The 55,678-nt window shown below is 64.1% G+C and carries 58 protein-coding genes and 1 pseudogene (1 of these 59 cut by a window edge); 32 read left to right on the top strand and 27 right to left on the bottom strand.

Annotation, left to right across the window (positions count from 1 at the left end; all coding sequences use genetic code 11):
- Positions 1-326 carry the 5' portion of a DUF4148 domain-containing protein gene (locus tag D3H34_RS15755; protein WP_119554544.1) on the bottom strand. It extends 1 nt beyond the left edge of the window, so the window shows 326 of its 327 coding nt (coding positions 1-326); it begins with the start codon at positions 324-326; its stop codon straddles the left edge of the window (only 2 of its three bases are visible, at positions 1-2).
- A gap of 329 nt (positions 327-655) precedes the next feature.
- On the opposite strand from D3H34_RS15755, the gene D3H34_RS15750 reads away from it, so the two are divergent.
- The gene (locus D3H34_RS15750; protein WP_119554542.1) at positions 656-2,332 is read left to right on the top strand and encodes a phospholipase D family protein; all 1,677 of its coding nucleotides are present in this window, start codon (positions 656-658) and stop codon (positions 2,330-2,332) included.
- A 137-nt stretch (positions 2,333-2,469) separates the two neighbouring features.
- Here D3H34_RS15750 and D3H34_RS15745 read toward each other — a convergent pair whose 3' ends face one another.
- The 11 genes from D3H34_RS15745 to D3H34_RS15695 form a co-directional block, all read right to left on the bottom strand.
- Positions 2,470-2,763, bottom strand: a complete 294-nt coding sequence (locus tag D3H34_RS15745) for a hypothetical protein (protein ID WP_119554657.1) — start codon at positions 2,761-2,763, stop codon at positions 2,470-2,472.
- A 62-nt stretch (positions 2,764-2,825) separates the two neighbouring features.
- Positions 2,826-3,230, bottom strand: coding sequence for a hypothetical protein (locus D3H34_RS15740; RefSeq protein WP_119554540.1), 405 nt, complete (start codon positions 3,228-3,230; stop codon positions 2,826-2,828).
- Entirely contained in the window at positions 3,217-6,396 is a 3,180-nt protein-coding gene (locus D3H34_RS15735; RefSeq protein ID WP_119554538.1) for an efflux RND transporter permease subunit, read from the bottom strand. The genes D3H34_RS15740 and D3H34_RS15735 overlap by 14 nt, the downstream gene beginning before the upstream one ends.
- A complete protein-coding gene (locus tag D3H34_RS15730; RefSeq protein WP_119554536.1) occupies positions 6,393-8,096 on the bottom strand; it encodes an efflux RND transporter periplasmic adaptor subunit in 1,704 nt (567 codons plus the stop codon). The genes D3H34_RS15735 and D3H34_RS15730 overlap by 4 nt, the downstream gene beginning before the upstream one ends.
- Entirely contained in the window at positions 8,093-9,448 is a 1,356-nt protein-coding gene (locus tag D3H34_RS15725) for a TolC family protein (protein WP_119554534.1), read from the bottom strand. The genes D3H34_RS15730 and D3H34_RS15725 overlap by 4 nt, the downstream gene beginning before the upstream one ends.
- Positions 9,449-9,585: 137 nt before the next feature.
- On the bottom strand, positions 9,586-10,032 hold the full coding sequence (locus tag D3H34_RS15720; protein WP_119554532.1) for a hypothetical protein: 447 nt from the start codon (positions 10,030-10,032) through the stop codon (positions 9,586-9,588).
- A gap of 264 nt (positions 10,033-10,296) precedes the next feature.
- Positions 10,297-10,746: a hypothetical protein gene (locus tag D3H34_RS15715; RefSeq protein WP_119554530.1), complete on the bottom strand. Its 450-nt coding sequence runs from the start codon at positions 10,744-10,746 to the stop codon at positions 10,297-10,299.
- A gap of 158 nt (positions 10,747-10,904) precedes the next feature.
- Entirely contained in the window at positions 10,905-13,574 is a 2,670-nt protein-coding gene (locus D3H34_RS15710) for an AAA family ATPase (protein ID WP_119554528.1), read from the bottom strand.
- 51 nt (positions 13,575-13,625) lie between these two features.
- The gene (locus D3H34_RS15705) at positions 13,626-14,888 is read right to left on the bottom strand and encodes a type II restriction enzyme NmeDI-related protein (RefSeq protein ID WP_119554526.1); all 1,263 of its coding nucleotides are present in this window, start codon (positions 14,886-14,888) and stop codon (positions 13,626-13,628) included.
- A gap of 183 nt (positions 14,889-15,071) precedes the next feature.
- Complete coding sequence (locus D3H34_RS15700) at positions 15,072-16,487, bottom strand: heavy metal sensor histidine kinase (RefSeq protein WP_286185781.1); 1,416 nt, start codon at positions 16,485-16,487, stop codon at positions 15,072-15,074.
- Positions 16,484-17,167 (bottom strand): heavy metal response regulator transcription factor, encoded by a 684-nt coding sequence (locus tag D3H34_RS15695; protein WP_119554524.1) that lies wholly within the window; start codon positions 17,165-17,167, stop codon positions 16,484-16,486. The genes D3H34_RS15700 and D3H34_RS15695 overlap by 4 nt, the downstream gene beginning before the upstream one ends.
- 191 nt (positions 17,168-17,358) lie before the next feature.
- On the opposite strand from D3H34_RS15695, the gene D3H34_RS33980 reads away from it, so the two are divergent.
- The 14 genes from D3H34_RS33980 (at position 17,359) to D3H34_RS15625 (ending at position 30,217) form a co-directional block, all read left to right on the top strand.
- Positions 17,359-17,754 (top strand): hypothetical protein, encoded by a 396-nt coding sequence (locus D3H34_RS33980; protein ID WP_147400452.1) that lies wholly within the window; start codon positions 17,359-17,361, stop codon positions 17,752-17,754.
- A 66-nt stretch (positions 17,755-17,820) separates the two neighbouring features.
- Positions 17,821-18,246 carry a hypothetical protein gene (locus D3H34_RS15685; RefSeq protein WP_286185780.1) on the top strand — a complete coding sequence of 142 codons (426 nt, stop codon included), beginning with the start codon at positions 17,821-17,823 and terminating at the stop codon, positions 18,244-18,246.
- A gap of 160 nt (positions 18,247-18,406) precedes the next feature.
- Positions 18,407-18,733 (top strand): hypothetical protein, encoded by a 327-nt coding sequence (locus D3H34_RS15680; RefSeq protein ID WP_286185779.1) that lies wholly within the window; start codon positions 18,407-18,409, stop codon positions 18,731-18,733.
- A complete protein-coding gene (locus D3H34_RS15675) occupies positions 18,730-20,154 on the top strand; it encodes a TolC family protein (RefSeq protein ID WP_119554516.1) in 1,425 nt (474 codons plus the stop codon). The genes D3H34_RS15680 and D3H34_RS15675 overlap by 4 nt, the downstream gene beginning before the upstream one ends.
- 36 nt (positions 20,155-20,190) lie before the next feature.
- Positions 20,191-21,606: a multicopper oxidase family protein gene (locus tag D3H34_RS15670; protein ID WP_119554514.1), complete on the top strand. Its 1,416-nt coding sequence runs from the start codon at positions 20,191-20,193 to the stop codon at positions 21,604-21,606.
- A 45-nt stretch (positions 21,607-21,651) separates the two neighbouring features.
- On the top strand, positions 21,652-22,143 hold the full coding sequence (locus D3H34_RS15665; RefSeq protein WP_119554512.1) for a cupredoxin domain-containing protein: 492 nt from the start codon (positions 21,652-21,654) through the stop codon (positions 22,141-22,143).
- A gap of 75 nt (positions 22,144-22,218) precedes the next feature.
- Complete coding sequence (locus D3H34_RS15660) at positions 22,219-22,593, top strand: copper-binding protein (RefSeq protein ID WP_205736731.1); 375 nt, start codon at positions 22,219-22,221, stop codon at positions 22,591-22,593.
- A gap of 48 nt (positions 22,594-22,641) precedes the next feature.
- On the top strand, positions 22,642-23,454 hold the full coding sequence (locus tag D3H34_RS15655; RefSeq protein WP_167481218.1) for a methyltransferase, TIGR04325 family: 813 nt from the start codon (positions 22,642-22,644) through the stop codon (positions 23,452-23,454).
- Between the two features lie 58 nt (positions 23,455-23,512).
- Positions 23,513-23,929: a hypothetical protein gene (locus D3H34_RS15650; RefSeq protein WP_119554508.1), complete on the top strand. Its 417-nt coding sequence runs from the start codon at positions 23,513-23,515 to the stop codon at positions 23,927-23,929.
- 62 nt (positions 23,930-23,991) lie between these two features.
- Entirely contained in the window at positions 23,992-24,648 is a 657-nt protein-coding gene (locus D3H34_RS15645) for a c-type cytochrome (protein WP_119554506.1), read from the top strand.
- Between the two features lie 442 nt (positions 24,649-25,090).
- A complete protein-coding gene (locus D3H34_RS15640; protein WP_119554504.1) occupies positions 25,091-27,112 on the top strand; it encodes a multicopper oxidase domain-containing protein in 2,022 nt (673 codons plus the stop codon).
- A gap of 100 nt (positions 27,113-27,212) precedes the next feature.
- Entirely contained in the window at positions 27,213-27,404 is a 192-nt protein-coding gene (locus tag D3H34_RS15635) for a heavy-metal-associated domain-containing protein (RefSeq protein WP_119554502.1), read from the top strand.
- Between the two features lie 114 nt (positions 27,405-27,518).
- Positions 27,519-29,954: a heavy metal translocating P-type ATPase gene (locus D3H34_RS15630; RefSeq protein ID WP_119554500.1), complete on the top strand. Its 2,436-nt coding sequence runs from the start codon at positions 27,519-27,521 to the stop codon at positions 29,952-29,954.
- A 44-nt stretch (positions 29,955-29,998) separates the two neighbouring features.
- The gene (locus D3H34_RS15625; protein WP_119554498.1) at positions 29,999-30,217 is read left to right on the top strand and encodes a globin family protein; all 219 of its coding nucleotides are present in this window, start codon (positions 29,999-30,001) and stop codon (positions 30,215-30,217) included.
- 10 nt (positions 30,218-30,227) lie between these two features.
- Here the strand turns inward: D3H34_RS15625 and D3H34_RS15620 are convergent, their stop codons facing one another.
- Entirely contained in the window at positions 30,228-31,166 is a 939-nt protein-coding gene (locus D3H34_RS15620) for a LysR substrate-binding domain-containing protein (protein ID WP_119554496.1), read from the bottom strand.
- Between the two features lie 96 nt (positions 31,167-31,262).
- Here D3H34_RS15620 and D3H34_RS15615 point away from each other — a divergent pair, with 96 nt between their 5' ends.
- Genes D3H34_RS15615 through D3H34_RS15585 form a run of 7 tightly spaced genes read left to right on the top strand, consistent with a single transcriptional unit; the run spans position 31,263 to position 36,653 of the window.
- Positions 31,263-31,715: a hypothetical protein gene (locus tag D3H34_RS15615; RefSeq protein ID WP_147400449.1), complete on the top strand. Its 453-nt coding sequence runs from the start codon at positions 31,263-31,265 to the stop codon at positions 31,713-31,715.
- 33 nt (positions 31,716-31,748) lie between these two features.
- Positions 31,749-32,918 (top strand): trans-sulfuration enzyme family protein, encoded by a 1,170-nt coding sequence (locus D3H34_RS15610; protein ID WP_119554492.1) that lies wholly within the window; start codon positions 31,749-31,751, stop codon positions 32,916-32,918.
- A 21-nt stretch (positions 32,919-32,939) separates the two neighbouring features.
- Entirely contained in the window at positions 32,940-33,866 is a 927-nt protein-coding gene (locus D3H34_RS15605) for a transporter substrate-binding domain-containing protein (RefSeq protein ID WP_119554490.1), read from the top strand.
- A 58-nt stretch (positions 33,867-33,924) separates the two neighbouring features.
- Complete coding sequence (locus D3H34_RS15600) at positions 33,925-34,662, top strand: amino acid ABC transporter permease (RefSeq protein WP_119554488.1); 738 nt, start codon at positions 33,925-33,927, stop codon at positions 34,660-34,662.
- A complete protein-coding gene (locus tag D3H34_RS15595) occupies positions 34,662-35,351 on the top strand; it encodes an amino acid ABC transporter permease (protein ID WP_119554486.1) in 690 nt (229 codons plus the stop codon). The genes D3H34_RS15600 and D3H34_RS15595 overlap by 1 nt, the downstream gene beginning before the upstream one ends.
- A 9-nt stretch (positions 35,352-35,360) precedes the next feature.
- Positions 35,361-36,095, top strand: coding sequence for an amino acid ABC transporter ATP-binding protein (locus D3H34_RS15590; protein ID WP_119554484.1), 735 nt, complete (start codon positions 35,361-35,363; stop codon positions 36,093-36,095).
- Positions 36,096-36,152: 57 nt separating this feature from the next.
- On the top strand, positions 36,153-36,653 hold the full coding sequence (locus tag D3H34_RS15585; protein WP_119554482.1) for a cupredoxin domain-containing protein: 501 nt from the start codon (positions 36,153-36,155) through the stop codon (positions 36,651-36,653).
- 40 nt (positions 36,654-36,693) lie between these two features.
- Here the strand turns inward: D3H34_RS15585 and D3H34_RS15580 are convergent, their stop codons facing one another.
- The 3 genes from D3H34_RS15580 to D3H34_RS15570 form a co-directional block, all read right to left on the bottom strand.
- Positions 36,694-36,996, bottom strand: a complete 303-nt coding sequence (locus D3H34_RS15580) for a hypothetical protein (protein ID WP_119554480.1) — start codon at positions 36,994-36,996, stop codon at positions 36,694-36,696.
- 113 nt (positions 36,997-37,109) lie between these two features.
- Positions 37,110-38,153 carry a beta family protein gene (locus D3H34_RS15575; protein ID WP_119554477.1) on the bottom strand — a complete coding sequence of 348 codons (1,044 nt, stop codon included), beginning with the start codon at positions 38,151-38,153 and terminating at the stop codon, positions 37,110-37,112.
- A 140-nt stretch (positions 38,154-38,293) separates the two neighbouring features.
- Entirely contained in the window at positions 38,294-38,938 is a 645-nt protein-coding gene (locus tag D3H34_RS15570; RefSeq protein WP_119554475.1) for a sce7726 family protein, read from the bottom strand.
- A gap of 23 nt (positions 38,939-38,961) precedes the next feature.
- On the opposite strand from D3H34_RS15570, the gene D3H34_RS34995 reads away from it, so the two are divergent.
- The 3 genes from D3H34_RS34995 to D3H34_RS15560 are packed head-to-tail and all read left to right on the top strand — an operon-like array spanning position 38,962 to position 40,994.
- Complete coding sequence (locus tag D3H34_RS34995; protein ID WP_434057694.1) at positions 38,962-39,345, top strand: helix-turn-helix domain-containing protein; 384 nt, start codon at positions 38,962-38,964, stop codon at positions 39,343-39,345.
- Entirely contained in the window at positions 39,342-40,364 is a 1,023-nt protein-coding gene (locus tag D3H34_RS15565; protein WP_119554473.1) for a M48 family metalloprotease, read from the top strand. The genes D3H34_RS34995 and D3H34_RS15565 overlap by 4 nt, the downstream gene beginning before the upstream one ends.
- Before the next feature lie 3 nt (positions 40,365-40,367).
- On the top strand, positions 40,368-40,994 hold the full coding sequence (locus D3H34_RS15560; RefSeq protein ID WP_119554471.1) for a hypothetical protein: 627 nt from the start codon (positions 40,368-40,370) through the stop codon (positions 40,992-40,994).
- On the opposite strand, the gene D3H34_RS15555 is transcribed toward D3H34_RS15560, so the two are convergent.
- From D3H34_RS15555 to D3H34_RS15520, 7 genes are all read right to left on the bottom strand, one after another.
- Entirely contained in the window at positions 40,995-41,435 is a 441-nt protein-coding gene (locus tag D3H34_RS15555; protein ID WP_119554469.1) for a helix-turn-helix domain-containing protein, read from the bottom strand.
- Positions 41,436-41,548: 113 nt separating this feature from the next.
- Positions 41,549-42,382, bottom strand: coding sequence for a metallophosphoesterase (locus D3H34_RS15550; RefSeq protein WP_119554468.1), 834 nt, complete (start codon positions 42,380-42,382; stop codon positions 41,549-41,551).
- Positions 42,382-42,831, bottom strand: coding sequence for an HAD domain-containing protein (locus D3H34_RS15545; RefSeq protein ID WP_119554466.1), 450 nt, complete (start codon positions 42,829-42,831; stop codon positions 42,382-42,384). The genes D3H34_RS15550 and D3H34_RS15545 overlap by 1 nt, the downstream gene beginning before the upstream one ends.
- A gap of 31 nt (positions 42,832-42,862) precedes the next feature.
- Positions 42,863-43,807 carry a metallophosphoesterase gene (locus D3H34_RS15540; protein ID WP_119554464.1) on the bottom strand — a complete coding sequence of 315 codons (945 nt, stop codon included), beginning with the start codon at positions 43,805-43,807 and terminating at the stop codon, positions 42,863-42,865.
- Positions 43,804-44,340, bottom strand: a complete 537-nt coding sequence (locus tag D3H34_RS15535; RefSeq protein ID WP_119554463.1) for an HAD domain-containing protein — start codon at positions 44,338-44,340, stop codon at positions 43,804-43,806. The genes D3H34_RS15540 and D3H34_RS15535 overlap by 4 nt, the downstream gene beginning before the upstream one ends.
- A 263-nt stretch (positions 44,341-44,603) precedes the next feature.
- Positions 44,604-45,044, bottom strand: coding sequence for a hypothetical protein (locus D3H34_RS15525; protein WP_119554459.1), 441 nt, complete (start codon positions 45,042-45,044; stop codon positions 44,604-44,606).
- A gap of 2 nt (positions 45,045-45,046) precedes the next feature.
- Positions 45,047-45,427, bottom strand: a complete 381-nt coding sequence (locus D3H34_RS15520) for a hypothetical protein (protein ID WP_147400445.1) — start codon at positions 45,425-45,427, stop codon at positions 45,047-45,049.
- A 238-nt stretch (positions 45,428-45,665) separates the two neighbouring features.
- On the opposite strand from D3H34_RS15520, the gene D3H34_RS15515 reads away from it, so the two are divergent.
- Positions 45,666-45,911 carry a helix-turn-helix domain-containing protein gene (locus D3H34_RS15515; protein WP_119554455.1) on the top strand — a complete coding sequence of 82 codons (246 nt, stop codon included), beginning with the start codon at positions 45,666-45,668 and terminating at the stop codon, positions 45,909-45,911.
- Between the two features lie 508 nt (positions 45,912-46,419).
- Here the strand turns inward: D3H34_RS15515 and D3H34_RS15510 are convergent.
- Together D3H34_RS15510 and D3H34_RS15505 are read right to left on the bottom strand one after the other, a co-directional pair.
- Positions 46,420-46,608 (bottom strand): annotated as a pseudogene (locus D3H34_RS15510) (tRNA 2-thiocytidine(32) synthetase TtcA); the annotation flags it as partial.
- Between the two features lie 75 nt (positions 46,609-46,683).
- On the bottom strand, positions 46,684-47,625 hold the full coding sequence (locus D3H34_RS15505; RefSeq protein WP_119554453.1) for a LysR family transcriptional regulator: 942 nt from the start codon (positions 47,623-47,625) through the stop codon (positions 46,684-46,686).
- Between the two features lie 108 nt (positions 47,626-47,733).
- Between D3H34_RS15505 and D3H34_RS15500 the strand changes: the two genes are divergently transcribed.
- The gene (locus D3H34_RS15500; protein ID WP_434057693.1) at positions 47,734-48,951 is read left to right on the top strand and encodes an MFS transporter; all 1,218 of its coding nucleotides are present in this window, start codon (positions 47,734-47,736) and stop codon (positions 48,949-48,951) included.
- Positions 48,952-48,963: 12 nt separating this feature from the next.
- On the opposite strand, the gene D3H34_RS15495 is transcribed toward D3H34_RS15500, so the two are convergent.
- Positions 48,964-49,338, bottom strand: a complete 375-nt coding sequence (locus D3H34_RS15495; protein ID WP_119554651.1) for a dihydroneopterin aldolase — start codon at positions 49,336-49,338, stop codon at positions 48,964-48,966.
- Positions 49,339-49,349: 11 nt separating this feature from the next.
- Positions 49,350-50,129, bottom strand: coding sequence for an SDR family oxidoreductase (locus D3H34_RS15490; RefSeq protein ID WP_119554449.1), 780 nt, complete (start codon positions 50,127-50,129; stop codon positions 49,350-49,352).
- A 60-nt stretch (positions 50,130-50,189) separates the two neighbouring features.
- On the opposite strand from D3H34_RS15490, the gene D3H34_RS15485 reads away from it, so the two are divergent.
- The 5 genes from D3H34_RS15485 to D3H34_RS15460 all read left to right on the top strand — a co-directional run.
- The gene (locus D3H34_RS15485; protein WP_205736733.1) at positions 50,190-51,290 is read left to right on the top strand and encodes a class I SAM-dependent methyltransferase; all 1,101 of its coding nucleotides are present in this window, start codon (positions 50,190-50,192) and stop codon (positions 51,288-51,290) included.
- Positions 51,291-52,044: 754 nt separating this feature from the next.
- A complete protein-coding gene (locus tag D3H34_RS15475) occupies positions 52,045-52,944 on the top strand; it encodes a TauD/TfdA dioxygenase family protein (RefSeq protein ID WP_119554445.1) in 900 nt (299 codons plus the stop codon).
- A gap of 37 nt (positions 52,945-52,981) precedes the next feature.
- On the top strand, positions 52,982-53,992 hold the full coding sequence (locus tag D3H34_RS15470; protein WP_119554443.1) for an ABC transporter substrate-binding protein: 1,011 nt from the start codon (positions 52,982-52,984) through the stop codon (positions 53,990-53,992).
- Positions 53,992-54,927, top strand: a complete 936-nt coding sequence (locus D3H34_RS15465) for an ABC transporter ATP-binding protein (protein WP_434057692.1) — start codon at positions 53,992-53,994, stop codon at positions 54,925-54,927. Before D3H34_RS15470 ends, D3H34_RS15465 begins: the two co-directional genes overlap by 1 nt.
- On the top strand, positions 54,924-55,678 hold a 755-nt coding region (locus tag D3H34_RS15460), incomplete at its 3' end, for an ABC transporter permease (RefSeq protein ID WP_119554441.1). The genes D3H34_RS15465 and D3H34_RS15460, both read left to right, overlap by 4 nt.

Raw genomic sequence — 55,678 nt, 5'->3', positions numbered from 1 at the left:
TATCTTTCGCCGGACGGAATGGTGCCGTCTCGCATCGCCTGAAGGGTCTCTTTTCGAACTTCATCGCGTGTCTTTCCCGGACCGCTCTTGGCGACTGGCCATGGGGCGCCATACCGACTCGCCCAGGTCCAGAACGGATGCTTCTGAGCGGCTTCGAGTTCTGCGGTGATCTGGGCTCGGGGTTTGGTCGGCCCTGCATGCTCGGGGTGGTAAACCACACCCGCTTCAGTTGGCGCGAAGTGGGACGGTTCCGCGTAGGTCGGGGGCGCGAGAACAACTGCGCTTACGACCATGGCGAGCGCTGAACCTATGCGTTTTGACGACATGACACTCTCCTTTGACCGTGTGAGTGCATGCCGGGCTAAAAAGCCATGACAGCCCGGATGCTCTCGGTCGGCCGTCGGTTGATCTCCCTGTCGTCAGTCTAGAAATCCAATCTGTCGATGGCCGTACAGATGGATTACAAATACTTCATCTGTCGTCGTGTGTCCGGAGCGATCGAACGGCGGTATCGATCTCTCATGCGCCCAGGCGCTTGAATGCACCCCTTCGCGCCCGATGGAACGCAGCGCATCAACATCTGGCTGGGGGCAAATTGAGAGGAATCAGCATCCGGGAGACGTAGCGCGTCTTTTCAGCGAATGCGGCCCCAAGGTTGCTGAAACTCGGCTTAAATTCCTCGGCTTTCTCGATATCCGCGCTCTCCGATTTCACCTGTGCGACAAAACCGCTCGACATGAAGCAACAGATTTTGAACAGACTGACTCCTCTTTGGCGCGTTGCGATGGCGAGCACCTTGCTCGCCTTGTCCGGCTGCCTCGGCTTGCCCCAGTCGCCGCCGTCGTCGCCCACTCACACACTTGCCGCCTCGGCAGACGCACCGCTGTCCAAGGTCGTGGAAGCATCACGCGCGGCGCAAGGAACCAGTGGCTTTCGGTTGCTGCCCTCCGGGCCGGACGCGCTGCAGGCACGCCTTGAGCTTGCGCGGTTGGCCACGCGGTCGTTGGACCTGCAGTACTTCATCTTTCAATCCGACTCCACGGGGCGCGAGATGATGCGGGCCTTGCGAGACGCTGCGGCGCGGGGGGTTCGAGTGCGGCTGCTGATCGACGATCTATACACACAGGGTCAGGACGAACTGCTGGCCTGCCTGGCCGCGCACGAGCGCGTTGAGGTGCGGCTTTTCAACCCGTTCGCGTTGAGGGCGGGCGGCGTGTTCGCTCGATTCGCGGCATCGCCATTCTTCTTCGGGCGCTTGAATCACCGGATGCACAACAAGCTGTTCGTCGCCGATGCTGCCTGGGCGATCACCGGGGGGCGCAACATTGGCGATGAATATTTCACGCGCAATGACGCGGGCAACTTCATCGACCTGGACGTGCTGGCTGCAGGAAAAGTCGTTGGTGACATGTCTCGCCAGTTCGACCTTTACTGGAACAGCGCCGCCACCGTGCCCATCGAATACGTCGCCGCACGGTCGGCACACGCACACGCGCTACGCGATCGTTTCGAGACACTGACCCGGTCAGCATCGGCTCCGGCATTGGCGGGTGCCGATGCACCAGACGCGCTGGGCCGCTCATCGGTGGCGAAAGAGTTCGCTGCCGGCCGTGTGCATCTGGCATGGGGCGACGGGGAATCCTACGCGGACCTGCCTGGCAAGGCGCTTTCCGCATCACAGACCCAGGGAAGACAGGAGCATGGCTCCAACCTCGTGAGGCTCAACGCCCTGGAGCACATCCGTGCCGCATCGGTGGAGATATTGCTCACCTCACCCTATTTCATTCCGGGGCGCGCCGGTGTGGACCTCCTGGCCGAAGCAGCTCGCCGGGGTGTGAAGGTCAGCGTGTTGACCAACTCACTCGCTTCAACCGATCAGCCGCTCGTGCACGGGGCCTATCGCCGCTATAGACCAGCGCTCCTGACGGCCGGTGTTGCGCTGTTCGAGTTGAGCCCGCAGCGCGCCGGGCGCGAAGAGCAGCGCAAGCTCTTTGGACTGTCCGTGGGGGGGCTGCATACCAAATCGCTGGTGATCGACAGAAAGGAGTTGTTCGTCGGCTCGATGAATTTCGACCCCCGCTCCGATCGCATCAACACCGAAAGCGCGCTGGCGATACATGTTCCGGAAGTTGCCGAAGACGTTGCTCGTCTGGCTGCATTGTCCAAGATGCAGGCGGCGCATCAACTACGACTGTCCGAAGGACAGGCGATCGAATGGATCACACCGGCCGGCGGCGAGGGGCCTGTGCATCCGGACGAACCCGAGTCGGAATTCTGGCTAAAAATCTGGTTGCTGCTCACCAGCGAATTCGCGCCGGAAGGCTGGCTGTAATGCGCCGATGGTCGGCAATGTGCTGTGCGAGAAAGGCGCTGTTGAGCTGAGACGCACGAGGACGCGTTTTGGCGCCGATCAACAGCGATGGCGCTTCGGCGCCCGGAAGACGCGGGTCTGCGCCGGGCGCCAAAGTACTACGAGGGCGCGTTCTTGCACGCCTTCAGCTGTGCTTCGTACCTTGCTTTGCGCCAGCGGTTTTCTCCCTGCGTGGTCAGTGCGCGTGGGCCGTGATCCAGCGGCAGCACGAGGGGTGGTGGCGGGCAGTTCGGCGAACCTTTGCTGGAGAGCATGTCAGCGCGGCGCTCGGCGGCAGCCACCTGCTTGGCCTTACGCGCTTTCTCGATGACCTGGAAATCGGGGCCCGCCAGAGCGGGCAAGACGACTCCCAAGATCAGGCCGCTGACGAGAATGAGGAATGACTTTCTCATGATGAACTCCTGGAATTGATCGGAAGGAAACAAACGCGAGCTGTGACGCTCGCTGCCACCGTTCAATCCAGCCACCGGCAGTACAGGATGCGCACTGGCAACCGTACGTGCCGACCTCCCGCGTCGAAGTATTTCCCATCCGGGACCGGCGCCAGATGCACCGGCCACGCCGTGGCCTCATGTCCGCGGCATTCACCGCCGACCTCGTGCAGCGATGGCGCTGGGGCGCTGTAGCACAGCGCGCAGGGCATGGCATCCATGGCTACTGGCATTGGGGCCACGTCCATGATTGCGAACGCAGCAGGCCCCGTCGCGACCGAAGTGACCGTGCGCGCCGTCCACCCCTCTTCGTGAAACACGGGCGCCGACGCCTGTGCCGCCGTACCGAACAAGGCCAGGAACAGGCACAGGAGCAGCGCAGCACCGAAAGAAGTGCGCCGTTGTTGCGGGTGGTCAGGCTGAGCCATGGCCTTTTCTCCAGAGCGCGCGACGAGGTGTGTGCCGCTCGCGAGGTTCGCGCGGCCGCCGCATCAGCAGGTACGCCGCGGGGATCACGAACATCGACAGCAACGGAGCCGTGATCATGCCGCCCACCATCGGCGCGGCAATGCGCTGCATCACCTCCGAGCCCGTGCCTGTTCCCCACATGATCGGGAACAGACCCGCCAAGATGACCGCCACCGTCATGGCCTTGGGCCGCACGCGCAGCACCGCGCCTTCTCGGATCGCGTCCAGCAGGTCGTCGGTGCTTGTCTTTCCGTCGTCGACGCGCTCGTCCCAGGCATGCTTCAGATACAGCAGCATGATCACGCCGAACTCCGCCGACACCCCCGCGAGCGCGATGAAGCCGACCGCACCGGCAACGGACAGGTTGTAGCTGAGCAGGTAGAGCAGCCAGATGCCCCCGACCAGCGCGAACGGCAGCGCCGCCATGATCAGCAGGGCTTCGTCGAAGCGCTTGAAGGTCAGGTACAGCAGCACGAAGATGATCAGCAGCGTGAACGGCACCACCACCTTCAACTTCGCCGTGGCGCGCTCCAGGAACTCGAACTGACCGGACCACGACACCGCGTAGCCCGGGGGCAGCTTCACTTCCTTCACAACCACGCGCTGCATGTCCTGCACCGCCGAACGCAGATCCCTGCCGCGAATGTCCACGTAGACCCAGCCGGACAGCCGCGCGTTCTCGCTGCGCAGCATCGGTGGCCCGTCGGTGACCCGGATGTCCGCCACGTCGGAGAGCACCAATCGCGCACCGCGTTCGGTGACGATTGGGAGGGAGCGCAGTTGCTCCAGCGAGTCGCGGATCTCGCGCGGGTAGCGCACGTTGATCGGGAAACGCTGCAGGCCTTCGACCGTCTCGCCGATGTTCTCGCCACCCACCGCCGAGGCGATGACCGATTGCACGTCGGCGATGTTCATTCCGAACCGCGATGCCTCGTCCCGCTTGATGTTCACGTCCACGTACCGGCCACCGGTGAGCCGCTCGGCCAGGGCGCTCGAGACACCCGGCACGTCCTTGAGCACGCGTTCGATCTCACCGGTGATGCGGTCGATGGTGGCAAGGTCGGTGCCCGCCACCTTCACGCCCACCGGGCTCTTGATGCCCGTGGCCAGCATGTCGATGCGGTTGCGGATCGGTGGCACCCAGATGTTGGTCAGGCCGGGCACCCTGACGATGCGGTCGAGCTCCTCGACCAGCTTGTCCTGCGTCATCCCGGCACGCCACTGGTCCTGCGGCTTGAACTGGATGGTGGTCTCGAACATCTCCATCGGCGCCGGATCGGTCGCCGACTCGGCGCGCCCGGCCTTGCCGTAGACGCTTGCCACTTCGGGAACCGTCTTGATCAGCCGGTCGGTCTGCTGCAGCAGTTCGCTGGCCTTGCCCGCCGACAGCCCAGGCAATGCCGATGGCATGTAGAGCAAGTCGCCCTCGTCCAGGCGTGGCATGAATTCGCCGCCGATGTGCTGCAACGGCCACAGGCTCAGCACCAGCACGACCACGGCGCCCGACAGCGTCAGTTTGGGCCAGCGCAGCACCGCATTCAACAGCGGTTGATAGATCGCGATGAGCAGCCGGTTCAACGGGTTGGTCTTCTCATCAGGAATCCTGCCGCGGATCAGATAGCCCATCAGCACCGGGATCAATGTCACCGAGAGTCCCGCTGCGGCGGCCATTGCATAGGTCTTGGTGAAAGCCAGCGGCGAGAACATCCGCCCTTCCTGGGCTTCCAGCGTGAAGACCGGGATGAACGACAGCGTGATGATGAGCAGCGAGAAGAACAGCGCAGGGCCCACCTCGGCGGCCGAGTCCGCGATCACGCGCCAATGGGTTTCTCCGCGCAGCGTCTGGTCAGGGTGATCGTGCTTCCACTTCTCGATGTGCTTGTGGGCGTTCTCGATCATCACCACCGCGGCATCCACCATCGCGCCGATGGCGATCGCGATGCCGCCGAGCGACATGATGTTGGCATTGACGCCCTGGTAGCGCATCACGATGAAGGCCGCAAGGATGCCGATCGGCAGCGAGACGATCGCGACGAACGCGGAGCGCAGGTGGAACAGGAAGATGAAACACACCACCGCGACGACGATGAACTCCTCGAACAGCTTGAAGCCCAGGTTGCGCACCGCGCGCTCGATCAGGTTGGACCTGTCGTAGGTCGGCACGATTTCCACGCCTTGGGGCAGACTGGCCTGCAGGGTCTGGAGCTTTTCCTTGACGGCGGTGATGGTCTCCAGCGCATTCTTGCCCGAGCGCATCACGATCACGCCGCCGACGGCTTCGCCTTCGCCATCGAGCTCGCCGATACCGCGGCGCATCTCCGGGCCGACCTGGATGCGCGCGACGTCGCCCAGGCGCACCGACACACCGGCGTCGGTCGTCATCAACGGGATCTTGCGGAAATCCTCCAGCCCCTGAAGGTACCCCGAGGCCCGCACCATGTATTCCGCCTCGCCGAGCTCGAGCACCGAGCCGCCGGTTTCCTGGTTGGCCTTCTGGATCGCCTCCACCGCCTTGGTGTGCGGGATCCGGTAGGCGGCGAGCTTCTCCGGATCGAGCACGACCTGGTACTGCCGCACCATGCCGCCGATCGAGGCGACTTCGGCCACGTTGGGCACCGTCTTGAGTTCGTACTTGAGGAACCAGTCCTGCAAGGCGCGCAACTGCGAGGCGTCCTGTGTGCCGCCGCGGTCGACCAACGCGTACTGATAGATCCACCCCACGCCGGTGGCGTCGGGGCCGAGCGAGGCCTTGGCGCCGGCCGGCAGGCGTGACTGCACCTGGTTCAGGTATTCCAGCACCCGCGAGCGCGCCCAGTACAGATCGGTGCCGTCCTCGAACAGCACATAGACGAACGAATCTCCGAAGAACGAATAGCCGCGAACCGTCTTGGCACCCGGCACCGACAGCATGGTGGTGGTCAGCGGGTAGGTGATCTGATTCTCGACAATGCGCGGCGCCTGCCCTGGATAGCTTGTGCGAATGATGACTTGCACGTCCGAGAGGTCGGGTAGCGCATCCAGTGGCGTGCGCAAGACCGAATACACGCCCCAGGCACTGAGCATTGCTGTGGCCAGCAGCACGAGGAAGCGATTGGCGATGGACCACCGAATGAGCTTGGCGATCATGGCTTGCTTCCCGGCGTTGCGGCCTTAGGGTCCGCGGCGGCACTTGCCGCGGGAGCCGTCGCCATGGGCGTCACCCGGGTGAGCTGCGGCAGGTCATCCGCGTCGATGAAGAACTCGAAGCTCGCGCGGTCGCCAGGCTTCAGATTGCCTGGTGTGCCGCCGGGCGGCAGCTTGAACTCCATCGTCATGGCGCCCCACTTGATCGTCGGAATCGGGCCGTGCGAGAAGGTCATCGCGTCCTTGGTGATGCTTTCCACCTTGCCTTCGCCCACGTGTCTTGGAGCCCCTGCAGCCGGCGTGGCAGAAGCGGCCGTCGCCGCCGTAGGCGCTGCTGTCCCGGGAGCGGCGTTCAGGCGCGCCTCGACACCTTTGAGACTGGCCTCCGAGTCGATGAGGAACTGCGAGGACACCACGACACGCTGGCCGGCCTGCAGCCCGCGCTTGATCTCGCTCTGGCCGCCGGTTTCCAGGCCGATCTCGACGTCGACCGGCCGGAACTGGCCGTTGTCCTCCGCCAGCATGACAACCGCGCGCTTGCCCGTCTGGATCACGGCTTCGGTCGGGATCAGCAGCGCCTTGTCGGCTCGCGTGTCCGTGAACTGCATCGACACGAACATGCCGGGTACCAGCCTGCCGGTCGGATTCGCCAGCTCCAGGCGTGCCTTGAGGGTGCGCGTCGCCGGATTCACATCGGGAAGAATGGCTTGCACCTTGCCCTCGAAGGTCTCGCCGGGCGCGGCCGGCGTTCTGGCCTGCACCCTCGCGCCCAGACGCACCAGCGCCGATTGGCTTTCGGGCACTTCGGCATTGGCCCAGACGCTGGCCAGGCCGTTGATGCGAAACAGCGTGGTACCGGCGCTGACCGTCATGCCTTCGCGCGCGGCCAACTCCGTGACGACACCGCCGATGGGCGCGACCAGGGTAGTGCGCGGCTGCGTGCGGCCACTGCGAGCGACGAGTTCGATCTGCCCATCGTTCATGCCGACCTGGCGCATGCGTTGGCGTGCACCGTCGACCAGCGAGGCCAGGTCGGTGCCGCGCATGCGCTGAACCGACAGGAATTCCTCCTGTGCCGCGATCCATTCGGGGACGTAGAGCTCGGCCAGTGCCTGGCCTTTTTTTACCTGATCGAGCGTGGCCCGCACATTCAGCCGCTCGACATACCCGGTCGCCCGGGCCTGCACGATGACCTGGTCGCGCTCGTTGAAGGCGATGCTGCCGACCGTGGTCACTTGCGGCGATACGGTGCCCTCGGACACCACGGCGGTTCGCACGCCCAGGTTCTGCTGCACGCGCGCACTCACCGTCACGCTGTTCTGGTCGCCGTCGCCACCCGCGTAGACGGGCGACATCATCATGTCCATGAAGGGCGACTTGGCTGGCCTGTCGAACCTGTTCCCCGGCACCATGGGGTCGTGGTAGTAGAGGATCTTCTTGCCGTTGGTCGGGTCGGTGTCGCCGGCCTTCAGGCCTGCTGCGATGTGGCGCCGCGTTGCGTCTTCGCCGGTTTCGTTGGCAGAGGCTGCGGGAGCAGCCGTTGCGCCCGCTGACGGTGCGGCCATTGACGGCGTCCCCCCGGAGGAGGCGGACGACGGTCCCAGGCTCCTGCCGCGCTGTACCCCGAAAGTGTAGGCACCGAAAGCTGCTGCGGCGAGGACTGCTGCCGCGATCAGTCCAAGAAAGAGAGGTCTTGTTTTCATTTCTGTGTTTCCTTGGTCTCACTCGTGGCTGCGGACGGGACGGTATTGAGCATCGGATGGTTGGCGGGGATCAGGAACTCGAGCTGAGCCCAGAGCGCAGCAGTCTCCATCTCGAGGCGAAGGCGTTCCAGGCGGGTGTCGATTTCCATGCGTCGTGTCTCGAGTGCAGCGCTCAAGGTGCCCGCACCGCCTCGGTAGGCAGCCAGCACCGCTTGCGTGCGTTCGGCGGCGAGCGGGATGAGCGAGCTGTCGTACAGGCCGAGCCGCTTGCGGTTGCTCTGCCATTGCTGCAACCATGAGACAGCCTCGGCAGCGCTCTCTCGCGTCGCTTCCTCACGCTGGGCCTGCAACTGCTCGACCGCCGCCAGCTTGGCCGCGAGTTCGCGATCCTGACGATTCTTCTGGTCCAACTGCAGCGGGATCGACAGGTTCAGCGACACCATGTTCGAGTAGGCCGCCCCCCGCTGGCTGTACATCAGCTCGACACTCCAGTCGGAGCGCTTGTTGCTTTGCGCGACGTCGGCTTCCGCGCGCGCCACCGCTTCCTGTCGCGCCATCAGGGCGATCTGCGGGTGCTCGCCGATCTGGGCCTCCAGATTGCGGGCGTCCAGGCGCACGGAGCCCAGTTCCGGCAGCACCGACGAGGGCGGGGGAGTGCCCGGTCCGACCCAGCGCGCCAGACGCGTCTGGGCCGTGGCGATCTGGCGCTCCTGCGCAAGGATGCGGTCGTCCAACTGCGCCAGCGCGGAACGCGCCGTGAACACATCGGCCTGTGTGCCGCGGCCGCCGCGGTAGGCGGCGTCGGCGCCCTCGATCTGTAGCGTCAATTCGGTACGTTGGGTTTGCAGCAGGTCGCGCATCCGCTCCTGGTAGTAGCGATCAAGCCAGGCGATCGCGGTGTCGCGCCGCAGGTTGGCCAAGGCTACGGAGCGGCCCGCTTCGGCGACCTCAGCTTCCCGATCAAAGCGCGCCGCGCGGGCCTGGCGCTTGTCGGAGCGGGTGAATTCCTGCATCACGCCAATCGAGCGCATCGTCATGAAGTCGCGCGTGAGGCTGAAGCGGTCGCTCCCATTGACGGGCAGATTGCTGATGCCGGCCTTGAGCACAGGGTCGGGCAGTTGCCCGGCAGCGACCGCCATGGCTCGTGCAGCACCGGCGGCCGCGTCCTGCGCGACGAGTTGCCTCGAGCGCTCCTCGGCGAGCCGCAGCGCAGCATCGAGGGAAAGCGTCTGCTGTGCATGGGCGCTCAGGCCGAGGGTGCTCGCGCACAGCGCCAACGCCACAGCCCAAAGACGAACGGGGCGTCGCGCGGATCGCACGATCGGCGCAGCCGGAAAAGGAATGGGGAACATGGAATCTCCTGACGAACCTGCGAGTAGGTTGTCGGGCCGCGCCGGTACGTCGAGCGTTGCTCGACGAATACGGCAAGGCACGACCGGTGCGCCGTACCGGCCCACAACGGGCCGTCGGCGCAAGGTCGATCAGGCGATCAAGTTCGGTAGACGCAGTGCAGGATGGCGTGCGGCGGAGATGCCGCAACCAGTGCACTCAAGGAAGCCGCTGCAGAGCGCGGCGGGGATGCCGTCTCAGGCACCCAGGGGGTCATGGGGTAGAGAGACGACAGCAACACTGCGGGGATCGTCAGCGTGGAGGCATGGTCGCTTTGCTGCCCGTACTTGCAGTGCTCCGCACACAGGTTGCCGGATGCCGTGTCTGTCGCGCCCACCATGTCCGCACAGGGCGATCCTTGCATGGCTGAGTCTCGGGAGTCGTCTGTTGCAGCGACAGCGTCTTGTGCCATCGACATCTCGGTGGGCGAACCACCCGCCAGACCCGCGGAGAGCGAGGGGCAGGCGTAGGCAGCAATCGCCAACTGCGAGAACAGCAGGAGGCCGATCAGTGCGCGGGCCACCATCCGCACGAGTCCGCGTGTCATCGCTGCACTTCCGGCAACACCGACACGACCACCTTCTCACCGCGTGATTCGCCGGCGAGCCGTGTGGGAAGGGTTGCGGTGATCGGCATGGAGGGATGCGTGGAACGCTGCGAATGGAGTCGGTGCTTTGAAAAGTGCTTCCGCGAATTCTAGGCCTGTTGCTCAGGAAACGGGGCAAGCCGCGGTGACATGTGCGGCTTGCGGTGGACGATCGCGTCGTGATCGGCGCTCAGTCGCCTGGCCGTCGCTCGACGGCCAGGTCGCTCAGCGGCGCATGGTCGCGGGTGCGTCCGGCAACTGGCCCTGCTGGGTGAGGCGTTGCGCCGGCGTGCCGAACTCCGGCTGCTCGCCGCGCAGGCGTGCGTACTCGGCAGCGGCTTGTCGATAGGCAGGTCGAGTCGTGTCCGCACCTGCTTCGCCGTTGGTGGCGGCGGCCAGACCCGAACGCATCCAGGCCAGCGTGTCCGCCTGGACCGTCGCACGGGTGTTGGAAGACACGCTCACGACAGCGCGCGGATTGCCTTCGGGGTAGCCCTGGTCCACCGAGCTTTGCAGCCAGCGCTGCGTGTCCGAAGCCACTGCCGCGCGGCTGGTGCTCGACGTTAGCGGCGCCGGGCGAGGATCGCCTTCGGCATAGTTGCCGGCCAGTGCGGGTCCTGCGATCGCGCTGAGCAATGCGGCGAGGGTCAGGGAGGTCTTGATGGAAGTCTTCATGATCGGTCCTTTGGCGGTCAGAGGGTTGGCATTTCCGGAAATGAACAGCGCTGTGACTTGTCTTTCCGATGTGCCAACTTTAGGCCGCGGGTCCGCGAGTTGCCGCACGCGCAGATTACAGTTATGTCATCTGCAGGGTGCGTTGGATCACATGGCTTTCAGGCGCCGGCGGCGGGTGCCGCGGGCACAGGTTGGGGTGCCACGGCTCTTCCCAGCACAAGAGCATCGAGACGTTCAAGCGTGCCGACCACCAGTTCGACAACTCCGGGCTCGAAGTCCTCGCGATCCTCTTCCTCGTGCGTTCCCTTGTTCAGGTAAGTCCAGACGTGAGCGTTGGCGGCAAGAAGCGTCCGGAGGCATTCGATCACTTCCGCTTTGTCCTGATGCGCGAATCCGGCTGCCCTGGCTTTGCTGAGAAGCTGCTCGCACAGGTTCCGCAGCTCTGGCTCCGCACCCGGTCGGCGCATGGAAATAGACAGGTTGCCATGGTCGTGGTTGATCAACCATTTCCAGACTCGGCCGCTGAGCATCTCCAACGCCTGGCGGGACGCAGCGAGGGCGCCGCGATCGTTCATGCCGTTGATGGCCGCCCGGGCTTCCACGAGATAGCTGCGAATCTGCGGATCGGCATGGATCACAGGGTGGTAGTCGCCTCCGTGGGGACGGATTCCATACACTTGCAGATCGTTGCGGTGAGCCGGCAGCAGGTGATTTTGGATGTCCTTGATGAACTCTTGGCTGTGACAGGTCACGATGAGTTGCGTGTCGGCGAAGCGCTGTGCATCGAAGATGGTTTCCCGGATCCCTTGACGATGCTCGGTGTCAATGGCGTTGATCGCATCGTCGAAGACGATCAGCGGTGCGCCAATGGCGGTCGCCTTGGCCATCAGCACGGCCAATCCAAGGCACCGAATGTGCCCTTCGCTGAGCACCTGCAGCGCGTCATGCCGCCGCTCGGGGCTGCCTCGGAAGGCAACCTGAATGCGCATGGCGTTCGATGTCGGCAGGAACAATGCGGCAAGCTTGTCCTCGTTGCGGTCCTGCCGATTAAAGTCGTTGTAGAGCGCCATCGCCGATTCGTTCAGCCCCGCCATCAGTTGCGCCGGCAAGCCGTCACGGTATTGCCTGAGCAATCGAAGAAATGCGTCGTAGGCCACGCCAATGCGCATATCGAGTTCGATCTCGATTCTTTCCGCCTCAGCCTCCTCGATGAGTGCCGCGTTCTGCCCGTCGAACGCAGCCACGCGCGCGCGTGCCGTGTCGACTAGGAGCGTAAGTTGTTGTCGCCTGGAAGCCTGGGCCACGGCGCGTTCCTTTAGACCTTGCAACTTGTCGCGCTCGCGGATTCGCTGTGCACGCTCGTCCGCGGCGGTCCTCGTCTCGGCATCGCGCAACTCGGCTCGATCCGCTGCTGTGCAGAGCTTCTCGAATTGCGTCGCGCCGCCGTCGGCTGGCTCCTGCAACGCAGTCCACCAAGGGCTGGCAATTTCGATTTGTAGGGGTGCTCGCGCGGGAGCTGCGTCGCCCAACTCTTCGTCCTCGAACCTCCGCAGTCTGTCGACCACTGCGCGCAGCGCTTCGGAAGCTGTGTCGCGTGTCGTGCGCGCCGCATTTCGCGCGGTTTGCAGTTCTGCCAGTTCGCGAAGTTGGGCGAGACCATCGACCGCCTTGACGAACGGATCGCGAGCGACTTGAGCCAGCGGAGTGTCGCACGCGGGGCACGTCGCACTGTCGACCTTGCGCAACTTCGAGACGGCGGTGTAAAGCTCCTGGAAGGAGATTTCATCGCCCTTGCCCCGCAACTGTCCCTCACGAGCATCAAGTTCGGTCTGTTTTTCCGTGGCCTCAGTCAAACGACGATCAGCGACTGCGCGCGACACGCCCACCAAGGCCGGTTGAACCCGATCGATCAGCGCCGAAAGCTCTTGCAATCGTCCAGGCGCCTGCTCTGTCCCGATGTAAGCCTGCATGGCATCGAAGCCGAGATCCGGCGGCAACTCGGCGGCCAAGGCGGCGTCTTCGAGGTTCAAAGCAGTGATCGCCTCTCTTTCTCTTTCCAGGGTCTGCTGGTCCTGGGTCAGGCCGGCGCGTGCGGTGGCCAGTTGCCTCTGTTTGACGGACATCAGTTTCAACTTCGCATCCATGGAATCGTTGAAATTCCCCACGAAGTCGTTGAACTGGTCCATCCCGAAAAGCGTGGCAATCAGCGCGGAGCGCTCGGCTGGCGCCCTGGAGGCCAATCGAGAGAATGAATCGATCCGGTTCTTCTCCACGAACAGAAATCGGTGCGCGTCCTGGTTGGGCCGCAGGTTGACGACTTCGCCGCGTGCATCCCTCGCGCTGAGCGCAGGTGCGACGAAGCGACGCTCATGGACATTCGCCAGATATGCGTCAGCGCCAAGGCGTGTCGCCTCCGCTTCATCAACACTGCCGAGCAGCGCGTACTCCAAGGCTTCGCAGAAACTGCTCTTGCCGCTTCCGTTTGGGCCGTACATCAAGGTGATACGCCTGCTGAGATCGAAATCTTCGGCTTGGCGAAAGCCTCTGAAGGGCCCAACTCGTAAACGATTCAGTCGTGTCCATGCCCAATCCTGTGCTGCCGCATTGGCAGCGATGTCTGGCATGTCGGTCAGAGAACCCGCAAGATCGCGACGACAGAGTTCTGCCAGGAGACCCGCTCTCTGCGACTGACGGTTCGAGGTGCGTGCGACGCCATCGAAATTGGCGAGCACCAAGTGCGCCAGGCGTTTCACGTCATCGGCGATGCCCCGGGGTTGCCCATGCAGCCACTGGACGAATTGCTCGAAGTCTCGCTTTGCAGAGGACATGCCCTTTACCCCTTCCTGAAAGTAGGCAACCCGCGCCAGCAGGAATCTGGATCACAGCAAGTGAGAGATCTCGCTCAACGGCTTCAAGCCCGAGCCGAATCGTCCGATCGCTTCGCGATGTGTCCCGAGTTCGCTGTAAGGCAGATAACGGATGCCGAGCTCGGCGACGCGCGAAAACGCCGGGCGGCGTAGCTGAAGCCGGACATCCTCGCGTCGCGCATCGGGCGCCACCAGGAACATCGACACGCCGACGCCCAGCGCGGTGCCCAGCGCGAGGTCCAGCATTCGCACGATGCCTGAGTAAATGGAAGTCGAGTGCTCCACCTCGAAGGCTGCAGCGATCTTCGAACCGTCGGCCTCGACCCAGATCACGTCGATCAGGCGCACCGAGTCCAAGCCGGGCTGGGCGCCGGCGGGCAGCTGCGTCAGGCAACCATCGCCGAGCCGGCCCCCCGCATAGCCGCGTCCCTGGTCGTTCGAGGCGATCCAGACGCCGAAGCCGAGCGACTTGCCCAGATCGCGCAGCCATCCCTGGATTTGCGTGTGGGTTGCCTCGCTCTCGCGGTCCGCGGCCCAGCGCTTGTGAGCGGCCGCTGAATCTTCACGGACCTTCTCGAGGTCGGCCTCCCAGCCCTGAACGGCCGCGACGTCGTCGCTGCGCGGCGGCGCCGTGTACCGGCCCGAGCCGATGTCGAAGAGCAGTCCGGCCAGTGCTCCCATGTCGTTGGACAGCAGCCGGCGGTGCTGCTCGTTCAGCCGAAGGCAGCCCTCGCGCATGGAAAGGTAGTGATCCCACTTGCCGAGCTTGACGTTGCTGCCCGTGACGGCGTTGTAGCCTTTCACGATCGCGGTGTTGAACGGCATCACGATCGTGGGATGGACGAAGTACAGCAGGTTCGCCACAGCTGGCCCGAGGCCCTTGATCCGATGCGCATCGATGCGGCGGATGGCCTCGACCACCTCCTCAGCGTTGTCGCAGCAGTCGCAGGCATGCAGCAGCCGGGCGAAGGCACGCTGATTGGCAGCGTTCTCGTAGATGTCGGGGATCCGCAGCTTGGGCTTCCAGAGAAACGCGTGGTCGGCGCCCTTGAAGATCTGGCGCTGCTCCGCCACCGACGCGACGACGGTCTCGAGCGAGGAGCCTCGAAACGCGCTGCCGAAGGTCCCCGCATCGATGTCCTTGACTACCTGGGCCAGGCCCCGTCGGATGGATCGGAAATTCTTCAGCCGTTCGTCCCACAGAAACCACGAGTTGTAGGTGCTCAATGAATCGGACTTCCAGTGACCGATGAGAACTTCAAGACCAAGGGACATGGGCACGGAGGATTGAAGTGCGCAAGGCGCGACACCGTCAATTGAAGCACGGGCCGATCCGGTCAGGTCAGCATTTCTCGCGGGAATCTCTGGCAGTCGTCTCGCAGCCTGACCCCGCAATGGGATCGCATGAGGCACAGGCGCCCCTTGTTCAGTGAAGCGCGCCGCACCGGGCAACGCACATCAACTTTCTGGCGCTATCGAAAAGCTGATCTCGGTGACACCCGAGCGGGATGTAGCACGGGTCTGGCCGCCATGCATTCGTGCGATGGCGGCCACGATCGCCAAGCCAAGCCCATGGTGTTCTGACGAGTCGGTGCGAGACCGCTCTGCCCGGAAGAACCGCTTGAAAAGATTGGGCAACACCTCGGCGGCGACCGGTTCACCGCGATTGGCAACCTTGATCCAGATTCCATCGGGCTGGGTGTCGATCACCACCGCGATCGTGGAGCCGGGCGTTGCATAGCGGCTCGCGTTGCTCAACAGATTCGACAGCGCACGGCGTACCAGCCCGGCATCGATGCCGATGCGCGCGTCGCCGCTGACGTGGACCCGAAGGCCTGTGTCTTCCAGCATGGCTTCGTGAAAATCCAGCACCGTTCGCACCTGGTCGGCCAGACTGACTGGCGCAGATCGGCGCGCCACCGTGCCGCGGTCTGCCTTCGACAGGAAGAGCATGTCGATCACGATCGCGGAGACCCGTCTCGCCTCTTCCAGCGCCGACAGCAAGGCGTCGCGCAGTTCCTCGATCGATCGCGGCCGGGCCAACTCGACTTCGACCATCCCGATCAGGTTGGCCAGCGGCGTGCGAAGTTCATGCGCCACATCCGCGTTGAAGGATTCCAGCTGCTGATAGGCCTGTTCGGCGCGATCGAGCACCGCATTGAACTGCGCCACCCACGGCGTGATCTCGGAGGCATACGGGGCGGGATCGATGCGTCGCCCCGGATGCTCTGGCCCGGTCGCGGCAGTCTGCTGAACGAGCTTCTTCAATGGCTGCATCCCCCGATGCACCAGCAAGGCGCCGGTCAGTGAGATGACCGCGGAGCCGAGGACGACCGCCCCGACGAGCGTCCAAGCCAGCCGAGCCAGAATCTTGGCGTCCTCCCGGACGTCGATGCCGAGCTGCAGTTGCATTGCAGCGTCGCCCGACGGCATCGGCTGCTCCTGCATGGGCATCCACACCCAGCGCCCCGAGGTCCGAGCCGGCGCGGACGAATAGATGATCTCGTCGCCACTGCGCAACACGAGACTGATCTCCGCGTGGGTCGAAAAGAAGTCGTCCAGCTTGTGGCGCAGTCCGTCGCGCCCCGGGTCATCGCGCGATTCCTGAATCAGGTGCTTGATCAACTCGGACTGGCGCTCGAACTCGCTGGCCTGCTTGACCTGGAAGCTCCAGGCGGTGACGGCGTAGATCGCCACGCACACCAGGCTGAGACCGATCAAGGCCTGGGCTGCAAACCAGCGCGACAGTGCGGCCTGGATGGATCCAGTGCCCTGCGCATGCGCCGTGACGGCCTGCGCACGCCCCTCTGGCGGGACTGCCACGATGTCGGTGGCCGGGCTCAGTCCTTCTGCCACGGTCTTGGCGGCGCTCACGGGATGCCGCCTTGCCGGCTCTCCAGCACGTACCCCATGCCGCGTACCGTGTGCAGCAGCTTCTCGTCAAAAGGATCGTCGATCTTGCTGCGCAGCCGCCGGATGGCCACTTCCACGATGTTGGTGTCGCTGTCGAAATTGATGTCCCATATCTGCTCGGCCAACTGGGTGCGCGACAGCACATTGCCCTGGCGGCGCATGAGCAGCGTCAGCAGCGCGAACTCCTTGGCAGTCAGCTCCAGGCGAAGCCCGTTGCGCGTCGCCTTGCGCGCCACTACATCGAGGTTCAGGTCTTTGAGCGTGTAGTTGGACACCTCGTGCAATTTGCCGCGGCGCAGCAGCGCCTGGATCCGGGCGAGCAGTTCGGAAAACGCGAAGGGCTTGGCAAGGTAGTCATCCGCACCGCTTTGAAGTCCACGCACGCGGTCCGCCACTTCATCTCGGGCTGTAAGCATCAGCACAGGCATCGACTTGGATTTGCGCAGGGCCTCCAGAACGGCGAAACCATCGATGCCCGGCAGCATCACGTCCAGCACCAGCAGGTCGTAGTCGCCGTCCAAGGCGAGGCTGCGCCCCTCAAGGCCGGAGCGCGCGAGGTCTACCACGAAGCCGCTCTCAGTCAGGCCCTTGACGAGGTAGTCGCCCAATTTGTGTTCGTCTTCGATGACCAGGATTCGCATCGTTGAATGCTACGGCGCGGGGTCGCGAGCGTGGATTACTTCTTTGTAATCCACGTGGCGGGTGATTGGCGGAGTGGCTTCCTAGAGTCATTGCATGCCAGCCAGTTGACTGGCATCGCCGGCTCGGTGGTCGATGCCGACGCGTTCAGTGCAGCTCGCGAAGTCGAGCAACTCATCGAAGGAGACCTATCATGAAGAACCGTCAAATCCTCTCGCTCGCACTTGCCGTTGGCGTAGGCGCTGCATTCGTTGCGCCGTTTGCAGCCTACGCGGAAGGCCCGTCCCACTTTGCGCCCAACGAAGCCGGCGTGGTCTACCACCCGGGTGAAGCGGGACAGGCCAAATCCCAGGCTCAGGTATCAGCTGAACTCGCGGACGCGCAGAAAACCCCTGCCGGGGCCAGCATGCTGCGCTGGGGATCGATGAGTACACCGAAGGTCGGAGCCGCCAAGTCGCGCGCCGAAGTGGTGGCCGAACTGGAAGCCGCGCAGAAGCAACCCAACTGGGATGCCGCAGCAAGGCTCGGTGCGCCTCTGCCAGCGCCCAGAGGTGATGCGAGCAAGGCTCGCGCACAAGCGCAGCCCTGAGGGTTGCGTACAAACTGGATGTCCATACAGGCTTCTTGACACACCGCTCGACTTAGAATTCGCCACATGCACCGGGTTCGCCTGTTCGTCCTTTGGATCATGATGTTCGCCGTGCCCTTCCAGGGGTACGCGGCGGCGGCCATGGTCTTTTGCGGACCGGGTCACGCCGGTGCAGCGGCCGAAGTGTCGCTCGCACAGCCCGGCGCCCACGACCATGCCCGCCACCCTCATGCGGACGGGCACGGCGATCACGAGCACAAGGCGGTACAGGCCGCCAAGCCTCCCACAAAGGACAGCACCGCCAAGACAGCGAGTGCCGAGCCTGATGCGATGCACAAGTGCGGTACCTGCGGCGCATGCCATGCCACCGCGCTGACCAGCACGATGGACGTGGCGGTCTTCCACGGCCTTCCCAAAGCCGACTTGGCGGAGCCAGCCATCACGGTGGCCACGCTCGCTCCGCGCGTTCTCGACAAACCTCCTCGCGCTTAACGCGTTCGTGCGCCTGTGACTCTCGTCACGGGCCGCCGCGAACGCTCATGCATCGCCTGCGTCATGCCTTTCGGGCAGCTCTGACGTACTCCGTTCATGAATTTGCGAGGACTCCATGTTCCATTCATCGCCGACCCGTTGGTCGGCAGCTTTTCCCGCCTTGGCTGCGTTCTGCGCGTTGGCGACCCTGAGTGCCGCTGTCGCGGTGGCTCAGCCTGCGCCCGCGAAATCCGCTGAGGCTGCGGCGCCCACCGTCCTGACCTACAAGTCCGCGCTCGAGGGCTATCAGCCCTTTGCCGACGAAAAGCCCATCCCCTGGAAAGAAGCCAACGAGACGGTCTACCGCCGCGGTGGCTGGCAGGCCTACGCCAAGGAGGCCTCAGGCTCCAGCGCAGCCGAGGCCGATTCGCCCAAGGGCGCAGCCGCTGCGCCGGCCGCGCAGCCAGGCCATTCGATGCCCATGCCTGCGAAGAAGGAGAAGCCATGAAGCGCGCCCTTCGTTTGACAGCCATTGCCGTCGCGACGGCTGTCCTCGCCGGATGCGCGTCCGTCAGCATCGACGACGCCCTGAGCGATACAAACACCAATGCCCAGCAGTTCACCGGTGGAAAACTCGAACTCAGCCGGACCCAGGAGCAGCGCGACCGCCGCGCCGCGCTGTCGCAGGAACTGCTCGCCAAGCCGCTGTCGCAGAGTGACGCGGTGCAGCTTGCGCTGGCCAACAGCCCGTCCGTCCAGGCCTTGATCGCCCAGAGCTGGGGCGACATCGCTGCGACCAACCAGAGCAGCAGGCTGCCGAACCCGATCCTCTCGTTCGCACGCACACGCCTGAACAGCGAGCTCGAGCTCGAACGCCTGCTGTCGTTCGGACTGGTGGACCTCATCCTGTTGCCGCAGCGTTTGTCGATCTCCAGGAGCCAAGCAGCCCAGGCCAAAGTCCAACTGACCGGCGCCGTGGTCGACCAGGTCACGCAGGTCAAACAGGCCTGGGTCCGTGCAGTCGCTGCACAGCAGTCGCTGAAGTATGCCGAGCAGGTCAACAAGTCGGCCCAGGCCAGTGCCGAACTTGCGCGCCGCATGCAGCTCATCGGGAATTTCTCCAAGCTGCAGCGTGCACGCCAGCAGGTTTTCTACGCCGACGCGACGACCCAACTCGCCTCGGCACAGCACGCCACCACCGCTGCGCGCGAAGAACTGGTTCGTGTGCTGGGATTGAACGATGAACAGGCGGCCAAGCTGGCTTTGCCCGAACGTTTGCCTGATCTGCCCAAGGCCCCTCGCGAGGCGAAGGAAGTCGCGGCGACCGCAACCGAACAGCGCCTGGATGTCCAACTCGCGCGTGCCCAACTGGATGTGGCGGGCAAGTCGCAAGGCATCAATCTGCTGTCGACCTTCATCGACGTCGAGGTGGGCGGTCGGCGCGACACGGTGTTCGACAACGCGGAAAACACAAAGAGCACCCGCCGCGGCTTCGAGCTCGACATGCGCCTGCCGCTGTTCGACTGGGGATCAGCGCAGCGCGACATGTTGAACGCGCAGTCGCTGGCCGCAGCCAACCGCTACGACGCGACCGTGCGCGGCGCCTCTTCGCAGCTGAGAGAAGGCTACTCGGCCTACCGCACGGCCTACGACATCGCGCGGCACTACCGCGACGAGATCGTCCCGCTGCGCCAAGCGATGGCCGACGAGAACGTCCTTCGCTACAACGGGATGCTGATCGGCGTTTTCGAGCTGTTGGCCGAGGCGCGCGACCAGATCGCCAGCGTGACCAACGCGATCAATGCCCAGCAGCAGTTCTGGCTGGCCGATGCCGCGCTGGCGGCGTCGGTGATGGGCAAGCCCACGTCCGCGGGGGCCTCGATGGCCAGCTCGGGCGGCGAAGGCGCTTCCGCGGGTGCGGCGCACTGAGCCCGCCCTCCGAGTTCTCCAACCGAATTGAACCACATGACAAACAGACGCAATTTCCTGAGCGGTGCGGGTGCCATCACGGGCGCCATCGCCGCGGCCAGCGTGAGCAAGGTGGCCATGGCAGCTTTGCCGGAGCCCGTGCTCCAGACCACACCCAACACCATGCCGCCGCTGATGCCCTCGAGCGGACGCCCCTACAACCCCGTGGTCACGCTCAACGGCTGGACGCTGCCCTGGCGCATGAACAACGGCGTGAAGGAATTCCACCTGGTGGCCGAGCCCGTGGTGCGCGAGATGGCGCCCGGCTTCAAGGCCAACCTGTGGGGCTACAACGGCCAGTCGCCCGGCCCGACCATCGAGGTGGTGGAAGGCGACCGCGTGCGCATCTTCGTGACCAACAAGCTGCCCGAGCACACCAGCATCCACTGGCACGGCCAGCGCCTGCCCAACGGCATGGACGGCGTTGTCGGGCTGAACCAGCCACCGATCAACCCAGGCAAGACCTTCGTCTACGAGTTCGTCGCGCGCCGTCCCGGCACCTTCATGTACCACCCGCATGCGGACGAGATGACGCAGATGGCCATGGGCATGATGGGCTTCTGGGTGACGCACCCCAAGGCCGAGCATCCGCTGATCGAGAAGGTCGACCGCGACTTCGTGTTCCTGCTCAACGCCTACGACGTGGAGCCCGGCAGTGCCACGCCCAAGATCATGACGATGCTGGACTTCAACCTGTGGTCCTGGAACAGCCGGATCTTTCCCGGCATCGATTCGCTCAACGTGCGGCTCAACGACAAGGTGCGCATCCGCATCGGCAACCTCACGATGACCAACCACCCGATGCACCTGCACGGGCACGAGTTCCTGGTCACGGGCACCGACGGCGGCCCGACGCCCAAGACATCGCGCCAGTACGAGGTGACCACCGACGTGGCTGTCGGCCAGATGCGCCAGATCGAGTTCCTGGCCGACGAGGAAGGCGACTGGGCCTTCCACTGCCACAAGAGCCATCACACGATGAACGCCATGGGCCACGACGTGCCGACCATGATCGGCCTGGACCACAAGGACGTGGCCAAGCAGATCACAAGCCTGGTGCCGGACTACATGGTCATGGGCGAGCGCGGCATGGCCGACATGGCCGAGATGGAAATGCCCATTCCCGACAACACCGCGCGAATGATGACGGGTGAAGGCCCGTTCGGTTCGGTCGAGATGGGCGGCATGTTCAGCATGGTCAAGGTCCGCAAAAACCAGAAGGCCGGCGATTACTCGAATCCCGGCTGGTTCAAGCATCCGAAGGGCACGGTCGCCTACGAATTCAATGGACCGCCGCCTGAGACCTCGCGCCAACGTGGTGCCGGCGCAGCCGCGATGCCTGCCCAGAACATGCCCGCCAAGAACATCGAAGTCCAGATTCGAAAGCCCGCCAGCGGCCACTCGGGCCATTAGTTTTCTCACCCTCCGTTTCAACCTCCAACTCTCAAAGGAAAACCCATGAAACACAACTTCCGCAACACGGCGCTCGCGGCACTGGTGGCCCTGGCCGCCGCCGGCGCTTCGGCATCCGGCACCCATGCCGGTGGTCACGGCCACGATGCCGACGAGGCGATCGGCAAGCCCGGCGTGGCCACCAAGGCGACACGCACGATCAACGTCGACATGACCGACAGCATGCGCTTCACGCCGGCGAACATCAGCGTCAAGCAAGGCGAGACCGTGCGCTTCGTCATCAAGAACTCCGGTCAACTCAAGCACGAGCTCGTGATCGGGACCGAGAAGGAGCTCAAGGAGCACTACGAAGTCATGAAGAAGAACCCGGAGATGGAGCACTCCGATCCGAACATGGTGACGCTGGCCGCGGGCAAGACCGGCGAGATCGTCTGGCAGTTCACCAAGGCCGGCAAGGTCGACTTCGCATGCCTGCAGCCCGGCCACTACGACGCCGGGATGAAGGGTGCCGTGAACGTGACCAAGACCGGAAAGTAAGCGAGGCGCTCCCGCCGCCGGCTTCCATCGGAACGCGGCGGGACTCCAAATTCATTCATATCTCAGGAGATCCTCATGACCAACACCCGCATCGCACTCTTGGCCTTCGTTGCCGCACTCTCGTTCACTGGCGCTGCCGGCGCGCAATCATCCAAATCCATGGCTGACATGCCGGGCATGTCCGAAAAGGCTCCAGCGGCCGGCGCCTCGGACGCGGCCGCTGCCTCGGACCTCACCGAAGGCGAGGTCCGCAAGGTGGACAAGGACAACAAGAAGCTCACGATCAAGCACGGCCCGCTCAAGAACCTCGACATGCCTGGCATGACGATGGTGTTCGGGGTCAAGGACGACGCCATGCTCGACAAGCTCGAGACGGGCGCCAAGGTCCGTTTCCAGGCGGAAAAGATCGACGGCAAGATCGTTGTCACGAAGATCGAATCGGCCCGCTGAGCGCGTAAAAAATCAACGGGCAGCGACCACCGAAGGATGGAGGAAAGAATGGCTTACTCGAGTGCTTCGCAAGTCGTTCGGAAGATCCTGGAGGGACCGGTCACCCGGCCGGCGTTGCGGCGCTGGCGACGCCAGCAGTTCTTTTCCGAGGCCGGGTTCGGCAGTTACTTCGGCGTCTTCGACAACTTTTCCGAAGCGCGGGATTGGCTGCCTGACAGTCCGGAATTCGACCACGCAGCTTTGGCGGAAGAGTACGTGAATGTCCGCACGAAGAAGGTGTTCGCATACGACTACCCCGTGATGTGGTGGCTCGAACGCGCGTTCAGAGGCGGTGCCACCAAGGTGCTCGACATCGGCGGCTCGGTGGGCGTGCACTTCTACGCGTATCGCCGCTATTTCGACATGCCTCGTGGCTTGTCCTGGCGCGTCGTCGAAGTGCCTGCTATTGCTTCCATCGGACGGGAAATGGCCAGCAGTGCCGGGGCCGGTGCACTGAGCTTCGTCGACGGCCTGGCGCAGGCGCTGAACGGAAACGACATCTGGATCGCTGCAGGCTCCCTGCACTATCTGGAGAACGCGCGTCCTGGCGACCTGCTGCAACGGTGCGAGATGCGGCCGCGGCATGTCTTGCTGAACAAGCTCCCACTCTACGACGGCGAGGACTACGTCACGACGCAGAACGCCGGCGCTGGCTGCTTTGCGCCGATGCACGTCTACAACCGCCAACGCTTCATCACGGAAATCGAAGCGCTGGGCTACACCCTTCGCGACCAATGGCAGGTTCCCGAGCGTTCACTCTACCTGCCGGGATTTCCCGCGCGATGCTTCCCGACATTCAGTGGCCTTTACTTTGCCATTTGAGCAGCGCCAAGCAGGGCGTCGACAGGCCTTGGCCAGTCCCGGAAGGTCGGGATCTACGTTGCCTGCCGTCGACACGGGGAAGTCGAGGCATCGCACCATCGTGATGGCGCATTCTGTTGCGAACAGGATTCTCGTTGTGGCGATTTCCGCCGGCCTGACGGGCTGCGCCGATTTCTACCGGCAGCATCGCGATTTTCAGGACGGCTGGCGCACGGGCGAGATTGTCGAAATTGGCCGCGCCAACGAGATCCAGCGCGGCGGGCGCACGGACTGCAGGAAGACGGCCAGCGCCGATGAACTTGCAGTACGGCGCTTCGCCATCCTGGTCGATCGTTCCACGGGGCGGCGACATGCACACATCGTGATGCTGGATCCTGCGACATCTGTCGCGCTAGGCGACGTCGTCTGGACCAACGTCGTCAGGTGCGACACACCCGTTCGCGTGCTGTCGCATGCACGAGCGTCTGGTGGCTGACGCGGCCTCCACACGACCTCCAACCGTCTTTGCAGCCAGCCCATCACAAACCTGAGCACCTCATGAAATTGTTTGCGTCCCTTCTTCTCTTCACCCTCGGTGGACTCGCTTCAGGTTTTTCGTTCGCGGCCGATCCTGCCGCACCGGCGTCGATCGACAGGGTCTCCGCCAAATCGAAACCCGACATTGCAAACGGCGAAGTCGTTTTCAATGGAAAGTCGTGCGCCGCGTGCCACAGCGCGGACGGAAATTCGGCCATCCCCGCCAATCCCAAGCTGGCTCAGCAGCATCCCGAGTACTTGGTCAAGCAGCTGCAGGAGTTCAAATCCGGCAAACGCAAGAGTCCGGTCATGAGCGGCATGGCCGCGATGCTGTCTGAGCAGGAAATGCGCGACGTCGCCTGGTTCCTGGGTTCCAAGCCTATCAAGCCAGGGTTCGCGAAAGACGGGGACCTGGTGACACTGGGCGAGAGGATTTATCGCGGTGGCATCGGGGATCGCAATGTGCCGGCCTGCGCGGGCTGTCACAGTCCCAACGGTGCTGGCATCCCGATCCAGTACCCGAGATTGGGCGGGCAGCACGCCGAATACATCGCCGCGCAGCTGACTGCGTTTCGCGATGGGGCGCGACTCAACAGCGTGCCCATGAGCGGCGTTGCAGCCAGGCTCAACGATCGCGAGATCAAGGCCGTGTCCGACTACATCGCGGGGCTGCATTGAACGACGCCATGCACCCAGAGTTGCTCTCGCCTTAGGAGGTAGGCATGTACGTGACGGGGCGTTGGGTCCCAACCAATGTTGTAGGCACGATGTTCATCGCCTGGCTCGTTGGCGTGGTCGTCTTCGTGGCCGTCATCGTGTGGCAACGCCGGAAGCATCGGAAGAGAAACCCCGCGGGCGACAAACACCAGGGCTCAGCTCGCCTGAGTGGTTCGAGGAAAGCCAAGCGCCGTCGACGGGGCGCTCGATGACCGCCGCATCCTGGTAGAGCGAGCGTCTGACAGACATCGCGTCCATCACCGGCCAGTCTGAGAGGCCCGACGGCGTCCTTGTCTGTATGCATTCAGACCCCTTGCGTCTGTCTCGAAGAGACAAGTCACGAGGACGCTGACCAACTGTTCCTGCGAGTCGCTTTGTCCGGCCTCTTGAAAAGGCAAGCTCCATGTTCGTTCAGCCGATTGACTACTTTCTCGTTGTCTGGTTTGTACTGGCTGCTTTGTCGACGGCCTACGTTGCATGGGACCAGTTGCGCCATAACCCCGAGCCGCTGGTGATGAAGTGGGGGTTCATCCTCGTCACCCTGTACCTGGGGCCTTTGGGCCTTCTGCTGTACGTGATGGCAGACAAGGAGCCAGCTCCCGGAGAGCACGAAGAATTCGTCAAACCGCTGTGGAAGCAAGGCGTAGGCTCGACGATCCACTGCGTTGCAGGCGATGCGACCGGGATCATCCTGGCCGCCGTCGTAACCGCCGTGCTGGGTCTTCCGATGTGGGTCGACCTGATCGTCGAGTACGTCGCAGGCTTCGCGTTCGGCCTCTTCGTCTTTCAGTCCCTCTTCATGAAGAACATGATGGGCGGCACGTATCTGGAGAACGTCAAGAAGTCCTTCATGCCGGAGTTCATCAGCATGAACGCGATGATGGCGGGCATGGCACCGGTGATGGCGCTGCTGATGATGGGCCGGGACATGCGCGCCATGGATCCGACCGAACTCGTCTTCTGGGGCGTGATGTCCCTGGGCGTGGCCGTCGGATTTGCAGTGACCTACCCGGTGAACGTCTGGATGGTGTCGCGCAAGATGAAGCACGGATTGATGACCGAACGTCAGCTCAAGAAGGCAACCGGCGGCCGATCGGACATGCCCGCAGAAGGCGATCATGGGATCGCCGCAGTGGCTACGGAGGGGCACGGCACGCCAACCAACACGGGGCACGGTCATGGTGCTCACGCGGGCCATGAAGAAGGCGCAGAAGGCTCGTTCCCGGAAAAGGCGCCAACTGACGCTCCAGCCGGCAACGCGCACGGCACGCGGCCCGGCCAGGATGGACATGGTGGCCGCAATGGCCACAGCATGCGCCCCAATGTGACGCGGCCCCAGCTGGCTGCGGTGACCATGACGACCACGCTCATGCTGCTCGCCGGCATGACGATGCCCGCGATGTTCGTGAACATGTGCTTGTCGAACCGGGATGTGCGCGGCGCCATCATGCCCCCGTCGATGATCATGGGGTGGGACACACCGGGCGACGCGATGCGCGACATGTCGGCCATCCACCCGCGTCTGGTCACACAGGCTGCCGCAGCGCAGGCCCGTGGCGACGTGGACCTGGTCCCGACGCTGGACAACGGGGTCAAGGTCTTCAATCTCGAGACCAGCGTCATCCGTTGGAACATTCTCCCGGATGTGACGGTCGAAGGCTATGCGTTCAATGCGACGATTCCGGGCCCGAGGATTCGGGTCACGGAAGGTGATCGCGTGCGCATCAAGGTGACCAATCGCTTGCCCGAAAGCACCACGGTGCACTGGCACGGCCTGATCTTGCCGAACGAAATGGACGGCCCCGCCAAGATCACGCAGAAGCCGATCCAGCCCGGCGGCTCGTACACCTACGAGTTCACGACCGAGCAGGCTGGGACTTTTTTCTATCACACACACGATCATGTCGATCGTCAGCAGGCCTTCGGTCTGTACGGTGCGCTAATCATCGATCCCAAGAGCCCGCAGGAGGCCCCCAAGGCCGATCATGAGTACGTGTTGCAGTTGCAGGAGTGGCTCAAGCGCGAAGGCCTGACCTATCCCGCCATGCTGATGGAAGGCGGTCTTCCCAACTACTTCACCATCAACGGCAAGGCATTTCCCGCAACCGACACGGTGAAGATGAAGGTCGGCGAGACGATCAAACTCAGGTTCGTGGGTAGCAACAACAACTTCGTGCACCCCATGCACGTTCACGGCGGCCCGTTCACTGTCGTCGCAAGGGACGGGTACGTCCTGCCAGAGGCGGCGCGCTTCCAGGCCGACACCGTCAATGTCGGCCCCGGTCAGCGCTACGACGTGATATGGAAGGCCTTGCGGCCCGGAAAATGGCTGGTCCACTGCCACATCCCGCACCACACGACCAACAACAACGTCGAGCAGGACGGAGGCGGCGGCCTGATGATGGTCCTCGAGGTGGAAGCCTGAATGCAAGGGGCCACACGGTTGGAGGATCTGGCGCAAGTCGCTTGACCTTCACACGATGTCAAGCCTGACACTGGGATCAATTTCAACCAAGGAGTCTCTCATGCAAGAGTTCGTCATCCAGTCGATGTCCTGCGGTGGCTGCGCGAGCCGGATCGCTCAGGCCGTGAAGAATCTGGACGCCACGGCGAAGATCGAAGTCGACCTGCCGACCAAAACGTTGCGCGTCGACAGCGCCGAGGACCGTGAGTCTGTGACCGCGGCCCTGACGGAAGCCGGCTACCCGCCGAAGTGATCCGCCCGCACGGGACAGCGGCCTCAATCGGCTGGTGGTCTCATGCTGGCCTGTGCGGACTGAATGCACTGCCGTGTGGGGTGCATCCAGCCAATTTTTCGTTGGAGAACTCGAATGAACCCTACGCCTTCCAACCCGCATGAACACCACCAGGGGCATCACGGGGCGCACCCGCCCGCCTCCGGAGAACCTTCGCCTGAGACCGATGCGATTCTGAAGGATCCCGTTTGCGGGATGACGGTGACCACGCGGTCCGCGCACGTCTTGCAGCACGAAGGCAGGCCGGTCTATTTCTGCAGTGCGGGGTGCAAAGCCAAGTTTGAGGCCAACCCAGACAAGTACGCAAAGCGCGGCGCGCAGTCGGCGGCGCCGCTCGTGCTTGCACCCGCGCAGCCGGCTCAACCCGATCCTCCAGGCACGATCTACACCTGCCCCATGCATCCGGAGATCCGACAGGATCACCCAGGCAACTGCCCCAAGTGCGGCATGTCGCTGGAGCCCGAGATGCCGACGCTCGACGAGGGGGAAGATCCCGAACTGAAGGACTTCAAGCGGCGCTTTTTCTGGACGTTGCCGCTCACCGTCGTCGTCACCGTGCTCGCCATGGCCGGCCACCGCCTGCAGTGGTTCGAGATGGGCACGCAGAGCTGGATCGAACTCGTGCTCGCCGTGCCGATCGTGCTGTGGGCCGGGTGGCCGTTCTTCGAGCGCGCGGTGCAATCCGTGGCGAACCGCAGCCCGAACATGTGGACCCTGATCGGTCTGGGCACAGCCGCCGCGTTCATCTACAGCGTGGTCGCCACAGTAGCGCCGCACGTATTTCCCGCCTCGTTCGTTTCGATGGGGCGCGTGGCGGTGTATTTCGAAGCGGCCGCGGTGATCATTTCTTTGACCTTGCTGGGGCAGATCCTCGAGCTCAAGGCACGTTCGCAAACCTCCGCAGCCATCAAATCTCTGCTGGGTCTCGCGCCCAAGACGGCACGCCGGATCGGCGCCGACGGCACGGAGGAAGACGTCCCCATCGGCCATGTGCACGTCGGAGACAAGCTGCGCGTCAGGCCGGGAGAAAAAGTGCCCGTGGACGGCGTGGTGATCGAAGGCAGCAGCGCCGTCGACGAGTCCATGCTGACAGGTGAGCCATTGCCCGTGACCAAGCGAGTCGGCGACAAGCTCATCGGTGCGACGTTGAACACCAACGGCGCCCTGGTGATGCAGTCGGAAAAGGTCGGCTCGCAGACCGTTCTGGCGAGCATCGTCCAAATGGTCGCGCAGGCTCAACGCTCCAGAGCGCCGATGCAACGCATGGCCGATCACGTCGCCGGCTACTTCGTCATGACCGTCATCGGCATCGCGGTGCTGACATTCTTCGCTTGGGGATTCTTCGGACCGCAGCCGAGCTGGGTCTACGGCCTCATCAATGCCGTGGCGGTGCTCATCATTGCATGTCCCTGTGCGCTCGGCCTCGCGACGCCGATGTCGATCATGGTCGCCACGGGCAAGGCGGCCACGCAGGGCGTGCTGTTCCGCGATGCCGCGGCGATCGAGAACTTCCGCAAGGTCGATGCGCTCATCGTCGACAAGACCGGCACCCTCACGGAAGGCCGGCCGCAGTTCGAGCGGGCCGTGCCCGCGCCAGGCTTCACCGAAGATGAGGTGCTGCGCCTTGCGGCCAGCCTGGACCAGGGAAGCGAACACCCGCTGGCCGATGCCATCGTGCGGGCGGCGCGCGAGCGCAACCTGGCGCTGGACACGCCCGACGGTTTCGAATCCAGCAGCGGCATCGGCGTGAGCGGCGGCGTGGGCGGCAGGAAGCTGGCGCTCGGCAACACGGCGCTCATGGAACAGCTGCGCGTGCGGGTCGACGACCTGAAGCCGCAGGCAGAGGCGATGCGAGCCGAGGGCGCGAGTGTCATGTTCCTGGCGGTGGACGGCCAGCCGGCCGGCCTGCTTGCAGTATCGGACCCGATCAAGGCCACCACCATGGAGGCGCTGGCCGCACTCAAGGCCTCGGGCATGCGGGTCATCATGGCCACAGGCGACGGGCTGACCACGGCCCGGGCCGTCGCTGCGAAGCTGGGCATTGACGAGGTGCACGGAGAAGTCAAGCCCGCGGACAAGCTCGCGCTGGTGGACAAGCTGCAGCGCGAGGGCCGCGTCGTCGCGATGGCAGGTGACGGCATCAACGACGCCCCCGCGCTTGCCAAGGCCGGCGTCGGCGTGGCGATGGGCACCGGCACCGATGTCGCCATGAACAGCGCCCAGGTGACACTGGTCAAGGGCGATCTGCGAGGCATCGCGCAGGCGCGCGTCATCTCCGAGCAGACCATCGCCAACATGAAGCAGAACCTTGGTTTCGCTTTTCTCTACAACGCCCTTGGCGTGCCGCTGGCCGCAGGCGTACTGTTCCCGTTCACGGGATGGCTGCTGTCGCCAATGATCGCGGCGCTGGCGATGAGCCTGAGTTCGGCCTCGGTCATCACCAACGCCTTGCGCTTGCGTGGAGCCAAGAGCGATGTTCATGCGTCCCACGTCGGCGAAAGATCGACCTAGGGGCCTGCGGCCCGGGCGGCTTCGCTGCGCGCGAAGGAGTTCCCATGAAGAGACCCAAGCCACTCGAGCTGCACTTGCTGGAGATCTACGAGGAGGCCCTGCGACAGCGAAACTGGGCGGTTGCCGAGCACTTGCTGTGCGCCATCGAGGCCTGCGCCCCTGCCGATGCACCGATCAGCGAGACAGTGGCCAAGGCCTACGGGGTCCTGGCCGCCGAGGCGCAAAAGCCTCGTTGCTGCGGGACGAGAACGAAGCGTCACTGAGGCTTGGCGGTCAAGCTTTGGCGCGGGGTTTGAGAAGATTTGCGAGGGCCTTCTGGTCTTCGGCCAGTTGCATGCGCATGAGCTGAAGCACTCGCGAGGCGAGGCCGGACAGCGGCTGTCCCGGGGGCAGTACCAGCACCCCCGCGAAGGAGACTTCCAGAGACAGTGGACGGATGACCAGTCCACGTTGGGCGTACTCCATGGCGGTGACCGGATTGACAAAGCCGATGCCCATGCCGCTCAGGGCCATTTCGCACACGCTTGCTGCGTAGGGGGTTTCGACCAGCACGCTCAAACCGACGTTGCACTCCGCCAATGCCCGCTCCAGGCGCCGCCTGGACGCGTCCTCGGGGTTGAGCGCGAGGAACGGCTCTTCCGCGAGCTGATGCGGCTGGATCGTCCTGGCCTTGGTCAGCCGGTGTTTCGCATGCATCACCACCACGCCCGGGAAGCGCGCAAATTCGGAATGCTCCAGGCCGGTCGTCGGCATCTCGTCGGCCATCAATCCGAAGTCGACCTGGCGCCCCAGCACGGCTTCGTGCACCTCCCGCGAACTGAGCACCTGCAGCGAGATCTGGGGCCGGGCATCGGCATCGCGGCGCTCGGACACGAGCCGCGACAGCACGCGGGGGACGAAGGTCAGGCCGAAGGCCGGGTAGACCGCCATGCGCAGCGTGTTGACGCCGAAGCGCTTGAGGCTGCGCATCCGGTGTTCGATGCTGCTCAGACCCACGAAGACACGCTCGACCTCGACCAGCAGGGCTTGCGCTTCGGGCGTGGGCTGCAGGCGGCCTCGCAGCCGGCGAAACAACGGGAATCCGGCCGCTTCCTCGAGCCTGCGCAGCGACTGGCTGATGGCGGGCTGCGTGACGCCCAGCAGCGCGGCGGCCTTGCTCGCAGACCCCACGGACATCACGGAACGGAACACCTCAATTTCTCGGAGCAACATATAACAACCGTTTATGGACAAAGAATTTCGAGCGCGATTCAGATTATCCCCGTCGTCCTAAAGTTGGCGTCTTCAGCCACCTTCCGGAGAAGCGACATGAAACTTCAAACAGTTCTTGCAGTGACCGCCCTGGCATGTGCAGCACCTGCGTGGGCACACGATTTTTCCGGCGACATCGCCAAGTTCCAAGCCATCGCCGCCACCAAGAAGCCGGACAGCCAGCAAGCGCTCGCCGCGAAGCTCGCGCTGGAGCGCGCGCAGGGCGAGATGGAGCAGTCGGACGTGAAGATGGTGCTGCGTATCCGCTCGATGACCAACGCGGGCCTGCGCGCCATCGGTGAACAACCGGCCTTTCTCACCAGCGAGTACAAGCGCCTCGAAGCGGCACTGGCCAACCCCAAGACCAACGACCCGGCCAAGATCGCTGCGGCCAAGGAAACCTTCGCCCGCCTGACGGTGGAGATGAAGGTCTACACCGACCTCGAGAACATGGCCGTCGACCAGATGAAGCAAGCGTTGCAGCTCATCGAATCCGCACCCGCCAATTGATCGCACTTCCAACGAACAACGCCGTCTTCCATCGTGAACTCTCCCATCCCCAATCTCGACACCTCTCCTCGGGGCGCATTCGCCAGCCTGGTCCCGCCGGTGTGGCGTGCCTCCACCGTCGTCTTCGATTCACTCGACGATTTCGTCAACCGCCGCACCCGCCTGCCCGATGGCTTCAGCTATGGCACGACCGGCACGCCGACGCAGCGCGCCCTGGAGACGCGCATCGCCGAACTGGACGGCGCTGCGCACTGTGTCGTCTTCCCTTCTGGACAAGCAGCCATCTGCAGTGCGCTGCTCGCACTGCTAAAGAAGGGTGATCACCTGCTGATGACCGACGCCGCCTACGGCCTGGCCAAGTCCTTCGCCGTCGAGCGGCTGCAGGCGCTCGGCATCGAGGTCGAGTTCTATCCGCCGCGCATTGGCGCGGAGATCGAACGGCTCGTGCGTCCCAACACGCGCCTCATCTGGCTGGAGTCTCCCGGCACGGTGACGATGGAAGTGGAAGACGTGCCGGCGATCACCGCCTTGGCGCGCACACGCGGTGTACTTACGGCCATCGACAACACCTGGGCCAGCCCACTGGGCTTCGCGGCCTTGGCACATGGGGTCGACCTGTGCATTCACGCCTGCACCAAGTACATGGGTGGCCATTCGGATGTGTTGATGGGCAGCATCGCGACCAATGACGAAGGCCTGTACAAGTCCTTGCGCGGCCTGCAGTCGCAGATGGGACTGGCCGTGAGCCCGGAGGACTGCTTCCTGGTCGCCCGAGGTCTCGACACGATGCAGGTGCGCATGGAGCGCCAGGCCACCAGCGCACAGTTGATCGCCGAGCGACTCGCGACGCACCGCCTGGTGCGCCGGATGCTCTTTCCCGCGCTGCCCGGCGCGCCGGACCATGCACTCTGGGCGCGTGACTTCAAGCAGTCCGGCTGCGTAATGTCGCTGCAGCTCGTGGACGGCCCCTACGACGCCTACCGGGCACTGTTCGGGCATCTGAAGCTGTTCTCGATCGGCGCGAGCTGGGGCGGCGTGCGCAGCATCGCGGCGTTCTACCCCGCGGAAGAACTCGCAAAACGCAATTTCTGCGACGTCCAAGGCCCGGTCATTCGCCTGTCGATCGGCCTGGATGACCCCCAGGCGCTGCTTGACGAGTTGCTGGGCGCCTTGAGCGCCTGCGAAACGAGTTTCAACCTCTGATCCACGCTACTGGAGCCCGCGATGACCCTCAAGTCAACCATTCACTCTGCCTTGATTCGTCCCTTCCTTGCCGTCGCCGGCCTCGCGCTGTGCGCCGGCGTTGCCGCGCAGACCGCATCGCCGCTGGACGGCACGCTCAAGAAGATCAAGGACACCGGGGCGATCACCGTGGCCACGCGCGGCGCCTCGATCCCGTTCAACTACCTGGACGACCACAACAAGCAGGCCGGTTTCGCCTGGGAAATCTCGCAGCGCGTGGTCGCCCAGGTGAAGAAGGACCTGCAGCTCGCCCGGCTGGAGGTCAAGACCCTGGAAGTCACGCCGCAGACGCGCATTCCGCTGGTGGCCAACCAGACCGTCGACCTGGAGTGCAGCTCGACGACGAACAACGCAGAGCGGCAGAACCAGGTGTCGTTCTCGACGACCTTCTTCGTCGTGGGCGCGCGGCTGCTGGTGCGCAAGAACTCCGGCATCAAGCACTGGTCCGACCTGGTCGGCAAGAACGTCGTGGTCAGTGCGGGCACCACCGCGGAGCGCATGCTGCGGCAGCTCAACGAGAAGAACAAGTGGGGCATCAACATCATCCTGGCCAAGGACATCAACGAGAACTTCCTGACCGTGGAGACGGGGCGCGCGGTGGCCGCGACACAGGACGACATCATTCTCTTCAGCAACATCGCCCGCGCCAGGAATCCGGCGGACTGGGAGGTGGTCGGTGTACCGCAGCAGAAGGAGGCCTATGGCTGCATGCTGCGCAAGGGAGACGTTGCCTTCAAGAAGCTGGTCGACGGCGTGATCACCGGAATGATGCGCTCCGGCGAGTTTGCCGCGCTGTACGAGAAGTACTTCCTCAAGCCCATCGCGGTGAAGGGCAGCGTGACGGTCAACTTCCCAATGTCGCCCGACATGCAGGAGCTCCTGCGTCATCCAAACGATCAGCCACTGTAAGCCGCTGGCGCCTCACATTTGACGATCGTCCTCACAAACCATCCAAGCACTCTTCACGATGCACTACAGCTGGGATTGGCTGATCTTCTTCAAACCCTCGGTCACAGGCGAGGGCCTGTACGGCATGATGCTGCTGCGCGGACTATTGTGGACGGTGGCGCTGTCTTTGCTGGCCTGGACACTGGCACTGGGCATTGGTCTGATCGCCGGGGTCGCCAGGACGTTGCCCAACCGCGCTGTACGGTACCTGTCGACGGTGTACATCCACTGTTTTCGCAACACGCCGTTGCTTGTGCAGCTGTTTCTCTGGTACTTCGTGGTGCCGGAGCTGTTGCCACTCGAATGGGGCAATGCGCTCAAGCAGATGAACCCGACGGCGAACCAATTCCTGACCGTGCTGGTCGGTCTCACCCTGTACACGGCGGCGAAGGCGGCCGAGCAGGTGCGCGCGGGCATCGAATCGGTGCCGCGCAGCCAGAAGCAGGCGGCCATGGCACTCGGGTTAGGAACCACGGCGGCTTACCGGCACGTGGTCCTGCCGCAGGCCCTGCGCATCGTCATCCCGCCGCTGACCTCGGACTTCTTGAATGTCTTCAAGAACTCGGCCGTCGCGCTCACGATCGGGCTCATGGAGCTCACCGGGCAGACCCGCCAGCTCAGTGAGTTCAGCGCCCATCCGTTCGAGGCCTTCATTGCGGCGACGTTCATCTACATGGCGATCACCTACGGCGTGATTGTGCTCATGCGCCGCATCGAACGTCGGGTTCGGGTGCCTGGATTGCTGGGAGCCGCGTGATGGGCTACGACTTCGATTGGGTCTCCCTCCAGCGCGCCTGGCCCTATCTGCTGCAGGGCCTGCAGATGACCGCCTTTCTGGTCGCCGCCTCCATGGCCGCCGGGATCGGCCTTGGAACGCTGCTGGCGATCACCCGCATCTTCGCGCCCCGGCCGGTGGCAGCTCTCGTGGCGGGGTATGTGAACCTGTTTCGCTCGATCCCGCTGATCCTCACGATCCTGTGGATCTATTTCCTGATGCCGGTGGTGCTGCGCAGCGTGACCGGGGACCCCAACCTCAGCGTCGGGCCGATCTATGCCGCGCTCGTGGCGTTCGTGCTCGCGGAATCCGCCTACTACTGCGAGATCATCCGCGCCGGCATCGGCAGCGTGCGCGCAGGCCAGATGCAGGCAGCCCAGTCCCTGGGAATGTCGCCATGGCAGGCCATGCGACACGTGATCCTGCCACAGGCGTTTCGCAACATGACGCCCTCGCTCATCAACCAGACCATCGCCTTGCTCAAGGACACCTCTCTGGTCTACGTGATCAGCCTGAACGACTTCCTGGGCGCCGCCAGCAAGGTGGGACAACGCGACGGCCGCGTGGTCGAGGTCTACATCCTGGTCGCCGTCGTCTACCTGGTGCTGTGCACGGCGGGCGCCTGGTGGGTCACCTGGCTGCAGCGGCGCAAGGCCGCAGCGGCGATCTGAATGAACGCAATGATCGAAATCAACGACGTTTCCAAGTGGTACGGCCAGTTCGCGGTGCTCACGGATTGCAGCACCCATGTTCGTGAGGGCGAGGTGGTCGTGGTCTGCGGACCTTCCGGCTCTGGCAAGTCCACGCTCATCAAGACGGTCAACGCACTTGCGCCCATTCAACGCGGCAGCATCACGGTCAATGGCATCCAGGTCTGCGATCCAAAGACCGATCTACCGAAGTTGCGCTCCCGCGTCGGCATGGTGTTCCAGCACTTCGAGCTCTTCCCGCACCTGAGCGTGATGGAGAACCTCGTACTGGCGCAAGTTCAGGTGCTCAAACGCTCGCGTGCCGAAGCAGTCGAACGCGGGCTGCGCATGCTCGATCGTGTGGGCTTGTCGACTCACAAGGACAAGTTCCCGGGCCAGCTCTCCGGTGGCCAGCAACAGCGCGTCGCGATCGCGCGGGCGCTGTCGATGGACCCGATCGTCATGCTGTTCGACGAGCCGACCTCGGCGCTCGACCCGGAGATGGTGGGTGAGGTGCTCGACGTCATGGTGAAGCTCGCACGCGAAGGCATGACGATGATGGTGGTGACCCACGAGATGGGGTTTGCCAGGCAGGTCAGCGACCGGGTGATCTTCATGGACCAGGGGCGCATCGTTGAGGACTGCTCGAGCGATGAGTTCTTCGGGCGTCCCGAGAGCCGGGCACCGCGCGCACAGGACTTCCTCTCCAAGATCCTCGCGCACTGACGGTCGAAAAATCGTCGAGCCCATTTCAGACAAGCCCAACTACCCCCAAGGAATCACATGAAATCGATCAAGACATTGCTGCTCGCCAGCACCGTGGCGTTCTCGGGCCTGGCCCTTGCACACGGCGACGAGGATCACAACGCATCGAGCGGACCGGTACGCAAGGAACAAAAGAGCTGGGGCATCGCGGGCGATGCGAGCGCGGCCAAGCGAACGCTGGAATTCAAGATGAGCGACAGCATGCGCTTCACACCTGATCGCATCCAGGTCAAGCAAGGCGAGACCGTCCGGCTGTCCATTCGCAATGAAGGACAGGTCATGCACGAGTTCGTGATCGGCGCGAAGAAGGAACTCGACGAACATGCCGCGCTCATGATGAAGTTCCCAGGCATGGAGCATTGCGAACCCTACATGGCGCATGTCGCGCCTGGCCAGACCGGCGAGATCGTCTGGACCTTCAACCGTGCGGGTGAATTTGATTTCGCCTGTCTCATCGCAGGACACTACCAAGCCGGCATGGTCGGCAAGGTCAAGGTCGCAGCCGCCACAGGATCTTGAGGGGCGGCGCCGGAGGACACGCCGTCGCGAGAAACCCTCACTACCGTGGATAACTGGGTTTCAGGGTGACGTAGTTTTCAACGATCCACGCGGTGACCTTGGTTCTTCCTTGAACATTCGACGGCAATTTTTCATGCACGATCCATTCGATGATGAGCCGCGTTGCCTTTGACAGGTCGACCTTCTCCGGCCCGACAAACGAGTTGAGGTAGGCAAGGACTTCGTAACCTTCCTTGCGGCTCAACCGATCCGCATCTGTCTTGACTTGGGTCGGATCGTCTCCGGGAACGGCCGTCCAGCTGTAGTCCGTGTAGTGCAAATCGGCTTTTGTAAGTTGGGGCATGCTGTTCCTCGAAGGTTGGTTTGCAGGGGGGTGAGACTGCACGTTGCGCTGTTGCGTGCGAGCGTGAGTGCTGCACTGGGGAAAATGGAGGCGGCAGGATCAGTACCGCTGTCTCACATGGCCGACGACGTGAACACTAGGTGGTGACTCGCGGCATCGCGCCGCCAACTGGTCGGGTTGCCATTGCCGAGCACGCCGACGGATGCTTTGTCGTAGCAATCGTCGCCGAAACTGAACGCGGCACCTGAGTACACGGGATCGCCTTTGAGTAGGATGCACAGGTTCTTGTATTGATCCTGCTTCCCTTTCTTGAAGCCGCCAGCCTTGAACAGGCGCCAGAATCCGTCGCTGGCATAGCGGATGGCCACCGACGGATTCATCATGGTGGGGTCGATGTCAGGCGCTGGAGCTGGGTTGCTTACGGTGTAGTCGCTGAAGAGAACTTTCGCGTAAGCAGGCTTGGCAACCAATGCCTTCCACGCTTTCCATTCAACGCGCTCGATGTCGTGGAGCCCTTGCTTGCGGCCCACGAGGTTCAGTGGAAAGGAGCCGCCGGCGAGCGTGGTGCTGCTGCATCCGGCCGCGAGCGCCTCGTCAAGATAATGCCGCGCGGCAGCGGCGCACGCTGCCGGGTCGACGCCCACGATCGAAAACTGATCCACGAGCACATGAAGCCGCGATTTGGCGATTCCCGCGCCGACCACGACCTTCACGAAATCCTTGACCTGGTCGGAGGTCACGCCGTGTGTCTGGATCCGGAGCACGAAGACCTCGAAGGCCTTGGCGAGGTCCGGCAGGTCTGCCGGACGCGCAACCATCGCCTCCGTGATGACCGGGATGATCTGACGACCGGTCAGCGCCGTGAGCCGCTTGCAGATCGAGGTGAGCACCTGGGTCTGTTTTGCGTAGGTAGGCATGAAGTACCGAATGTCGATCGCGATTGGCGTGCCCTCCGGAATCGATTTGGCCATTTGCCCCCCGATCTTGGTGATGTAAGGCACCAGCATTTCGGAGAGCGTCCCCTTCTTGGGGTCGATGGGGAGGATTTCGATCAGCGGGACCATTCCATCCCACTGGGCACCAGTGAGCTTGCTCAAGGCGATCCGTTCCCCCTGCTTCCATTTCAGGATGGGCAGGTATTTCCATATCGCAGGCATTGGTCCCTCCAGACTCGTTGTGTCTAGAGGGTACGTCACGATTACTTACACTGGATTACGGGATTTCCCAGGCATGCACCATGCCGCGGTTTCGGTGCGCGGGGCGTGTGCCGCATGTTGCCGGGGCACGCCGCCACGGCTTATGCCAAGCAGTTCAGCGCGAAGGCAACGGCATCCGAGGGGCCATCCGGCGCGAGCGAAGTCGACGGCAAGAAGCCCAACTGCCGTTCACGAAGAAAACCGGTGACAGCATCACGCAGCGTACGCATGCTGAGTTCCCGCGCGAGCATCTCTTGCAACTCGAACTTCGTGGCCCGCTTGGGAGGCAACTCGCCCCTATGCGACGCCAGCGCTTTGATGCATTCGGCGCGCCACAACAGCATGGCCATGCTCAGACGCTCCTGTACTGGATTGACCTTCGGCTTGCGCAGCACGTGCAGCGAGAGCGTACCGTCCGTACGACGCGCGGCTGACCAGACGCCCCACCATACAGGCATCAAGGCCAGACTGGCCTCGGAATAGACCGGACCCGTGACCAGCGTCACCCGGTCGAAGACGCGGTTGTAGGCATGAATCTGGTTGTGCAGGCGCGCGAACGAATCGAGATCACTCTTCAGCTCGAAAGCACTGAGCTGTGTGTCCACCAGCGCGAGGTCTACTCGTGCATCCCCACCTTCGATCCCGAACTCTTCGAAGAGCCTTCCCCCCGACTTGGTGGCGTCCGCGAGCAGTCGCGAACGCACTGCTTGGCGCAACTCGCGCTCGGTGATGGAGGGGGTGCTCATTTTATGCATTATATAATGCAGTTATGCCAAGAACAGCAAAGCCCACCACCTTGGAAGCTGTCCGGGCCCGAGAAGCACTCAGGCTGTACCTGAAGCGGCACAGTATCTCTGTGAATGCACTTTCTCAGGCTGCAGGTGTAGGCCAGCCTACAGTGAGCCGATTTTTGAGTGGGCGGACGAAGTCCGTAACGGCAGCCATTCGGCCGCTGTTGGATTATGCAAATATTGATTTCGAAAATGGCATAACCGAGATAGGCGGTGTGCTCGATAATCCTCGTGTGCGAGACGCGCTCGAGCGTGTCTGGGACGGGCGACCGGAGACGGCCGACTTGCTCGCCCGATTGATCGAGGCGTTAGGCCCCGTCCTGAAGAACGCGCCATCGACGGCAACCAGGAACATGCAGTGACCCATCCGGATGCCAAGACCATCTACCAAGCCGTGTCGGCGATCGGCCTGACGCGCGCGCAAGTGCGTCGGCTTCTGCCTGACTGGTGGGATCCTGCACTGGAGAAGGAGCGCGGCGGCGCGGCGGAGTTGGCGATGCACATCAGCAGGCGGCTGAGCGTCGAGCTTCAGCCGCTGCTGCTGGGGCAGATCGTTCCCAAGGGCGCCATGGCCAGCGTTGCCTATAAGCACTCGGTCAACATCGAGGCGTCTTCACTGTCGGCCGCCAGCTTCATTGCGTCATCTCTCGCACAGGCAGTGCTGGCCGCCTTGCCGATCCCGTACGTTCCGCTGCCCCAAAATCCAAGTGAGTTGCGCGCACTGGCCATGCGCGGTCGCGCTGGTCAGTTCGGTTTCAGTGCCCTTCTGGACCTGTGCTGGGCCCACGGAATCCCGGTCATTCCCTTGCCACACCTGCCTGTGGGCGTGCGCAAGATGGATGGAGCCGCGCTGCAGCTGGGCGGACGTCCGGCCATCGTGATCGCGAAGAAGAAGTCGTCGCGGGCCTGGCTGAGCTTCATCCTGGCGCATGAAATCGGACACATCGCACTGGGGCATCTGCGCCCCGGATCTTCCATCATCGATGTATCGCTTCAGGAGACGAGCACGTATGCAACCGAGCTGTCGACAGACGGCCAGGAAGCAGAAGCGGACAGCTTCGCGCTCCAGACGTTGGGCGGCGACGAGGTGACGGCGCATGTGACCAAGTGGCCAGCGCTGGCCGCGCCCGTGGATATCGCGGTACTGGCCCGCGGCGCTGCTGGCGCTGTGGGTATCGAGGCTGGACACTTCGTTCTGAGATATGCCTTTCTCACGAAGCGTTGGCCCACCGCGTTGACGGCGCTGAACTTCCTCAGTGAAGACCTGGATCCAGAGGGGGCGCTGCTGCAGCAACTGCGCTCGCACCTGGATCTCAGCCGCGTCGCCGACGACCTGCAAGACCTCGTGTCGCAGATCACCGGCTGGGATGGAGCGAACTGAGGCGTGCGTCTGCTGATCGACGTCGACGCGCTGTGCAAGCTGGCGCACTGGGGGCTTCTCGAGGAGATCCCGTCGTTGATGGGTATCCCGCTGCAAGAGTGCACCACGCTCGCCTCGTCGAAGTACCGGGCCATCAAGGCAAAGAGCAAGCTTGACGGACGGGTGTTCCACGCGGTCGAGGCGGCCGACCGTGTGCTCGAAGCTATCGCCTTGATGCAGGCGCCGATCGAGCCTGCGAGTCAAAGCCTGGGAGATTTCGAAAACGTGTTGGGCATCGACGCTGGCGAGGCGGTGCTGCTCGCATCGCTCGTCGCAGCGCCGGATACACGGCTGCTGACCGGAGACAAGCGGGCGCTGCGCGCACTCGCAGCGCTACCGCCTGAAGCACGTGAACCGTTTCATGGCCGAGTGATCTGCGTGGAACGAATCATCGAAGCAGGGCTGAACCAATGGGGATTGGACGTGCTTCGATCCAAGGTGTGTCCTTGGAAGAAGATCGACGTTGCCGTGAACATCATCATGGGGAGTCGCTGCGACGCAGGGGAGGCTTCGGTCCGGGAGGCGCTCGCCTCTTACATCGGTGAGCTGACTTCGCTGTGCGATCCCTCGCTGATCTGCGAAAAGCTCTGACTACCGCGTGGTCAGGCGCTCTGCAATCTCGCCAGCGCCGAGATCTCGCACTGCTGCAAGTTTTTCGAGTTGCGCCACCCGCGGACGTGCCTTGCCTTGCTCCCAGTGGTAAATCGTCTGCCCGGACACGCCGACCAGTTGCCCATAGATCGCTGCGGACAGCCCAAGCTTCACGCGATGTGCCGCCAATCTGGCTGCGCTGAATCGGCGTTTCGTGCCTGCTGTCGCTTCATTGTTCGAAGCAACTGCGCTGGTGGGGCGCCTCGAACTCTTCTCAACCCGACGCAGTTCCTTCTCGAGCGCATCCACTTGGCGGCGTAGCTCAGCAATCGAAGACCGATGGGCGGCGGATGCCTTCTTGAGCGTTTCTATCTCAGCGCGCACTTCTTTGCGAGCAACGCGGGAGATTTCGGCTTTGAGTATCGAGGCGATATTTGGCATGGACGCATTGTGCCGCGCAGAACAAAGCGGTCATCCACGTCGCTGCGCTGGCCGGACATTTCAAACGGATCTGCGACGTTCGGTCAAAGCGTGTGAGGAGTTCCATGAGCTGCTTAAGTGGCGGAAGAGTTCACGTCTATGACCAGACCCGGATCGAATGCCTTATTTTCGATCCTGCCGCTCCAGTTCACGTAGCCGCGCGGGTTGCATACGACCCGGCAAGAGCGGACTCGATAGTCGAACGACTGATGCGTGTGGCCGTGGACGAAGAGCACGGGTACCTCAAAGATTGCCTCTGGAAGCTCGTTGACGAAGGCGCCTGAGGCCCAGTCATCGGCGTAGCGCTGCGCAAGTGAACCGCGGTGCGGTGCATGGTGCGTCACCACCACCGTCGGTCCGGAGAACGGCTCCGCGAGCTTCTCGCGCAGCCATGCTCGCTGCACCTGATGAATCCGAAGCGTGTCCGCCGCCTGGAGCTTTCTTCCTTGCTTGTAGCGCCAGGTATCGGGTTCCGCCGACTCGTCGAACGTGCGGATCAGCGCATAGTCGTTCAGCAGATTGGTCGCCATCTTCATTGCGCGTCCGGCATCGCTGACCAGACCTTCAGGCGTCTCGATGGCGAGCGCGAAGTCGGTCCACAGCGTTGCGCCAAGGAAGCGTACGCCATCGATCACCAACTCGTCACCATCGAGCAGATGGACATTGCTGCCTTCGGCTTCGCGGTGCGCCTCGGCCAGTGTCGTGTCCAGGCGACCATCGAAGTACTCGTGATTGCCCAGGAGGTAAATCACGGGCTTGCCGCGAAAGCGATCCGCCGCCCACTGGACGGCACGCTTCGCAGGCGAGTGAATGTCACCGGCGAGGATGACAACATCGAATTCGAGATCAGGTACCGGCTCGAAGGGGGCGAACTCGAGGTGAAGGTCGGAAAGAATCAGCACTTTCATCAAGATGCCCCTTCAAAGCGAGCGCGAAGCTCGGCACTGGCCTTGTCGTCGAAGCCGACGAACGAGCCGCACAGCACCAAGCGGTCCTTGCAGTGGTCGAACTGCCAGTAGGCATCATCGAGCGCAACCCAGGGCTCGTCGACCGCATCGTGAAGCTGGAGCCAGGCGAGGATTTCTCTTTCACGATTCCTGTACGGCGGCTGAAGGCCAAAGCCCGAAGGAGGGATAACGCCAACGATGCGAGTCCGGATGTCGCTGGAGAACGGCTTCAGCAGCGTCTTGTTGAGCAGGTGCTCACGCCAGGACGAACTGATCACGATCTTCACGAACGGGAACTGGCGCAACAACGCCTCCAGGCGCGGCAGGAAGCAGAAGTCGGCGCTGCCGTTGAGGACGTGATCTTCCCCCTCTGGATGCAGCACACCGTCGAAGTCGAGGAACAGGATCACCCCGAATCTCCTGGCCCATATCCACCAGCCCTCATACGACACCGCCGTGTTGAATCGCGTTGAGGATCGACCGCACCTTGTCAGAGCCACCCCCGGCCGCGAACGCCGCCGGCGTTTGACCATCGAGCAGTTCGTGCGGCTTGTTTAACCAGGCTTCGGTTGCTCCGCCGAACACTTGGGTCGCGAGATTCAGTAAGTCTTGTGGCGGGCTTTCCAACCCAGCTGCTTCCTGGGGACTCCGCGGCCACGCCAGGTGCGAGCCCATGTCGACGCCGAAGGCCCGGAACGGCGCCGCGGTGGTCATCAAGCCCTCCCCGACATAGTCGATGCACCGGTGGTGGTGGCCGTGAACCACCAGCTGGACGCCGAGCTTCTCGGCGAGCTCGTCGATCACCTGCCAGCCGTGCGGGTGAGCCGACGGCGCCTCGTGCGTCACCAGGATGTCGGCGGGTCCGCTCCGCAGCAACCGCTGGTACTCATCCGGGAAGATTGAGGACCGGTGCTTGCGGGAGATGCCGTCGCGCCACCGTTCCTCGCGCTTCATGGTGCGGCGCATGGCGTCGCTCGATTGGAACGCCGCCTCTTCGATCGGCCGCCGCGGATCCCAGATCTTGCTGCGGAAGATGCCACCCAGGCCCGCGACCTTGTACCCGGCGATCTCTACGATGCGCCCGTGCAGGTTGCGATCTGAGAGTTCGGATCCAAACAGGTGATCGAAATCACCATTCGAATCAGTGTCGTGATTGCCTGGGATCCATGCGACCTCGGTGATATTCAAGATCGGTCGCAATTCGATGTGCAGGGGCTGGCGCGCCTGGATGTCGCCTAGCAGGATGATCGCCTCAGGCCGGAAGCGCTCGACCGCAGCGATCACGGGCTCGAGGTCGCCATGGGGGTCGCCGAAGAACATCAGCTTTGGCGCTGACTGCTCGTGCTCGGGTCGCGCATGGGGGCCTGACGGGGTGAGAGGTTTCATTTCATGTGCGCCGAAGTGGCGACGAAGCATCGGCCGGCCACAAACCGCAGGAAGTGCGAGCGCAGTTCCTGGAAGCTGTCTTGATCGAATGCAAGCTTGGGATCGGTGAGGACGAGCCGCGCGAAGCCCGCTTCGAAGTTCGAGGGCCAATCGTCAAGTGCGACCCATTCCGCGTCGCTGCGGCCATTCCCATCGAGCCAGGCCTGGATTTCCAACTGGCGCCGGTGGTGGACCACTACATGGGGGTCAATCTGCGGCGTCGCTCCGATGATCCGATGCTGGATGTCAGCACTGAAATAGCGCTGCAACTGCTCGATGCTTTCGGCTCGTCGCCAATCCGACGAGATGACGACATCCACAGACGTGAACTCACGAAGGATCTCCTCCAGGCGCGGCAAATGGCTGAAGAACCTGCTGCTGAACGAGTAGTCCACGCCGACAGGATGAAGAACACCGTCGATATCCAGGAACAGCAAATCGCTGGAATCACCCGTGCGGCCAACGGCATCCTGGATCAGCGTCGCTTCTGCCATGGGTAGACGGCAAGTGCAGGGCCTCATCACCCAATAAACCCCGCCTGGAAGGACTCAAGGAGATGGAGCACATCGGCGGCTCGCCCCTCGGCTACCAGCGACTCGGCGGTCCTGCAATCAAACAGCGCGAGTGGCTCGTTCCTGTACCAGAGGATGGCCGCCTCGAGGTCCCCACCCGAGACCGCAGTCGCGGCAGCCAGCACTTGCTGGATCGTGCGGATAGATGACTGGATGTCACTCATAGCTCGACCACAGCAGCGTATTCAGGGCATCAGGATCGAGAGCTTGGCGTTCCAGGCCTCACCATCGGACCTGGAGAGCACGGCGACGCGGATCGTCGGGCGGTCGAAGTCACTGGTCTCGAAGAGGAAGTGCACGCGCTGAAAGCGAAGCACCGGGTTTCCGGGGTATTCGGTCCACTTGAGTTGCCAAGTGTTGAAGTACTCGAAGTCGACCGTCCGGGCTTTCTTTCCGCAGCTGACGATGCAGGCCTTGCGCGCATCCGGATCGAACAGGATGCAGGTTTCATCCCAATCGCCCAGCATGCGGCGCGGATCGACCGGGAAGAAGGTCGCACCGGATGCCTGGCTTTGCACCCGGAGCAACTGCTCGCGCCCGGTCTGGATAGAACGCGGGGACGCGATCCAGACCCAGTAGAAAAGAACCAAGACGACAGCGAGGGATAGCAGGAGCGGGATTTCCATGCTCAGTTGACCGGCCAGATCTGATGCCGAATGCTGAACGAAGTGCCCATGTAGTAGTGTGTGAACTGCGCTCCGCTCTCATCTTCGAGGACCAGATGTTCGACTTGATCGGCGTCGCCGCTGGTTGCCGACCAGATCTTTCGAATGTCCCGAATTTGCCAGCGATCACGATCGCTCTCCATTGGCGCCAGATACTGAAGGTGTCGCAGTGACTGCGGCCCCACGCTCTCGAAGAGATCGAGGAAGTCGCTCTCATAGATCAGCAGAGCTCGCTCCGGGACCTCGAGGTCGTCTTCTTGCACCACCCAGGTCGGGAAGAAGAAGGGGATCGACAAGTTCAACTTGACCGCTCTCCAGCATCTCACACCGGGACCGGCCAGCATGGAAGAGATCCTCACCTCATGCGAATCCATCGTCACAAACATAAAAATGAGCCCTATAGGTTGGTAGTCCTATGTGAAGCTTGGTCGCGGATGCCTTGCTGATCTGATACTCAAACAGTTCATCAAGGCGTACGAACATTACTCACTGCGCCTCGGATAGCTGATTTGCTACTCAAACACATCAAATCGCTATCTTAGCGCTGTCGATAAAAAATGCCAGACAGGCAATTCTTGGTGGATGGGCCAACCTCAACCAAGAACGCAAAGTGCAAGGCAAAGGGTGGCGTTCCATCTACGTGTCATCCGCGCGGAACGCCGCATCTCCCAGGAGCAGCTTGCAGAGGCTGCCGGGCTTCATCGGACGTTTGTAGGGGCAGTCGAGAGGGAGGAGAGGAATATCTCCATCGACAATCTCGAGCGCCTTGCAACTGCACTGGATGTCGACGTTTCGCTGCTCGTTTCGCCGGTGGTTCGGCGCTCCTAGCGACCGACCAGAGTATCAATCTGGCGCTACAGCGCTGCATGCTCCTGGGGCTGGCCTCGGCCGCGCTGTGGTGGAACGACTCGCGTGCCCTGAGCAGGGACTTCCACTGAATTCACCCTTCCGCAGCAGAATGAAATGCGAAGCCTGCTTTGCTGCCGTCGCTGAAAACTGCTTGACTACCTTACTGCGGCAAGCGGCGACGGTTGTGATTCCCGCTGAATCAATGAGACGAGGGGCGTAGCCTCGTGGCAGGTCGTCTCTCAGTCATAGGGCGCTTCGCGGAGAAAGGTCTGTGCGATCACGACGGCACGGCCCTCACCGAGATCGCATGCAGACAATATGGATTAGCTTTCAAACACAGCCAAATCCTTCCACTTCGGGATCTGTTCCGCAATACAGGCGGCGATTGTCGCGCTTCACCGCCTTTTTTCCTGGCCTTAACGGAAAAACTGCAATCAGATCAAGCGGTTAGCAAGTCAAAGCCACCAGATCAAGGCCGCAGTCCAATATCCTTGCCGCCCGAGACGCACACCATGACCTTGTCGCCCTCTTCGATCATGTTGTAGTCGACGATGGCCTGGCCCACCTGGCGGCACAGGCGCTTCTCGAGCTTGTGCGTTTCGCGCTCGATCTTCAGGGAATTGGCGGGGGCGGCGTCGGCGGCGGCGGGCGCCTCGTCGATCCAGACGGCGTTCATGGGCAGGCTGCTTGGGGAGTCGGGGGAAGGGGGTGATTGTCCCCGATCCCCATTTCACCCGCCATCCGCCCCGTTTCAGGCCGGCTGGCCGGCGGGGAAAGCGGTGCGCATCGCTTCCACGAAGCGCCGCAGCTTCGCGGGATAGAAGCGCGCGTACGGGTACGCGAGGTACACCGGCGCGGGCGCCGCCTGCCACTGCGGCGCCAGGTGCAGCAGGCGCCCGGCGGCAAGGTCTTCGGCCAGCATCCAGGCCGAGAGCACGCCGATGCCCACGCCCAGCATGGCCGCGCTGCGCAATGCGTAGTGGCTGTCGGTGGTCATGCGCGGGCGGATCGGCACGCGGTGCGTCTCGCCGGTGGCCTCGTGCGCCAGCACGACCTCGGTGCGGTAGAAATTGCGCGCGGACAGCCAGGGCAGGGCTTCGAGGTCGCGCGCATGCACGGGCAGCGGCGCGTCCTGGAACAGCGAGGGCGCGCCGATCACGATGCGCGGCACCTCGGACAGACGGATCGCGACCAGGGCCGGGTCGGTCACCTCGCCGACGCGGATGGCGCAGTCCACGCCCTCGGCGATGAAGTCGGGCGTGCGGTCCTGCGGGCCGTCGTGCAGCAGCCATTCGACGCTCATCTGGGGGTAGCGGTGCAGGTAGGCGGCCAGCGGGCCGACCAGCAATTGCTGCCCGAAGACATGCGGCGCCACCACGCGCAGCCGCCCCTCGGGCCGGTCTTCGGCGCCGCGCGCCTCGGCCTCGAAGGCGTTCCAGCCCACGATCAGGTCCTTGGCGCGGTCGAAGCAGCGCTCGCCATCCTCGGTGAGCTTCATCGCGTGGGTCGAGCGCTGCAGCAGCCGCACGCCCAGCGCGCGCTCCAGCGCCTGCAGGCGCCGGCTCACGGTGGGCTGCGTCGTGCCCATCTGCGCGGCCGCGGCCGAGAGGCTGCCGGCCTCGACGATGCGCACGAAGGTCTGCATCCACTCGATGCGGTCGGCGGAAGCGGGTGGGGCGGGCCGATTGGTCATGCGTGAAGCGTATATCAGTTGTTCCAGTGAAGGGACTACCTTCAAGGAAAGGCGCCCTGCACACTCCAGCCCTTCCGATTGAATCTACGGGTTAACGCTATGAATTCCATGCCATTGACGCATGAGCGACTGCCGGCCTCGCTGATCCTGATGCTGGCTGCCAGCGCGGGCTTCGGCGTCGCGGCGCTCTACTACAGCCAGCCGATGCTGGGCGTGCTGGGGCCGGACATCGGCGCGTCGGCGCGCGCCGTGGGCTTCGTGCCCACGCTCACGCAGCTTGGCTACGCGCTCGGCATCCTGCTGCTAGCGCCGCTGGGCGACCGCTTCGACCGCCGCCGCATCATCCTCGCGAAGGCCGCCGTGCTGGTGCTGGCGCTGCTGGGGGCCGCGTTCTCGTCCTCCGTCGCGCCGCTGCTGGCGGCCAGCCTCGTGATCGGCCTCACGGCCACGCTCGCGCAGGACGTGGTGCCGGCCGCCGCCACGCTGGCGCCCGAGGCGCACCGGGGCCGCACCGTCGGCACGGTGATGACCGGGCTGCTGCTGGGCATCCTGCTGTCGCGCGTGCTCAGTGGTTTCGTGGCCGAGCATTTCGGCTGGCGCGCGATGTTCGTCGTCGCGGCGGCCAGCATCGCTTTCATCGGCGCGGCCGTGGCACGCGGCCTGCCGCGCCTGCAGCCGACCACGCAACTGGGCTACGGCGCGCTGCTGGGCTCCTTGGCGAAGCTGTGGCAACGCCATGGTGCGCTGCGCCGTGCGACCTTCGCGCAGGCGCTGCTGTCGGTGGGCTTCAGCGCCTTCTGGTCGACGCTGGCCGTGATGCTGCACGGTGCGCCGTTCCATCTCGGCAGCGCGGCGGCCGGTGCCTTCGGGCTGGCCGGTGCGGCGGGCGCGCTGGCCGCACCGCTGGCCGGGCGCCTGGCTGACCGGCGCGGGCCCGAGCGGGTGATCCGCCTGGGTGCGGCGCTGGTGGCCGTGTCGTTCGCGGCGATGCTGTTCGCGCCGTGGATGGCGCCCGCGGCGCGGCTGGGCCTGATCGTGGTCAGTGCCATCGGCTTCGACTTCGGACTGCAGGCCGCGCTGATCGCGCACCAGACGGTGGTCTACGGCATCGATCCGGGTGCGCGCAGCCGGCTCAACGCGGTGTTCTTCACGGGCGTGTTCATCGGCATGGCCACGGGCTCGGCGATCGGCGCGCTGCTGCTGGCGCAATGGGGCTGGCCGGCGGTCGCCGGGCTGGGCGTGGCCTCGGGCCTGGGAGCACTGGCCGTGCGTTTGTGGCCGGCGGCGGTCAGCAGGCCTGCGGCAACTTGCGGCTCGGCGGCCTGAGGCGGCTGCGCCTCACCACTCGCCGGCTTCGATGCGGATCGCGACTTCGCAGTCGTCGAAGATCTCGAGCTTGGCGATCTTCACGCGCACGCCCCGCACGCCGGGCAGCTGCAGCAGGCGCTGGGCGAGCTTGCCGATCATGCTTTCGAGCAGGTTGACGTGCTCGGCGGTGCACTCGTCGATGATGATGCGGCGCACCTTGCGGTAGTCGAGCACGTGGAAGATGTCGTCGTCCTGCGGCAGCAGCGGCTGCGGGCCGAGGTTGAGTTCCGCGTCGACCAGGATCGGCTGCGGCGCGGTCTTTTCCTGATCGAGGATGCCCAGGTTGGCGTCGAAGCGCAGGCCCTGGAGGGTGAGTGTCTGGTGGCCGTGCGTGTTGTTGGACATGGTGGTGGTGCTCACATGAGCGAGAAATCGCGCTCGAATTTCATGAGATGCTGGCCGCCGTCGACGAGCAGCGTGGTGCCGGTGATCGAACGGTTCTCCAGCGCGAACTTCACGGTGGCGGCCACGTCGTCCGGCGTGGACGAGCGGCCCAGCGGCGACAGCTTGTGCAGCTGCGCGAACTTGTCGTCGTCGAGCATATGGCTGGCCAGCGTGAGGCCCGGCGCCACGCCCACCACGCGCACGCGCGGCGCGAGCGCCAGCGCCAGCATCGGCGTCGCGGCTTCGAGGGCCGCCTTGGAGAGCGTGTAGCTCAGGAAGTCGGGGTTCGGGTTCCACAGCTTCTGGTCGAGCAGGTGCACCACGGCGCCCTGCGCATCGCGCCGCGCCAGGTGGTCGTGCAGCGCCTGCGCCAGCAGGATGGCCGCGCCCGTGTTGCTGCGCGCGTGGCGTTCCATGAGCGCGTAGCTGAAGCTGGCGGCGTCGTCGTGTTCGAAGAGGGCAGCGCTGTGCACCACCGCATCGACCGCGCGAAAGCGCGCCGCCACGCGCGGCAGCAGCGCGCGGGTGGCCTGCTCGTCGGCAAGGTCGGCCTCGAACAGGGCCGAGTCGCCCGAGCGCGCGGCGCAGTCGGCCACGGTCTGCTCGGCCTCGGCGCGCGAGCTGCGGTAGTGCACCGCGACCTGCCAGCCGCCTGCCGCGAGCGCCAGCGCGATGTCGCGGCCCAGCCGGCGGCCCGCGCCCGTGACGAGGACGGTGCGGCGGCGATCGGAGGAGGGTGGAGTGGCGCTCATGCGAAGGAAGAAAGCGGGGAGAGACAGGGGGAAGAGGACAATGGCGCCGTGACGACCCCAATGACGAACAGTTTACCCATCGCCCTCGACCATCTGATTGCCCGCTCCGTCGAGCGCGCGGGCGGGTGGATCGGCTTCGACCGCTTCATGGCCCTGGCCCTGTATGCGCCGGGCCTCGGCTACTACGCCAACACCTCGGCCAAGTTCGGCCACATGCCGTCTTCCGGCAGCGACTTCGTGACCGCGCCCGAGCTGACGCCGATGTTCGGCCACACGCTCGCGGTGCAGGTGCTGGAGGCGCTGGAGAAGACCGGCACCGACACCGTCTGGGAGTTCGGCGCCGGCTCGGGCGCGCTCGCGGTGCAGCTGCTGCATGCGCTGGGCGAGATGGGCCGCAGCGACGTGCGCTACCGCATCGTCGACCTGTCGGGCACCTTGCGCGAGCGGCAGCAGCAGGCGCTCGCGGGGTATGCGGGGCGCGTCGAATGGTTGGGCGAGCTGCCCGAGGCGATGCAGGGCGTGGTGGTGGGCAACGAAGTGCTCGACGCGATGCCGGTGCAGTTGCTGGCGCGCGTGAAGGGGCAGTGGTTCGAGCGCGGGGTGGTGCGCAATCCGGCGGGTGACGGCTGGACCTGGGCGGACCGGCCGACCGAGCTGCGGCCGCCGGTCGAGGTGCCGGGGGCGCACGACTACCTGACCGAGGTGCATCCGCAGGCGCAGGCCTTCATCGCGACGCTGGCGGACCGGCTTCAGAAGGGGGCGGCTTTTCTCATCGACTACGGATTTCCCGAAGGCGAGTACTACCACCCGCAACGGCACATGGGGACGGTGATGTGCCATCGGGGGCACCAGGCGGATGGCGATCCGCTGTCGGAGGTCGGGTACAAGGACATCACGGCGCATGTCGACTTCACCGGGATTGCCGTGGCGGGGCAGGAGGCGGGGCTTTCTGTGCTTGGCTATACGAGCCAGGCTCGGTTTCTTCTGAACTGCGGGATCCTGGGGCGGATGGAACTTGGGTCTGTGGCGCAGCGGGGGATGGCGGCTCGGTTGATTCATGAGCATGAGATGGGGGAGTTGTTCAAGGTGGTGGGGTTTGCTGTTGGTGAACCTTGGGACGCTGTCGGGTTTGCTGAGGGGGATCGGAGTCACACCCTCTGAGGGGTTGTTTCCCGGGGCCGGGTCTCGCCCCGGCGGGCGACTTACTTTCTTTTGCTTCGCCAAAAGAAAGTAAGCAAAGAAAAGGCGACCCCACTGTCTGCGACCCCTTCGCTGCGCTCCGGGGCAACCTGCGGTGCTCGCGTTTCGCGGGGTCTCGCAGAACTCGCTCCACTGCGTTGCGCTCAAACAGCTGCGAGCCCTGATCCGCGAAACGCTGCGCTCCTCGGCGCAGCCAGAGGGGAGGGGGCGGGGACGGCCCATCGCTGCGCTCGGGCCGGAGCGGGCCGTCGCTTTGCTCGGCCCTTGATTGTTCTGGGGCTTTTCCTCCTCCTTCGGGAGGAGAGCGCCAGGCCGAGCGAAGCGAAGGCCCGTGCGGCGTTGGAAGCCGAGCGAAGCGATGGCGAGTCCGGTTCCCCCATCCCTTCTGTATGCGCCGAGGAGCGCAGCGTTTCGCGGATCAGGGCTCGCCCTTGTTTGAGCGAAGCGAGTTTGGGCGAGACCCCGCGAAACGTGAGCACCGCAGGTTGCCCGCAGCGAAGCGGAGGGACGCAGACAGCAGGGTCGCCTTTCTTTTGCCTACGTTTCTTTGGCGAAGCAAAGAAAAGTAGGTCGGCCGCCGGGCCGAGACCCGGCCAGCAGCCTCAAGAAAACACAGCAACCTCAACAACCCACCGCAGCGCCAAGAACACTCCAGTCATAAGCAAGCAACAAAGACTTCGTTGGGGAACGAAGAGCTCGCTCCTACATTCGCGGCATGACTGCCGTTCTTTCCCGCGCAACCACGATTGCAGATGCCCCGGCGCAGCACTTCGAGGTGCGGCCTTTCGATGCCCCGGTCGGCGCCGAGATCGTCGGGCTCGACATCGCCGAGCCGATCAATGCCGCCGACTTCGAACGCATCCACCGCGCGCACCTCGACCACCACGTGCTTGTCTTTCGCGACCAGCGCATCACGCCCGCGCAGCACATCGAGTTCAGCCGCCGCTTCGGGCCGCTCGAGATCCATGTGCTGCACCAGTTCCAGCTGAAGGACCATCCCGAGATCCTGATCGTCTCGAACATCAAGGAGAACGGCGAGCCGATCGGTCTGGGCGATGCGGGGGTGTACTGGCACTCCGACATTTCGTACAAGCCCAAGCCCAGCCTGGGTTCGCTGCTGCACGCGCAAGAGCTGCCGAGCGAAGGCGGCGACACGCTGTTCGCGGACCAGCATCTGGCGTGGGAAGCGCTGAGCCCTGAACTGCAGCAACGCCTCCTTCCGCTGAAGGCGGAGCACAGCTACCTTGCGAAGTACGAGGAGCTGCGCGCGAAGAACCCATGGCGTCCGAAGCTCTCGCAGGCGCAGATCGACAAGGTCGCGCCCGCGGTGCAGCCGGTGGTGCGCACGCACCCGGAGACGGGGCGCAAGGCGCTGTTCGTCAGCGAGCATTTCACGACGCGCATCGTCGGGCTGCCGCAGGACGAGAGCGATGCGCTGCTGGCCGAGCTGTTCGGGCACAGCGTGAAGCCCGAGTTCGTGTACCGCCACGCGTGGGCGCCGCACGACCTCGTGTTCTGGGACAACCGCTCGCTGATGCACCTGGCGGCCGGTACGCCCGACCACCTGCGCCGCCGCTTGAATCGCACCACGGTCGTGGGCGACACGCCGTTCTGATTTCCTTCTCTCTTCCTTCTTTCTTCGGACGTTTTCAATGAATCGCTTCACACGCAGGGCCGCCGCGCTCGTCACGGGCCTCGGCCTTCTCGCCGGCAGCCTGGCCGCGCATGCCGAAGGGCAGATCCGCATCGCCGAGCAGTTCGGCATCGTCTACCTGCTGCTCAACGTGGCGCAGGAGCAGAAGCTGATCGAGAAGCACGCGAAGGCGGCGGGTGTCGATGCGAAGGTGGAGTGGGTCAAGCTCTCGGGCGGCTCGGCGGTGAACGACGCGCTGCTGTCGGGGAACATCGAGATCGCGGGTGCCGGCGTGGGACCGTTGCTCACGCTGTGGGACCGCACCAAGGGCCGGCAGAATGTGAAGGGCGTGGCTTCGCTGGGCAACTTCCCGTACTACCTGGTGAGCAACAACCCGAACGTGAAGTCGATCGCCGACTTCACGGACAAGGACCGCATCGCGCTGCCGGCGGTGGGCGTTTCGGTGCAGTCGCGGGTGCTGCAGATCGCGTCGGCCAAGCTGTGGGGCGACAAGGAGTTCAACCGGCTCGACAAGATCAGCGTGGCGCTGCCGCACCCCGATGCGGCCGCGGCCATCATCAAGGGCGGCACCGAGATCACGGGGCACTTCGGCAATCCGCCGTTCCAGGAGCAGGAACTCGCTGGCAACCCGAACGCGCGCATCGTGCTCAATTCGTACCAGGTGCTGGGCGGGCCGTCGTCGGCCACGGTGCTGTACGCCACCGAGAAGTTCCGAAACGAGAACCCGAAGACCTACAAGGCATTCGTCGATGCGCTCGACGAGGCGGCGAAGTTCGTCACGGCCAACCCCGAAAAGGCGGCCGACATCTACCTGAAGGTGAGCAACGCGAAGCTCGACCGCGAACTGCTCCTGAAGATCATCAGGAATCCGGAGGTGCAGTTCAAGACCGCGCCGCAGAACACCTACGTGTTCGCGGAGTTCATGCACCGCGTGGGCGCCATCAAGAACAAGCCGGCGTCGGTGAAGGACTATTTCTTCGACGACCCGCACACGGCTTCGGGGAACTGATGACCACGGCGAAGGCGCGATCGGCGTTTGACGGCTTCCCCCTCTGGGGAGACGTCGGGGCAGGGACGGGCATCGCCGTGGCGAAGCAGGCGCTGCTGGCCCCCACCCCGGCCCTCCCCCGGGAGGGGAGGGAGCAAGACCATCGTCAGGACCTTGCGCCGCTGCTTCAGGTCGACAACGTCAGCCTCGAGTACCGCACGCCCGAGCGCGTCGTGCGCGCCACGCACCGCGTGAGCTTCGACGTGCACGGAGCCGATCGCTTCGTGCTGCTCGGCCCCTCGGGCTGCGGCAAGTCGACGTTGCTGAAGGCCGTGGCCGGCTTCATTCCGCCGGTCGAAGGCGAGATCCGTCTCGATGGCCGGCGTGCGACGCAGCCGGGCCCCGACCGCATCGTCGTGTTCCAGGAGTTCGACCAGCTGCCGCCGTGGAAGACGGTGAAGCAGAACGTGATGTTCCCGCTGCTCGCCTCGCGCACGCTGGGCCGCAAGGAAGCAGCGGAGCGCGCGCTGCACTACCTGGACAAGGTGGGCCTGTCGAAGTTCGCCGACGTGCATCCGCATCAGCTCTCGGGCGGCATGAAGCAGCGCGTGGCGATCGCCCGCGCGCTGGCGATGCAGCCGCGCGTGCTGCTGATGGACGAGCCCTTTGCTGCACTCGACGCGCTCACGCGCCGCCGCATGCAGCAGGAGCTGCTCGAACTGTGGGACGAGGTGCGCTTCACGCTGTTGTTCGTCACCCATTCGATCGAAGAGGCGCTGGTGGTGGGCAACCGCGTGGCGCTGCTGTCGCCGCATCCGGGGCGCATGCGCGCCGAACTCAACAGCCACGGCTACTCGCTCGACAGCCTTGGTGGCTCGGATTTCCAGGCCACGGCGCGGCGCGTTCACGACATGCTGTTCGAAGAAGAGCAACCGGCGGAAGGTGCTGCTGCATGAGCGCCGTCATCCCACCCATCCGCCCCGAATACGAGCGCACCCTCGAGCCCTTCACCGCGCTGCCGGTCGAGCGCGCACTGCCGCTGGGCGCGCGCATTGCCTCGCACACCTGGCTGCGCAAGGGCCTGATCCTGGCCGTCATCGCCGTGCTCTGGGAGCTGTCGGCGCGTTGGCAGGACAACGACCTGCTGCTGCCCACCTTCACCGCCACTGCGCGTGCATTGATCGAAGGGCTGGCCAGCGGCGAACTGGTCGAGAAGGTGCGCATCTCGTTGGCTGTGCTGCTGCAGGGCTACCTCGCGGGCGTGCTGCTGGCCTTCGGGCTCACCACGCTGGCCGTGTCCACACGCATCGGGCGCGACCTGCTGGACACGCTGACCTCGATGTTCAACCCGCTGCCCGCGATCGCGCTGCTGCCGCTGGCACTGCTGTGGTTCGGCCTGGGGCGCGGCAGCCTGGTGTTCGTGCTGATCCACTCGGTGCTGTGGCCGCTGGCGCTCAACACCTATGCGGGCTTCCAGGGCGTGCCCGAGACGCTGCGCATGGCGGGGCGCAACTACGGGCTGAAGGGGCTGCGCTACGTGCTGCAGATCCTGGTGCCGGCCGCGCTGCCGTCGATCCTGTCGGGACTGAAGATCGGCTGGGCCTTCGCCTGGCGCACGCTGATCGCAGCCGAACTGGTGTTCGGCGCCTCGTCGGGCAAGGGCGGGCTGGGCTGGTACATCTTCCAGAACCGCAACGAGCTGTACAC

It is taken from the genome of Acidovorax cavernicola (genome assembly GCF_003581445.1).
The sequence above is the reverse complement of the archived record's forward strand: the minus strand, read 5'-3'. Positions and strand labels throughout refer to the sequence as shown.

Bases quoted from the DNA above. Each gene is read 5' to 3' on its own strand.
- D3H34_RS15710 (WP_119554528.1), bottom strand. From the start codon at position 13,574: ATGTCCTCTGCAAAGCGAGACTTCGAGCAATTCGTCCAGTGGCTGCAT.
- D3H34_RS15660 (WP_205736731.1), top strand. From the start codon at position 22,219: ATGACCAACACCCGCATCGCACTCTTGGCCTTCGTTGCCGCACTCTCG.
- D3H34_RS15575 (WP_119554477.1), bottom strand. From the start codon at position 38,153: ATGCCTGCGATATGGAAATACCTGCCCATCCTGAAATGGAAGCAGGGG.
- D3H34_RS15675 (WP_119554516.1), top strand. From the start codon at position 18,730: ATGAAGCGCGCCCTTCGTTTGACAGCCATTGCCGTCGCGACGGCTGTC.
- D3H34_RS15735 (WP_119554538.1), bottom strand. From the start codon at position 6,396: ATGATCGCCAAGCTCATTCGGTGGTCCATCGCCAATCGCTTCCTCGTG.
- D3H34_RS15605 (WP_119554490.1), top strand. From the start codon at position 32,940: ATGACCCTCAAGTCAACCATTCACTCTGCCTTGATTCGTCCCTTCCTT.
- D3H34_RS15595 (WP_119554486.1), top strand. From the start codon at position 34,662: ATGGGCTACGACTTCGATTGGGTCTCCCTCCAGCGCGCCTGGCCCTAT.
- D3H34_RS15655 (WP_167481218.1), top strand. From the start codon at position 22,642: ATGGCTTACTCGAGTGCTTCGCAAGTCGTTCGGAAGATCCTGGAGGGA.
- D3H34_RS15490 (WP_119554449.1), bottom strand. From the start codon at position 50,129: ATGAGCGCCACTCCACCCTCCTCCGATCGCCGCCGCACCGTCCTCGTC.
- D3H34_RS15600 (WP_119554488.1), top strand. From the start codon at position 33,925: ATGCACTACAGCTGGGATTGGCTGATCTTCTTCAAACCCTCGGTCACA.
- D3H34_RS15540 (WP_119554464.1), bottom strand. From the start codon at position 43,807: ATGAAACCTCTCACCCCGTCAGGCCCCCATGCGCGACCCGAGCACGAG.
- D3H34_RS33980 (WP_147400452.1), top strand. From the start codon at position 17,359: ATGAAGAACCGTCAAATCCTCTCGCTCGCACTTGCCGTTGGCGTAGGC.
- D3H34_RS15525 (WP_119554459.1), bottom strand. From the start codon at position 45,044: ATGGAAATCCCGCTCCTGCTATCCCTCGCTGTCGTCTTGGTTCTTTTC.
- D3H34_RS15500 (WP_434057693.1), top strand. From the start codon at position 47,734: ATGCCATTGACGCATGAGCGACTGCCGGCCTCGCTGATCCTGATGCTG.
- D3H34_RS15615 (WP_147400449.1), top strand. From the start codon at position 31,263: ATGAAACTTCAAACAGTTCTTGCAGTGACCGCCCTGGCATGTGCAGCA.
- D3H34_RS15745 (WP_119554657.1), bottom strand. From the start codon at position 2,763: ATGAGAAAGTCATTCCTCATTCTCGTCAGCGGCCTGATCTTGGGAGTC.
- D3H34_RS15640 (WP_119554504.1), top strand. From the start codon at position 25,091: ATGTTCGTTCAGCCGATTGACTACTTTCTCGTTGTCTGGTTTGTACTG.
- D3H34_RS15715 (WP_119554530.1), bottom strand. From the start codon at position 10,746: ATGAAGACTTCCATCAAGACCTCCCTGACCCTCGCCGCATTGCTCAGC.
- D3H34_RS15505 (WP_119554453.1), bottom strand. From the start codon at position 47,625: ATGACCAATCGGCCCGCCCCACCCGCTTCCGCCGACCGCATCGAGTGG.
- D3H34_RS15630 (WP_119554500.1), top strand. From the start codon at position 27,519: ATGAACCCTACGCCTTCCAACCCGCATGAACACCACCAGGGGCATCAC.
- D3H34_RS15470 (WP_119554443.1), top strand. From the start codon at position 52,982: ATGAATCGCTTCACACGCAGGGCCGCCGCGCTCGTCACGGGCCTCGGC.
- D3H34_RS15590 (WP_119554484.1), top strand. From the start codon at position 35,361: ATGATCGAAATCAACGACGTTTCCAAGTGGTACGGCCAGTTCGCGGTG.
- D3H34_RS15555 (WP_119554469.1), bottom strand. From the start codon at position 41,435: ATGCCAAATATCGCCTCGATACTCAAAGCCGAAATCTCCCGCGTTGCT.
- D3H34_RS15705 (WP_119554526.1), bottom strand. From the start codon at position 14,888: ATGTCCCTTGGTCTTGAAGTTCTCATCGGTCACTGGAAGTCCGATTCA.
- D3H34_RS15665 (WP_119554512.1), top strand. From the start codon at position 21,652: ATGAAACACAACTTCCGCAACACGGCGCTCGCGGCACTGGTGGCCCTG.
- D3H34_RS15635 (WP_119554502.1), top strand. From the start codon at position 27,213: ATGCAAGAGTTCGTCATCCAGTCGATGTCCTGCGGTGGCTGCGCGAGC.
- D3H34_RS15670 (WP_119554514.1), top strand. From the start codon at position 20,191: ATGACAAACAGACGCAATTTCCTGAGCGGTGCGGGTGCCATCACGGGC.
- D3H34_RS15725 (WP_119554534.1), bottom strand. From the start codon at position 9,448: ATGTTCCCCATTCCTTTTCCGGCTGCGCCGATCGTGCGATCCGCGCGA.
- D3H34_RS15625 (WP_119554498.1), top strand. From the start codon at position 29,999: ATGAAGAGACCCAAGCCACTCGAGCTGCACTTGCTGGAGATCTACGAG.
- D3H34_RS15495 (WP_119554651.1), bottom strand. From the start codon at position 49,338: ATGTCCAACAACACGCACGGCCACCAGACACTCACCCTCCAGGGCCTG.
- D3H34_RS15585 (WP_119554482.1), top strand. From the start codon at position 36,153: ATGAAATCGATCAAGACATTGCTGCTCGCCAGCACCGTGGCGTTCTCG.
- D3H34_RS15515 (WP_119554455.1), top strand. From the start codon at position 45,666: ATGGGCCAACCTCAACCAAGAACGCAAAGTGCAAGGCAAAGGGTGGCG.
- D3H34_RS15465 (WP_434057692.1), top strand. From the start codon at position 53,992: ATGACCACGGCGAAGGCGCGATCGGCGTTTGACGGCTTCCCCCTCTGG.
- D3H34_RS15520 (WP_147400445.1), bottom strand. From the start codon at position 45,427: ATGCTGGCCGGTCCCGGTGTGAGATGCTGGAGAGCGGTCAAGTTGAAC.
- D3H34_RS15485 (WP_205736733.1), top strand. From the start codon at position 50,190: ATGACGAACAGTTTACCCATCGCCCTCGACCATCTGATTGCCCGCTCC.
- D3H34_RS15730 (WP_119554536.1), bottom strand. From the start codon at position 8,096: ATGAAAACAAGACCTCTCTTTCTTGGACTGATCGCGGCAGCAGTCCTC.
- D3H34_RS15570 (WP_119554475.1), bottom strand. From the start codon at position 38,938: ATGAGCACCCCCTCCATCACCGAGCGCGAGTTGCGCCAAGCAGTGCGT.
- D3H34_RS15580 (WP_119554480.1), bottom strand. From the start codon at position 36,996: ATGCCCCAACTTACAAAAGCCGATTTGCACTACACGGACTACAGCTGG.
- D3H34_RS34995 (WP_434057694.1), top strand. From the start codon at position 38,962: ATGCCAAGAACAGCAAAGCCCACCACCTTGGAAGCTGTCCGGGCCCGA.
- D3H34_RS15685 (WP_286185780.1), top strand. From the start codon at position 17,821: ATGCACCGGGTTCGCCTGTTCGTCCTTTGGATCATGATGTTCGCCGTG.
- D3H34_RS15645 (WP_119554506.1), top strand. From the start codon at position 23,992: ATGAAATTGTTTGCGTCCCTTCTTCTCTTCACCCTCGGTGGACTCGCT.
- D3H34_RS15620 (WP_119554496.1), bottom strand. From the start codon at position 31,166: ATGTTGCTCCGAGAAATTGAGGTGTTCCGTTCCGTGATGTCCGTGGGG.
- D3H34_RS15720 (WP_119554532.1), bottom strand. From the start codon at position 10,032: ATGACACGCGGACTCGTGCGGATGGTGGCCCGCGCACTGATCGGCCTC.
- D3H34_RS15550 (WP_119554468.1), bottom strand. From the start codon at position 42,382: ATGAAAGTGCTGATTCTTTCCGACCTTCACCTCGAGTTCGCCCCCTTC.
- D3H34_RS15475 (WP_119554445.1), top strand. From the start codon at position 52,045: ATGACTGCCGTTCTTTCCCGCGCAACCACGATTGCAGATGCCCCGGCG.
- D3H34_RS15695 (WP_119554524.1), bottom strand. From the start codon at position 17,167: ATGCGAATCCTGGTCATCGAAGACGAACACAAATTGGGCGACTACCTC.
- D3H34_RS15535 (WP_119554463.1), bottom strand. From the start codon at position 44,340: ATGGCAGAAGCGACGCTGATCCAGGATGCCGTTGGCCGCACGGGTGAT.
- D3H34_RS15740 (WP_119554540.1), bottom strand. From the start codon at position 3,230: ATGGCTCAGCCTGACCACCCGCAACAACGGCGCACTTCTTTCGGTGCT.